General features: G+C 68.9%; 54 protein-coding genes and 1 pseudogene (2 of these 55 running past the window's edge). 26 read left to right on the top strand and 29 right to left on the bottom strand.

The annotated features are described in order from the left end of the window. The 5 genes from K2Y56_RS06110 to K2Y56_RS06090 form a co-directional block, all read right to left on the bottom strand. On the bottom strand, window positions 1-2,347 hold the 5' portion of the coding sequence (locus K2Y56_RS06110; protein ID WP_292506124.1) for an efflux RND transporter permease subunit. The gene continues 806 nt to the left of window position 1, outside the view; 2,347 of the gene's 3,153 nt are visible here — the first part of the coding sequence; it begins with the start codon at window positions 2,345-2,347; its stop codon lies beyond the left edge, outside the window. Beyond that, the gene (locus K2Y56_RS06105) at window positions 2,348-3,427 is read right to left on the bottom strand and encodes an efflux RND transporter periplasmic adaptor subunit (RefSeq protein ID WP_292506122.1); all 1,080 of its coding nucleotides are present in this window, start codon (window positions 3,425-3,427) and stop codon (window positions 2,348-2,350) included. Window positions 3,428-3,788: 361 nt separating this feature from the next. Further along, window positions 3,789-4,577 (bottom strand): 2-oxo-tetronate isomerase, encoded by a 789-nt coding sequence (otnI, locus tag K2Y56_RS06100; protein ID WP_292506120.1) that lies wholly within the window; start codon window positions 4,575-4,577, stop codon window positions 3,789-3,791. 13 nt (window positions 4,578-4,590) lie between these two features. After that, window positions 4,591-5,307: an anti-sigma factor gene (locus K2Y56_RS06095; RefSeq protein WP_292506118.1), complete on the bottom strand. Its 717-nt coding sequence runs from the start codon at window positions 5,305-5,307 to the stop codon at window positions 4,591-4,593. Beyond that, on the bottom strand, window positions 5,304-5,855 hold the full coding sequence (locus tag K2Y56_RS06090) for a sigma-70 family RNA polymerase sigma factor (protein WP_292506116.1): 552 nt from the start codon (window positions 5,853-5,855) through the stop codon (window positions 5,304-5,306). Before K2Y56_RS06090 ends, K2Y56_RS06095 begins: the two co-directional genes overlap by 4 nt. Window positions 5,856-6,146: 291 nt before the next feature. Here K2Y56_RS06090 and K2Y56_RS06085 point away from each other — a divergent pair, with 291 nt between their 5' ends. The 3 genes from K2Y56_RS06085 (at window position 6,147) to trmFO (ending at window position 9,662) form a co-directional block, all read left to right on the top strand. Further along, window positions 6,147-7,121 (top strand): S1C family serine protease, encoded by a 975-nt coding sequence (locus K2Y56_RS06085; protein WP_292506114.1) that lies wholly within the window; start codon window positions 6,147-6,149, stop codon window positions 7,119-7,121. Between the two features lie 147 nt (window positions 7,122-7,268). Next, window positions 7,269-8,192, top strand: a complete 924-nt coding sequence (locus tag K2Y56_RS06080; protein WP_292506112.1) for a hypothetical protein — start codon at window positions 7,269-7,271, stop codon at window positions 8,190-8,192. 51 nt (window positions 8,193-8,243) lie between these two features. Further along, complete coding sequence (trmFO, locus tag K2Y56_RS06075) at window positions 8,244-9,662, top strand: methylenetetrahydrofolate--tRNA-(uracil(54)-C(5))-methyltransferase (FADH(2)-oxidizing) TrmFO (RefSeq protein ID WP_292506111.1); 1,419 nt, start codon at window positions 8,244-8,246, stop codon at window positions 9,660-9,662. Between the two features lie 72 nt (window positions 9,663-9,734). On the opposite strand, the gene K2Y56_RS06070 is transcribed toward trmFO, so the two are convergent. The 7 genes from K2Y56_RS06070 to yajC form a co-directional block, all read right to left on the bottom strand. Then, complete coding sequence (locus K2Y56_RS06070) at window positions 9,735-10,262, bottom strand: GNAT family N-acetyltransferase (protein ID WP_292506334.1); 528 nt, start codon at window positions 10,260-10,262, stop codon at window positions 9,735-9,737. Window positions 10,263-10,359: 97 nt separating this feature from the next. Then, entirely contained in the window at window positions 10,360-12,081 is a 1,722-nt protein-coding gene (locus K2Y56_RS06065; protein ID WP_292506109.1) for an L-lactate permease, read from the bottom strand. A 126-nt stretch (window positions 12,082-12,207) separates the two neighbouring features. After that, window positions 12,208-13,089 carry a phytoene/squalene synthase family protein gene (locus K2Y56_RS06060; protein WP_292506107.1) on the bottom strand — a complete coding sequence of 294 codons (882 nt, stop codon included), beginning with the start codon at window positions 13,087-13,089 and terminating at the stop codon, window positions 12,208-12,210. After that, window positions 13,086-13,481, bottom strand: a complete 396-nt coding sequence (locus K2Y56_RS06055; RefSeq protein ID WP_292506105.1) for an MTH938/NDUFAF3 family protein — start codon at window positions 13,479-13,481, stop codon at window positions 13,086-13,088. The genes K2Y56_RS06060 and K2Y56_RS06055 overlap by 4 nt, the downstream gene beginning before the upstream one ends. Before the next feature lie 8 nt (window positions 13,482-13,489). Next, entirely contained in the window at window positions 13,490-14,434 is a 945-nt protein-coding gene (gene secF, locus K2Y56_RS06050) for a protein translocase subunit SecF (RefSeq protein ID WP_292506104.1), read from the bottom strand. Window positions 14,435-14,529: 95 nt separating this feature from the next. Next, the gene (gene secD, locus K2Y56_RS06045; protein ID WP_292506102.1) at window positions 14,530-16,137 is read right to left on the bottom strand and encodes a protein translocase subunit SecD; all 1,608 of its coding nucleotides are present in this window, start codon (window positions 16,135-16,137) and stop codon (window positions 14,530-14,532) included. 62 nt (window positions 16,138-16,199) lie between these two features. Beyond that, window positions 16,200-16,535: a preprotein translocase subunit YajC gene (gene yajC / locus K2Y56_RS06040; RefSeq protein ID WP_292506333.1), complete on the bottom strand. Its 336-nt coding sequence runs from the start codon at window positions 16,533-16,535 to the stop codon at window positions 16,200-16,202. A gap of 222 nt (window positions 16,536-16,757) precedes the next feature. On the opposite strand from yajC, the gene K2Y56_RS06035 reads away from it, so the two are divergent. From K2Y56_RS06035 to K2Y56_RS06025, 3 genes are all read left to right on the top strand, one after another. Then, entirely contained in the window at window positions 16,758-17,642 is an 885-nt protein-coding gene (locus K2Y56_RS06035) for an ATP-binding protein (RefSeq protein WP_292506101.1), read from the top strand. 26 nt (window positions 17,643-17,668) lie between these two features. Further along, on the top strand, window positions 17,669-18,340 hold the full coding sequence (rutR, locus tag K2Y56_RS06030) for an HTH-type transcriptional regulator RutR (RefSeq protein WP_292506099.1): 672 nt from the start codon (window positions 17,669-17,671) through the stop codon (window positions 18,338-18,340). 68 nt (window positions 18,341-18,408) lie between these two features. Then, on the top strand, window positions 18,409-20,043 hold the full coding sequence (locus K2Y56_RS06025) for a histidine ammonia-lyase (protein ID WP_292506098.1): 1,635 nt from the start codon (window positions 18,409-18,411) through the stop codon (window positions 20,041-20,043). A gap of 68 nt (window positions 20,044-20,111) precedes the next feature. Here the strand turns inward: K2Y56_RS06025 and K2Y56_RS06020 are convergent, their stop codons facing one another. The 11 genes and pseudogenes from K2Y56_RS06020 to puuE all read right to left on the bottom strand — a co-directional run. Then, window positions 20,112-21,446 carry a M23 family metallopeptidase gene (locus K2Y56_RS06020; protein WP_292506095.1) on the bottom strand — a complete coding sequence of 445 codons (1,335 nt, stop codon included), beginning with the start codon at window positions 21,444-21,446 and terminating at the stop codon, window positions 20,112-20,114. Between the two features lie 96 nt (window positions 21,447-21,542). Further along, window positions 21,543-22,064: a phosphate-starvation-inducible PsiE family protein gene (locus tag K2Y56_RS06015; RefSeq protein ID WP_292506094.1), complete on the bottom strand. Its 522-nt coding sequence runs from the start codon at window positions 22,062-22,064 to the stop codon at window positions 21,543-21,545. 105 nt (window positions 22,065-22,169) lie between these two features. Next, window positions 22,170-22,766 carry a protein-L-isoaspartate O-methyltransferase gene (locus tag K2Y56_RS06010; protein WP_292506331.1) on the bottom strand — a complete coding sequence of 199 codons (597 nt, stop codon included), beginning with the start codon at window positions 22,764-22,766 and terminating at the stop codon, window positions 22,170-22,172. A 70-nt stretch (window positions 22,767-22,836) separates the two neighbouring features. After that, the gene (gene surE / locus K2Y56_RS06005; RefSeq protein WP_292506091.1) at window positions 22,837-23,601 is read right to left on the bottom strand and encodes a 5'/3'-nucleotidase SurE; all 765 of its coding nucleotides are present in this window, start codon (window positions 23,599-23,601) and stop codon (window positions 22,837-22,839) included. Then, window positions 23,601-24,887 carry a serine--tRNA ligase gene (serS, locus tag K2Y56_RS06000; protein ID WP_292506089.1) on the bottom strand — a complete coding sequence of 429 codons (1,287 nt, stop codon included), beginning with the start codon at window positions 24,885-24,887 and terminating at the stop codon, window positions 23,601-23,603. Before serS ends, surE begins: the two co-directional genes overlap by 1 nt. A gap of 318 nt (window positions 24,888-25,205) precedes the next feature. Then, window positions 25,206-25,742 (bottom strand): flavin reductase, encoded by a 537-nt coding sequence (locus K2Y56_RS05995; RefSeq protein ID WP_292506087.1) that lies wholly within the window; start codon window positions 25,740-25,742, stop codon window positions 25,206-25,208. Between the two features lie 20 nt (window positions 25,743-25,762). Further along, entirely contained in the window at window positions 25,763-26,542 is a 780-nt protein-coding gene (rutD, locus tag K2Y56_RS05990) for a pyrimidine utilization protein D (RefSeq protein ID WP_292506086.1), read from the bottom strand. A gap of 1 nt (window position 26,543) precedes the next feature. Then, on the bottom strand, window positions 26,544-26,933 hold the full coding sequence (gene rutC, locus K2Y56_RS05985) for a pyrimidine utilization protein C (protein ID WP_292506085.1): 390 nt from the start codon (window positions 26,931-26,933) through the stop codon (window positions 26,544-26,546). Between the two features lie 152 nt (window positions 26,934-27,085). Then, a complete protein-coding gene (gene rutB / locus K2Y56_RS05980) occupies window positions 27,086-27,817 on the bottom strand; it encodes a pyrimidine utilization protein B (protein WP_292506084.1) in 732 nt (243 codons plus the stop codon). Continuing rightward, window positions 27,817-28,917, bottom strand: a complete 1,101-nt coding sequence (gene rutA, locus K2Y56_RS05975; RefSeq protein ID WP_292506082.1) for a pyrimidine utilization protein A — start codon at window positions 28,915-28,917, stop codon at window positions 27,817-27,819. Before rutA ends, rutB begins: the two co-directional genes overlap by 1 nt. Before the next feature lie 201 nt (window positions 28,918-29,118). Then, window positions 29,119-30,009, bottom strand: a pseudogene (gene puuE / locus K2Y56_RS05970) (allantoinase PuuE); the annotation flags it as partial. Window positions 30,010-30,232: 223 nt separating this feature from the next. Between puuE and K2Y56_RS05965 the strand changes: the two are divergent. From K2Y56_RS05965 to ureG, 7 genes are read left to right on the top strand one after another with little or no spacing between them, the layout of a single operon-like run. Then, window positions 30,233-30,853 (top strand): urease subunit gamma, encoded by a 621-nt coding sequence (locus K2Y56_RS05965; protein ID WP_292506080.1) that lies wholly within the window; start codon window positions 30,233-30,235, stop codon window positions 30,851-30,853. Between the two features lie 54 nt (window positions 30,854-30,907). Beyond that, window positions 30,908-31,180, top strand: a complete 273-nt coding sequence (locus tag K2Y56_RS05960) for an AbrB/MazE/SpoVT family DNA-binding domain-containing protein (protein ID WP_292506078.1) — start codon at window positions 30,908-30,910, stop codon at window positions 31,178-31,180. Then, window positions 31,177-31,578 carry a PIN domain-containing protein gene (locus K2Y56_RS05955; protein WP_292506076.1) on the top strand — a complete coding sequence of 134 codons (402 nt, stop codon included), beginning with the start codon at window positions 31,177-31,179 and terminating at the stop codon, window positions 31,576-31,578. The genes K2Y56_RS05960 and K2Y56_RS05955 overlap by 4 nt, the downstream gene beginning before the upstream one ends. Before the next feature lie 18 nt (window positions 31,579-31,596). Beyond that, complete coding sequence (gene ureC / locus K2Y56_RS05950; protein WP_292506074.1) at window positions 31,597-33,318, top strand: urease subunit alpha; 1,722 nt, start codon at window positions 31,597-31,599, stop codon at window positions 33,316-33,318. Between the two features lie 6 nt (window positions 33,319-33,324). After that, window positions 33,325-33,822, top strand: coding sequence for an urease accessory protein UreE (locus tag K2Y56_RS05945; RefSeq protein WP_292506072.1), 498 nt, complete (start codon window positions 33,325-33,327; stop codon window positions 33,820-33,822). After that, the gene (locus tag K2Y56_RS05940; protein WP_292506070.1) at window positions 33,809-34,489 is read left to right on the top strand and encodes an urease accessory UreF family protein; all 681 of its coding nucleotides are present in this window, start codon (window positions 33,809-33,811) and stop codon (window positions 34,487-34,489) included. Before K2Y56_RS05945 ends, K2Y56_RS05940 begins: the two co-directional genes overlap by 14 nt. Window positions 34,490-34,499: 10 nt before the next feature. Then, window positions 34,500-35,114: an urease accessory protein UreG gene (ureG, locus tag K2Y56_RS05935; protein ID WP_292506068.1), complete on the top strand. Its 615-nt coding sequence runs from the start codon at window positions 34,500-34,502 to the stop codon at window positions 35,112-35,114. On the opposite strand, the gene nikR is transcribed toward ureG, so the two are convergent. Continuing rightward, window positions 35,115-35,603, bottom strand: coding sequence for a nickel-responsive transcriptional regulator NikR (gene nikR / locus K2Y56_RS05930; RefSeq protein ID WP_292506067.1), 489 nt, complete (start codon window positions 35,601-35,603; stop codon window positions 35,115-35,117). Between the two features lie 108 nt (window positions 35,604-35,711). Here nikR and K2Y56_RS05925 point away from each other — a divergent pair, with 108 nt between their 5' ends. The 5 genes from K2Y56_RS05925 to glnT all read left to right on the top strand — a co-directional run bounded on the left by K2Y56_RS05925 (window position 35,712) and on the right by glnT (window position 41,045). Beyond that, window positions 35,712-36,707 carry an ABC transporter substrate-binding protein gene (locus K2Y56_RS05925; RefSeq protein WP_292506065.1) on the top strand — a complete coding sequence of 332 codons (996 nt, stop codon included), beginning with the start codon at window positions 35,712-35,714 and terminating at the stop codon, window positions 36,705-36,707. A 95-nt stretch (window positions 36,708-36,802) separates the two neighbouring features. Next, the gene (locus tag K2Y56_RS05920) at window positions 36,803-37,852 is read left to right on the top strand and encodes an ABC transporter permease (RefSeq protein WP_292506064.1); all 1,050 of its coding nucleotides are present in this window, start codon (window positions 36,803-36,805) and stop codon (window positions 37,850-37,852) included. Next, entirely contained in the window at window positions 37,849-38,769 is a 921-nt protein-coding gene (locus tag K2Y56_RS05915; RefSeq protein WP_292506062.1) for an ABC transporter ATP-binding protein, read from the top strand. The genes K2Y56_RS05920 and K2Y56_RS05915 overlap by 4 nt, the downstream gene beginning before the upstream one ends. A 118-nt stretch (window positions 38,770-38,887) precedes the next feature. Further along, complete coding sequence (locus K2Y56_RS05910; protein WP_292506060.1) at window positions 38,888-39,667, top strand: creatininase family protein; 780 nt, start codon at window positions 38,888-38,890, stop codon at window positions 39,665-39,667. A gap of 4 nt (window positions 39,668-39,671) precedes the next feature. Next, window positions 39,672-41,045, top strand: coding sequence for a type III glutamate--ammonia ligase (gene glnT, locus K2Y56_RS05905; protein ID WP_292506058.1), 1,374 nt, complete (start codon window positions 39,672-39,674; stop codon window positions 41,043-41,045). Window positions 41,046-41,106: 61 nt separating this feature from the next. Here glnT and K2Y56_RS05900 read toward each other — a convergent pair whose 3' ends face one another. Beyond that, on the bottom strand, window positions 41,107-41,505 hold the full coding sequence (locus tag K2Y56_RS05900) for a helix-turn-helix domain-containing protein (RefSeq protein WP_292506056.1): 399 nt from the start codon (window positions 41,503-41,505) through the stop codon (window positions 41,107-41,109). A 263-nt stretch (window positions 41,506-41,768) separates the two neighbouring features. Between K2Y56_RS05900 and K2Y56_RS05895 the strand changes: the two genes are divergently transcribed. The 8 genes from K2Y56_RS05895 to K2Y56_RS05860 all read left to right on the top strand — a co-directional run bounded on the left by K2Y56_RS05895 (window position 41,769) and on the right by K2Y56_RS05860 (window position 53,297). After that, window positions 41,769-42,578, top strand: a complete 810-nt coding sequence (locus K2Y56_RS05895; RefSeq protein ID WP_292506054.1) for an urea amidolyase associated protein UAAP1 — start codon at window positions 41,769-41,771, stop codon at window positions 42,576-42,578. 13 nt (window positions 42,579-42,591) lie between these two features. Then, window positions 42,592-43,215: an urea amidolyase associated protein UAAP2 gene (locus K2Y56_RS05890; RefSeq protein ID WP_292506052.1), complete on the top strand. Its 624-nt coding sequence runs from the start codon at window positions 42,592-42,594 to the stop codon at window positions 43,213-43,215. A 7-nt stretch (window positions 43,216-43,222) separates the two neighbouring features. Continuing rightward, window positions 43,223-46,867 carry an urea carboxylase gene (uca, locus tag K2Y56_RS05885; RefSeq protein ID WP_292506050.1) on the top strand — a complete coding sequence of 1,215 codons (3,645 nt, stop codon included), beginning with the start codon at window positions 43,223-43,225 and terminating at the stop codon, window positions 46,865-46,867. Between the two features lie 5 nt (window positions 46,868-46,872). Further along, entirely contained in the window at window positions 46,873-48,672 is a 1,800-nt protein-coding gene (gene atzF, locus K2Y56_RS05880) for an allophanate hydrolase (RefSeq protein ID WP_292506047.1), read from the top strand. An 87-nt stretch (window positions 48,673-48,759) separates the two neighbouring features. Beyond that, window positions 48,760-48,972 (top strand): ferredoxin, encoded by a 213-nt coding sequence (locus tag K2Y56_RS05875; RefSeq protein ID WP_292506045.1) that lies wholly within the window; start codon window positions 48,760-48,762, stop codon window positions 48,970-48,972. Continuing rightward, window positions 48,969-50,243, top strand: coding sequence for an FAD/NAD(P)-binding oxidoreductase (locus K2Y56_RS05870; protein ID WP_292506043.1), 1,275 nt, complete (start codon window positions 48,969-48,971; stop codon window positions 50,241-50,243). The genes K2Y56_RS05875 and K2Y56_RS05870 overlap by 4 nt, the downstream gene beginning before the upstream one ends. Window positions 50,244-50,248: 5 nt before the next feature. After that, window positions 50,249-51,484, top strand: a complete 1,236-nt coding sequence (locus tag K2Y56_RS05865) for a cytochrome P450 (RefSeq protein WP_292506041.1) — start codon at window positions 50,249-50,251, stop codon at window positions 51,482-51,484. Window positions 51,485-51,575: 91 nt separating this feature from the next. Beyond that, on the top strand, window positions 51,576-53,297 hold the full coding sequence (locus K2Y56_RS05860; RefSeq protein WP_292506039.1) for a patatin-like phospholipase family protein: 1,722 nt from the start codon (window positions 51,576-51,578) through the stop codon (window positions 53,295-53,297). Here K2Y56_RS05860 and K2Y56_RS05855 read toward each other — a convergent pair. From K2Y56_RS05855 to ndk, 4 genes are all read right to left on the bottom strand, one after another. Then, window positions 53,252-53,935, bottom strand: a complete 684-nt coding sequence (locus tag K2Y56_RS05855) for a class I SAM-dependent methyltransferase (RefSeq protein ID WP_292506037.1) — start codon at window positions 53,933-53,935, stop codon at window positions 53,252-53,254. The genes K2Y56_RS05860 and K2Y56_RS05855 overlap by 46 nt on opposite strands. Next, window positions 53,932-55,176, bottom strand: a complete 1,245-nt coding sequence (locus K2Y56_RS05850; protein ID WP_292506036.1) for a DUF3419 family protein — start codon at window positions 55,174-55,176, stop codon at window positions 53,932-53,934. The genes K2Y56_RS05855 and K2Y56_RS05850 overlap by 4 nt, the downstream gene beginning before the upstream one ends. 201 nt (window positions 55,177-55,377) lie before the next feature. Continuing rightward, window positions 55,378-55,755 (bottom strand): hypothetical protein, encoded by a 378-nt coding sequence (locus tag K2Y56_RS05845; protein ID WP_292506033.1) that lies wholly within the window; start codon window positions 55,753-55,755, stop codon window positions 55,378-55,380. A 109-nt stretch (window positions 55,756-55,864) separates the two neighbouring features. Further along, a protein-coding gene (gene ndk, locus K2Y56_RS05840; RefSeq protein WP_292506031.1) for a nucleoside-diphosphate kinase crosses the window boundary here: on the bottom strand, window positions 55,865-55,997 show its final stretch. The gene runs 290 nt beyond the window's last position; the window shows 133 of its 423 coding nt (coding positions 291-423); its start codon lies beyond the right edge, outside the window; its stop codon occupies window positions 55,865-55,867.

Raw genomic sequence — 55,997 nt, 5'->3', positions numbered from 1 at the left:
GGGCGGCGAGGCGCCCGCGGGCCGGACCGCCAAGGTTGACGATGACGTTGAAGACCGCGTTGCCCTCGTAGGTCTGGCCGACCGTGTCGCCCTGATAGGCCGTCCGCACGACCTCGAGCACGTCGGTGGCCTCGAGGCCCCAGTGCCGGAGATCGTTGGGGCGCAGGGTCACGTTCACCTGAGGCAGGCCGGCGGGCGCGCTGCGCTGGATGTCGGCGGCGCCCGGGACCTCGCCGAGCTCGCGGGCGATGTCGGAGGCTGCCGTTTCGATCCGGGCGAGGTCGTTGCCGAAGACGCTGATCACCACCGGGGCCCCTGCCCCGGACACCGTCTCCTCGATGCGCTCGGTGAGGAAGGTCTTGAGCGAGAAGGCCGCGCCCGGGAACTCGGCGAGGAGCGTGCGGATGCGGGTCTCGACCGCCTTCTGCTCGGCGCCGCCGAGGCCCGGATCGAGGTCGATATGGATCTCGCTGTAATGGGTGCCGGCCGTATCCTGGCCGGCCTCCGCCCGCCCGATCTGCGAGGCCACGGCCCGGATGCCGGGGATCGCCTTGAGGTCGTGGGTGATCCGGGTGCCGAGCCGCATCGATTCCTGCAGCGAGGTGCCTGGCGCCCCGGCCATGTGCAGGATCAGGTGTCCTTCCTTGAGGTCGGGGAGGAAGGTGCTGCCGAAGCCCGGCACCAGGGCGGCCCCGGCCAGCGTCAGGAGGATGGCGGCGGCGACCACGAGGAGCGAGACCCGCTCGATCCCGGCGAGGGCCCAGGCATAGGCGCCGCGCGACCAGCGCATCATCGGCGGGTCGCGGGCTTCCGCCCCCTTGCGCCCCGTCAGGAGCAGCATGGCGAGGGCCGGGGTCACGGTCAGCGCCACGGCCAAGGACGCGATCACCGCGAGGATGTAGGCGAGGCTCAATGGCCCGAACAGCCGCCCAGCTATCCCCGAGAGCGCCAGCACCGGCAGGAAGACCAGCAGCACCGCGAAGGTCGCGTAGGCCACCGCCGTGCGCACTTCGAGGATGGCGTCGATGATCACCCTGCCCTCCTCCCGGGGCAGTCCGAGGCGGCGGTTCTCGCGCAGTCGCCGCACGACGTTCTCGACGCCGATCACCGCGTCGTCGACGACCTCGCCGATGGCGATGGCGAGGCCGCCGAGCGTCATCGTGTTGAGGCTCTCGCCCATGGCCTGCAGCGCCAGCACCGCCGCGATCAGCGAGAGCGGGATCGCCACGGCGCTGATGATGCAGGTGCGCCAATCGTAGAGGAACACGAACAGCACGATGACGACGAGGATGCCGCCGAGCCCCAGGGCCTGCAGCACGTTGGCGTTGGCGACCGTGATGAAGTTCGAGGGCTTGAACAGGTCCGGCCGCAAGGTCACGCCCTCGCGCTCCAGGGCCGGCCTGAGCTCGGCGAGCGCCGCCTCGACGCGGGCGGCGACCTCGCGGGTGTTGGCACCATATTGTGCTCCGACCATCAGGAGCACGCCCGGCACGCCGTCGACGAGGGCGGCGCTGATCGGCGGCTCGCCCGCGGCGACCACGTCGGCGACGTCGCCGAGGGTCACGCTGGCGCCGCCCTCGTTGACGAGGACGGTGCGGGCGAGGGCCTCGGGTGTCAGCGACTGGCCCTCGGTCTGGAGGGTGACGCGCTGGTTCGTCGTGTCGACGAAGCCCGCGCCGCGCACGCCGGTGGCCTTGCGGGCGGCGGCGAGCACGTCGTTCATGCCGATGCCGAAGCGGATCAGGTCGTGCGGCCTGACCTGGACCTGGAGCGAGCGCACCGCGCCGCCATAGACCGAGACCTCGGCGATGCCCGGCACGGCAAGGAGGCGCAGCCGCACGGTCCAGTCGGCGAGTGTTCGTAGCTCCATCGGAGAACGCTGGGGCGCGGTCATCCCGACGAGGAGCACGGTGGAGGTGGCCGAGGTCAGCGCCGTCATCGCGGGAGGCTGCACGCCCTGGGGCAGGCGCCCGGCAAGCGCCGTCAGCCGCTCGGTGACGAGCTGGCGCGCCCGGTAGATGTCGCTGCCGGCCCGGAAGGTCGCGGTGATGACCGAGAGGCCCTGGATCGAGTTCGACCGCAGGGTGACGAGGCCCGGCAGACCGTTGACCGCCACCTCGATCGGCTGGGTCACCAGTACCTCGACCTGCTCGGGGTTGAGTCCTGGCGCCTCGGTCTGGATCACCGCCGCGGGCGGCGCGAATTCCGGGAAGACGTCGTACTTGGCGTCGCCCATTGTCGCTGCGCCGAAGGCGGCGAGCGCCATGGCGAGACCGAGCACGACCCCGCGAAACCGCACGGCGAAAGCGACGAGGGCGGCCTGCGGGCCGGCGGGCATCGGCTCCATCTAGTCGTCGTCCGCCCCGCCGGAGACCTGGAGCTGCGCCTTCATCTCCTCCGACAGGAGCGCCTGGCCGCCCCGCAGGACGATCTCGGTGTCCCCGGGCAGGTCCTCGACGACGTAAGCATCCGCCGACATGATCGGGTCCGACTTCAGGAGGTGTCGGACGTAGGCGCCCGGCGCCACCGCACGGTAGACCCAGGTGCCGCCGCCCCAATGGACCACCGCGTCCTCGGGCACGCTGAGGCCTGTGACGTTGCGCTCGCCCGTGAGGAACACGAGCATGCTCATTCCGGGCAGGAAGCCGCTATCGCCCGCCACGGTGTAGAAATAGCTCAGTCCCTGGATCTTGGAATCGGTGCGGGTCGCCGGTGAGATGTAGCGCAGGGCGACCCGTGCGCTCTGCGGCGGTACCTCTGCGAAGGCTGCGGCCGGCCTTCCTCTCAGCGTCTCGCCCGGTGGCAGCGTCACCTGGACCAGGAACTCGCTGCGCTCGATCAGCCGCGTGATCGTGGGGCTGCGCTCGACGATGGCCCGGCCGATCACCGGCCCCCATTCCTGCTGGGCCGTTGCGGCGAGGGTCCGCACCTGCGATTCCGCAGCCGCCAGGGAGGCGAGGTCGGTCTGGAATGTGCCCTCGGTGGTCTCGACCTGCACGGTGGTTGCGTAGGGGCCGAGATTTTTGGCCCGCTGGAAGGCGCTGCGCGAGACCTCGACCCGCGCCTGCGCGGTCTGGAGCTGAGCCTTGGCGCTGGCATAGGAATTGGTGAGGTCGGTGACTCGGGCGAGGTCCAGGACGCTGCCATAGGCCTGGACCTCGGCCCGATGCGCCAGAGCCGGCACCACGCGGGTATCGATGCCGATGCGGGCCTGCTCGGCCGGGTTGAGCTTGACCACCATCCGCCCTTCCTCGACGGCGACGCGCTGGGCCGGCAGATGCGGGCGCTCGGGCTTTTCCGGTTCCGAGAAGGCGCGCAGGCGCGCGAACGCCTCCTCGCCGGACCTGCGCAGGGCCGAGTCGGCAGCGACGAGGCCGAGGCCGGCCAGGAGCAATGCCGCCAGGACGGCCCATCGCCATCGGGTCACGCGCCCCGCCACAACTCCCCTCCCCGGTTCTCCGTTCTGCTCCCGATAGCGTGTCCGCCGTGAAATCGATACCGGGCGAGGCCCGGCGCGTTCGGGCGGGCGTCGCCATCCACCGCCAAACGCGGAATGGAGGCGAGACATCGTGTGCGGCGGGTGCCCAGAAGAAAATGCTTTAGGACGCCCGGTTCAGACCAATGAAGAGGAACTTGACCCACCTTTTGCCACCCTCGATGTCATTCCGGGGCTGCGCAGCAGAACCCGGAATCCATAGCCGCGACGCGTGCAAAGCATGATGAGGTCGGCGGCTATGGATTCCGGGTTCGCCTTTGGCGCCCCGGAATGACGGGTTGTGGGACCCGCTTCAGCCGTCCCGTCTCCACGGCGCGAACCAGCCGAGGCCGGTCCGTGTGCCTTCGGCCGGGTTGTACTCGCAGCCGACGAAGCCGGCATAGCCTAGACGGTCGAGGGTGCGGAAGACGAAGGCGTCGTCGAGCTCGCCGGTGCCGGGCTCGTGGCGGCCGGGCACGCTCGCGGTCTGGATATGACCGATCAGCGGCATCAGCGCCTCGAGCCGGGTGGTGACGTCGCCGTGCAGGACCTGGACGTGGAAGACGTCGAATTGCAGCTTCGCGTTCGGATAACCCGCCGCCCGCAGCTCCTCGACCATGCCCGCTGCGAACGCGACGTCGTCGAGGAAGTAGCCCGGCATGCTGCGCCGGTTGATCGGTTCGATCAGGAGGTCGATGTCGCGGGTGGCGAGCCGGCCGGCAGCATGCCGCAGCGAACGCCGATAGGCCGCGACGGCATCCGGGTCGTTCCTGTCGGCAAGCCCGGCCATGAGGTGGAGCCGGCGCGTACCCGTCGCCTCGGCATAGGTGCGCGCCATCTCGACCCCCTCCGCCATGGTGGCGAACCGGTCCGGCAGGGCCGCGATTCCGCGCTCGCCGGCCGCCCAATCTCCCGGCGGCATGTTGAACAGGGCGAGTTCGAGATCATGACGCTGCAGGCGCGAGGCGATCGCACTTGGCGATTCCGCGTAGGGGAACAGGCACTCCACCGCCGTGAAGCCCGCATCCGCCGCCGCCGCGAAGCGGTCGAGGAAGGCGTGCTCGGTGAACATGAGGGTGAGGTTGGCGGCAAAGCGCGGCATCTTGGGTGTCGCGCTAGTCCTTGATCAGCGTGCCGGAATAAATCACCGGACCGGTCGGCTTTCCGGTCGGCGAGCCGCCGGGCGGCTCCACCGAGACCGCGAAGAGACCGGCACCCGGCTGCGCCGCCTTGGCGTCGGCCGGTAGGGCGACCTTGCGGGCGCTGGCGCCGATCACGCCGAGGGTCTTGGGGGTCCCGCCCTCGACGTACCAGAGTTCGAGGCTGTGCCCCGCAGGCGTCTCGGCGCCGACAGGGCGGACCTGCGCGGTGCCGGCGGCGAGGTCGACGCTGACGAGGAAAGCCGGGACCTCGCCGCCGCGGCTGACTACGGCGACGTAGCGCGTATCCGCAGGCGTGACGGGGGGCGCGCCGAACCGGCCGAGGGCGACGACGAGGGCGAGGCTCGCCGCCAGGGCGCCGGCGGTCAGAGCCGCGCCGCGCCAGAGCCGGATCTGCCGCGACAGGGCTTCGATGCGGTTGTCGTTGGCGGGAGCCGATGCGCTTCGACCCGGAAGCGCCCGCAAGATCTTCTGCCAGACCCGCTCGGGCGGCTCCACGGACTGGATCGTGTCGTCGAGCGGCGAGAGACGGCGTTCCCAGGCGCGCACGGCGGCCTCGGTCGCCGGATCGACCGCCCGTTCGAGATCGAGGGCCGCCCGTTCGGAAGCGGAGAGGGTGCCGAGCACGTATTCGGCGGCGCGCAGGTCGCGCTCGTTCGGGTCGGCGCTCATGCGGCGGTCTCGAGGCAGCCGCGCAGGGTAGCGAGCCCGCGATGCAGCCAGGTCTTGATGGTGTTGACGGGCTTATCGTAGCGCGACGCGAGTTCCTCCCGCGAGTAGCCCTCGCAATAAGCCAGCACGACGCAGTCGCGCTGCGCCGCCTCGAGTCGCCCGAGGCAGGCCTTGAGCGCGTCGCGCCCCAGGATCGCGCCTTCGCTGTCGTGAGGATCGGCGAGCCGTTCCACCCAGTCCTCTCCGTCCTCGGTCACAGGCCCCTGCACCTCGCCCTTCCTGCGGACGACGTCGATCGCCCGGTTCCGGGCGATGGCACAGAGCCACGCAAGCGGCCGGCCGGAGGCGGGATCATAGGATCCCGCAGCCTGCCAGACACGCACGAACACGTCCTGGAGGACGTCCTCGGCGGCGCTGCGATCCCTCTGGATACGAAGGATGAGGCCGTAAAGTTTCGGGGCGGTGAGGTCGTAGAGCGATTTGAGGGCCTGTTCATCGCCGCTCGCGATCCCGGCCAGCAATCGCGAGAGCGTGGCGTCGTCACGCACGGGGCGATTCATCCTCTCCCAATCCGTCCGCCTCTGCCGGGCGGCACGGTCATCTCGTCACGATCGAACGTAGGGGCAGCACGGATTTCCACCGCCACGGTTCGCCCGCGGGCAACCTAGGGCAAGCGATCCGCCCGTGCCACTGCGCAGGCCGCGATCCGATGTGGGTAGATCCATCGCCGGGACGCCTCGTCGCCCTGTCCCATCGGCGACCGGCGACCTATCTCAACGGATTGCATCCGGGGCTCGCTCCCGTGACACTCATCCCGTGACACTCATGGAGACGTTCGCATGGCCTCGCCGGGAGATTGGAAGATTCCCTCGGCCGTGCAGCCGAAGGCGGCGGATTACACCTTCGACCTCGACCGGGCGCTCACCGCCATCGTGTCGCTCTCGACCCGCGTGCCGCCCGAGGCCTTCACGGCGGAGACGCTCGGTACGGAGCGCGCCGGAAACGGCGTCGTCATCGGCGAGGATGGCCTCGTCCTCACCATCGGCTATCTCGTGATGGAGGCCGACACGGTGTGGCTGACCACCCAGGACGGCCGCTCCATTCCCGGACACGTGGTCGGCTACGACGCCGTCACTGGATTTGGCCTCGTCCAGGCCCTCGGCGACCTCAGGCTGCCGCACTTGACGCTCGGGCGCTCCGACACGGTCCGGGTCGGAGACCGCGCCGTGGTGGCAGGCGCCGGAGGCCGACAGCGCAGCGTTGCTGTCGAGGTGGTCGCCCGGCAGGAATTCGCCGGCTACTGGGAATACGTCCTCGACGAGGCGATCTTCACGGCGCCCTCGCACCCCCATTGGGGCGGCACCGCGATGCTGGGGCCGCAGGGTGAATTGCTGGGCATCGGCTCGCTGCAGCTTCAGCAGGGCGGCCCCGGCGGCCCGAAGGCGATCAACATGATCGTGCCCATCGACCTCCTGCCGCCGATCCTCGAGGACCTGACCCGGCGCGGCCGGGTCGATCGGCCGCCGAGGCCGTGGCTCGGCCTCTACGCCGCCGAGGGCGAGGGCGCCGTCGTCGTGATGGGGCTAGCGGATGACGGGCCGGCCGAGAGCGCGGACCTGCGCGCCGGAGACGCCATCGTGGCGGTGGCGGGCGAGCCCGTGGCCGATCTCGCCGGGTTCTTCCGGCAGGTCTGGGCGCTCGGCGAGGCCGGCGTGCGCGTTCCTCTCACCGTCCAGCGCGAGGGCCGCACCCTCAAGCTGTCGCTGACCTCTTCCGACCGTGAGCGGTTTCTGGTGAGCCCGCAACTCCACTGAGCGGTCGGCCCGGCGGACGAAATCCGATGCGCCGTAACCTTTCATAATTTTTCCGCCCGAAGGATCGGGAAGTGTGCCGGCGGCCGAATAGGCATCCGCCGCATTTCTTCCCGCGAGGCCAAAGGCGAAACCCTTCAGCGACACGAGATGGACAGGCAAGGCGTCATCGTCGGCATTCACGGCCTCGAGAACAAACCACCGCTCGACGAGAAGAGGCGGTGGTGGAGGCAGGCCATCCTGGAGGGATTGCAGCGCAATTGCGGGGTCGGCGCCGACGACCTCGCCTTCGAGTTCGTCTATTGGGCGGACCTTCGCTACGACCGTCCGCTGGCGGGGGACGAGAACAAAGAGCCCTATCGGCCGGGCGACGGCAGCGGCCCGTTCCCCCGGTACGACGAGCCTGTCTCCGAGACATCCCTGAACAACACGGTCCTCGGCCACGTCTACAAGGGGCTCGACTGGGTCCAGACCAAGACCGGCGTCACGCCGGTCGACAACGTGATCCTCCAGAACCGCTTCGACGATCTCTGGCACTATCAATCCGAGAACAGCTTCGCCCGCGCCGTGCGCGCTCGCCTGAGGGACGTCCTCGAACGCATGGCCGGGCAGCCGATCTTGCTCGTCGCCCACTCGATGGGGTCGATCATCGCCTACGACACCCTCCGGATGCTGGAGCGGGAAGCCCCTTCGGTCCGGGTCGACCATCTGGTGACGCTCGGCTCGCCGCTTGGTTTGGCCGAGGTCAGGTTGAAGATCGTCGCGGAGAACGGCGCCGCCCGGATGCCCAACAATGTCGGGCGTTGGACCAACCTCGCCGACAAGCGAGACCTGGCGGCCGTGGTGGGCGAACTCGCAGAGGATTTCGCGCCGAACGACCACGGCGTCGGCATCCGCGACGCGGTGGTCGTGAACGATTATCGGCGTCCGGCCGGCGGCTCCAACCCTCACAAGTCCTACGGCTACCTCAGGACGCCGGAATTCTCCGAAATCGCGCGGGACTTTGCGAAGGGCTGTTCTCCGGCTGCTTCAGAACTCTACGAAACGGTCCAGGATGACGGCGCGCGAGGGTGAGGAGGCCGGTGTCCGGTTGCTCCGTTCCGGCGGCGGGTCTATCCCGTGGCGATGACGCAACCCATCCATATCGTCGGCGGCGGCCTTGCCGGTTCGGAGGCCGCCTGGCAGATCGCCGAGAGCGGCCATCCGGTCGTGATCCACGAGATGCGGCCCGTGCGCGGCACCGAGGCGCATAAGAGCCAGGATCTCGCCGAGCTCGTCTGCTCGAACTCGTTCCGCTCGGACGATGCCAACGGCAATGCCGTCGGCCTGCTGCACCAGGAGATGCGCAGCCTCGGCTCGCTGATCCTTCGCATGGGCGATGCTCATCAGGTCCCCGCCGGCGGTGCGCTCGCCGTGGATCGCGAGGGTTTCGCCAGGGCCGTCACCGCGGCGCTCGAAGCCCATCCCCTCGTGACGATCTCCCGCGAGGAGGTCGAGGGTCTGCCTCCGGCCGAGTGGGGCGAGGTCGTCGTCGCCACCGGCCCCCTCACCTCCCCGGCCCTGGCGGATGCGATCCGCGGTCTGACGGGCTCGGATGCGCTCGCCTTCTTCGACGCCATCGCGCCGATCGTGCATCGCGACTCCATCGACATGGGCAAGGCCTGGTTCCAGTCGCGCTACGACAAGGCCGGCCCCGGCGGCACCGGCGCCGACTACATCAACTGCCCGATGAACCGCGAGCAGTACGATGCCTTCATTCAGGCGCTGATCGAGGGCGAGAAGATCGGCTTCAAGGAATGGGAGGCCTCGACGCCGTATTTCGACGGCTGCCTGCCGATCGAGATCATGGCGGCGCGCGGTCCCGAGACCCTGCGCCACGGCCCGATGAAGCCCGTCGGCCTCACCAACCCGCACGACCCGACCGTGAAGGCCTGCGCCATCGTCCAGCTTCGCCAGGACAATGCGCTCGGCACCCTCTACAACATGGTCGGGTTCCAGACGAAGCTGACCTATTCCGAGCAGGTGCGGGTGTTCCGCACCATTCCGGGGCTGGAGAACGCCGAGTTCGCAAGGCTGGGCGGGCTCCACCGCAACACCTATCTCGACAGCCCCCGCCTTCTCGATTCCACGCTACGGCTCAAGGTACAGCCGCGCCTGCGCTTCGCCGGCCAGATCACCGGCTGCGAAGGCTATGTCGAATCTGCCGCCACCGGCCTCGTGGCCGGCCGCTTCGCGGCGGCCGAGCGCGAGGGCCGCGCCCTCCCCCCGCTGCCGGCGACGACGGCGCTCGGCGCCCTCATCGGACACATCACCGGAGGCCATATCGCGGTGGAAGAGGCGGGGAGCCCACGCTCGTTCCAGCCGATGAACGTCAATTTCGGGCTGTTCCCGCCCCTCGCCGAAATCCCGAGGGGCGAGGCCGGCAAGCGCCTGCGCGGTCCGGAGAAGGCGGTGGCGAAGAAGCGCGCGCTCACCGATAGGGCGCGGGCGGACTTGGCGGGGTGGATCGCCGACGTGACGCCGTCGCAGGCTGCCGCGGAATAGCTCCCCTCCCCACAAGGGGGAGGAGTGCCCGTCGCAGGCCTAGCGGTCCTCTTGAAGCCTGAGAGATCGCCCTCAACTCGGCTCGATCACGTAGATCCGCCGGCCCGGCCGATGCCCCTCGTCGCCGGTATCGCGAAAGCCGACCTTGCGCAGGAGACCGATCGAGGCGGTGTTCTCCGGCCGGCACTCGGCCACGATGATGCGGTGGGGGAAGCGGTGGCGCAGGAGCGCGACGACCCCCGTCACCGCCTCGCTGCCGTAACCCTGCCCGCGGGCCGAGCCCCCCATCCAGTAGCCGATCTCCACGGCCTGGTCGCCGCGCAGATGCGTGCCGACGATCCCCAGAAGCGTCCCGTCCTTGCGACGCACGCCGAGGAAGCGGTCCTTGATCGGCTTCTTGCCGCCGACGAGGCGGCGGGCATGGTCGAGAGTGAAGGGGTCGGGCAGGAAATCCACCGCGCCGGTGATCGCCGGGTCGTCGGTGAGGGCCTGGATCGCCCCGGCATCGGCCGGGACGAGGCCGTCGACGCGCAGGCGCGCGGTCTCGATCGGCGGCAGGTTGGCGAGGCTGTAGCGCGAGGCGAGGGTCTTGAAGAACATGGCGTCCATGTGGGGCATGGGCGCGGGGAACGGAAGGCGATTTTTTCGCGCCTTCGCCCGAAAGAACCCGCCCCGGCGAACCGGGGCGGGCAGGATCTTACGGGTGGATCACCATGGCGGTGAACGGATAGACGTAGGCCTGCAGCATCACGAGGCCGCCCACGAGGCAGGCGAGCACGATGGAGTGCCAGAACACGAAGCGCAGGATCTTGCTCTCCTGGCCGAAATAGCCGGTGGCGGTGGAGGCGACGACGATCGACTGGGCATCGATCATCTTGCCCATGACGCCGCCCGACGAGTTCGCCGAGGCCATCAGGATGCCCGAGAGGCCGAGCTGCTCCGAAGTGATCTTCTGCAATCCGCCGAAGAGCACGTTCGAGGCTGTGTCGGAGCCGGTGAGCGCCACGCCGAGCCATCCCAGCAGGGTGCCGAAGAACGGGTAGAGGATGCCCGTGCCGGCGAAGGCCAATCCGAGCGTCGCGTCGACGCCCGCATAGCGGGTGAGCACGCCGAGGGCCAGCATCGCCGCGATGGTGATGATGGAGTAGCGCAGGACCCAGATCGTCTCGACATAGGCCGTGACCAGACGCCAGGGGGAAAAGCGCATGATCAGGCCGGAGATGATGGCCGCGAACAGCACGCCGGTGCCCGTGTAGGACATGTAGGTGAAGTTGAAGACCGCGGCCTCGGGGTGGGCCGTGGCCACCACCGGGGGTACCTTCATGATCACGTTGTGAAGGCCCGGCACCTCGTATTTCCAGGTGAAAATCGGGTTGACGATGCCCTTGAACCAGCCCGTGCCCCAGATCGCCACGATCACCGACAGGATGATCCACGGCACCCAGGCCATCATGATCTCGCGCGAACTCGCCGTGCGGGTGCCGGCGTTGAAGCTCGGGATCTCGGCGCCGGGAACGCCGGCTCCGAGGGAAGCGGGCCGGGCCTGCGCCATGTAGCCGACCGAAGGGTCGTTGCCGCGAAGCGCCGGGGAGGTCCAGGCCGTGGCCGGGCGCCAGACCTTGAGGAACAGCACGAGGGCGCCCATCGAGATCAGCGAGGCGCCGATGTCGACGATCCAGGGGTTGATGTAGTTCGAGATCGCAAATTGCGCGACTGCGAAGGAGACGCCGCAGACGGCGATGGCCGGCCAGACCTGGATCATGCCGCGGAAGCCCGCGAAGACCCAGATCAGCCAGAACGGCACGATCACCGAGAAGAACGGGAGCTGTCGGCCGATCATGGCGCCGAGGACGTAGGGATCGTAGCCGGTGACTGAGGCGAGGCCGGCGACGGGGGCGCCGAGCGCGCCGTAGGCGACCGGCGCGGTGTTGGCGATGAGCGACAGGCCCGACGCCGCGAGCGGAGAGAAGCCGAGGCCGATCAGGATGGCGCCGGTGACCGCCACCGGGGTGCCGAAGCCGCCTGCGCCCTCGAAGAACGCTCCGAAGGCGAAGGCCACGAGCAGGAGCTGGATGCGCCGGTCGGTGGTGATGCCGGCTACCGATTGCTGCAGGATGGCGAACCATCCCTTCTCCACCGTGAGGCGGTAGAGGAAGATGACGTTGAGGATGATCCAGCCGATCGGGAACAGGCCGAGGGCGACGCCGTAGGCCGAGGCGCGCAGGGCGAGATCCGTCGGCATGCCGAACAGGACGATGGCGACGAGGAGCGCGACCACCAGGGAGAGCACCGCCGCGATATGCACCTTGACCTTGCCGCTGGCGATCATGCCGAGCAGAGCGATCACCGGCACCGATGCCGCGAAGGTCGAGAGCCACGGATTCCCGAACGGGTCGTAGACTTGATTCCAGGTTTGCAAAGCTATCACTCCTCCCGCGGAGGGCCGTTCTCCGCGGTCCCGAACGCCCTGCTAGCAGAGGAGGTTAGGGGGCTCAACGACCGATATGCAACGGAAGGCATCTTGTATGCAGTGGTGCGGAACCGCCTACCGCATCCGTCTCGCACCGCGCCAAAGCCGCCACAGGCGGCGCCAGCGCGGCATGGAAATCACAGTCTTGAGGGGGTCGTAGCCGGGCCGCTCCATGGCAGCGAGGTAGGGTTCGATGAGTGCCACAGGCAGGAAGGCCGCACGGGCGGCGGGCGCGATCGTTCCTCGAGCGGCCGCGTAGGCGTCGAGATGCCGGCGGGCCAGCGCCCGCAATTCGGCGGCGGCGCGGATCAGGCCCGGGCCGCCGCGGCCCGTGACGATGTCCTCGCGGGTGACGCCGTTGGGTTTCAGGATGTCGGCCGGCAGATAGATCTGGCCTTGCCTGGCGTGCCAGGGCAAGGCCCGCAGCAACCCGGTGACGCCGTAGGCGACGCCGGCATGGCCGGCCGCCGCCGCGCCGCCGGGCTCGGCTCCATCCGAGAGGATGAGGCTGCCGAGGCGGATCAGCGCCGAGGCGGTCTCGCCGCAATAGCCCTCGAGATCGTTCACCCGCGGCATCGGATCGTCGTAGAGGTCGAAGACCCGCGCATCGATGAGGTCGACGAAGGGCTGGCGCCCGAGCTTGCGGGTGACGATGGCGTCGTCGAGGGCGGCCGCGACGGGGTTCGCCTTCACGTCCCCCCTCGCCTCGCCCTGTAGCGCGTCGCGCCACCATTGCAGACGGATCTCGCCGGCCATCGGGTTGGCCGCAGCCTCGCGGACTCGCGCGATGGTGAGACTGAACGCGTAGATGGCGAAGAGGTGCGGCCGGAAGGCGGCGGGCGCGAACAGGGTGGCGAAGTAGCGATCGGGGTCGCCCTCGCGTACCAGAGCCTCGCAATGCGCGAAGGCGAAGGCAAGGCCTTCATTGGCAGTGTGCGTGGTCTCGGCCTCGGTCATGCCACCGCCACCAGTGCGGCCGCGACCTTGCGGTTCTCCGCCATCAGGATGTTGTAGGTCCGCGCCGCAGCGCCAGTCTGCATCACGTCGAGGCCGATCCCGGCTTCCTTGAGCCAGCGCCGAAGCGGCTCGGCAAGCGGCACGATGTCGAGGCCGGTCCCGACGAGGAGCAGTTCGATCGTCGCCGCCTCGGCCTGGACCGGTCGCAGCGCGGTTCGGTCGATGGCGCGGGCATCCGCCACGTCCCAGGCCCTGACCCCGGATGGCAGGACCAGGATTGAGCCGCGATGCGACATCTCGGCGAAACGGAAGCCGCCGTTGCCGTAGGCGTCGATGAGGTGGCGCCCGGGAACGAAGCCGTCCTGTAGATCTCGTCTGAGATCGGGCGCCATCACGCCTCCTATTCCGCCGCCTGCGGTACGCGTGCCGTCGGCCTGACCTGCGCCTTCGCGCCGGACAGCATCAGGCCGAGATAGATCAGTGCCGGGGTCGAGACGAAGATCGCCGAGTAGGTGCAGATCACGACGCCCGCGAGCATGACGACGGCAAAGCCGTTGATCGCCTCGCCGCCGAACATCACCAGCGCGAGCAGCGACAGGAACGCCGAGGTTCCGGTCATCACGGTGCGCGACATCGTCGAGTTAATCGACAGGTTGAGAAGTTCCTCGGTCGGAATCGTTTTGTAGCGGCGCATCAGCTCGCGGGTCCGGTCGAACACCACGACGGTTTCGTTAAGCGAGTAGCCGACGATGGTGAGGATCGCGGCAATCGAGGTCATGTTGAACTCGATGCGGCTGATGACGAAGACCCCGAGGGTGAGCACGATATCGTGGAGGGTGCCGACGATCGCCCCGAGCGCCAGCTCGCGCTCGAAGCGGAACCAGAGGTAGAGCAGCACCGCGACCACCGAGAGCACGACGCCGATCGTGCCCGATTGCACAAGCTCGCCCGAGACGCGCGGACCGACGGTCTCGGTGCGGCGGAATTCGAAATCGGCGTCGAAAGCGGCGTGCGCCTTCTGCATCACCGCGGTCTGGCCCTGTTCGCCCGGCTGGAGCGGGAAGCGCACGAGGACGTTGCCTTGGCCGCCGAGTTCCTGCACCTCGGTCTCGCCGAAGCCGAAGCCATTGGCGGTATGGCGGACGCCGCCGATGTCGACGGTGCCGGACTTGGCCTGGAGCTCGACCAGGGTGCCGCCCTTGAAGTCGATGCCGAAATTGAGGCCGATCGTCAGGAACAGCACAACCGTCGCCACCGACATGAGAGCCGAGAGCGGGAAGGTGAAGCGCCGGAACCGCATGAAGTCGAAATGCGATTCGTCGGGCCAGAGGCGAAGCAGGCGCATGGTCGGTCTCGGATCTGTCCGGGAGGATGTGGGCGGCGGCCCTCCTCCATCAATGGGGCGAAACGCCCGCCGTCAGGACTGCGAGAAGGCTGTCCCTAGAACGGCAAGGCTTTCGGCCGGGCGTAATTGTACCACAACGCGATCATCATGCGCGTCAGGGTGACGGCGGTGATGACGGTCGTCAGGATGCCGAGGATGAACACCACGGCGAAGCCCTTCACCGGGCCCGAGCCCATGAAGAACAGGATCACCGCGGCGATCGCCATGGTCGAGTTCGAATCGACGATGGTGGCGAAGGCCTTGTCGAAGCCCGCCTGCAGCGCCGAGACGATGGAGCGCCCTGCCCTCACCTCTTCGCGCACGCGCTCGTAGATCAGAACGTTGGAATCGACCGCGGTGCCGATGGTGAGCACGATGCCGGCGATGCCCGGCAGCGTCATGGTCGCCTCCAGCACCGACATCAGGCCGAGGATGAGCCCGACATGGACGATGAGGGCGATGTTGGCGAACAGGCCGAACAATCCATAGGTCGCAAACATGAAGAGGACGACGAAAACGGCGGCAGCCGCCGTCGCCCATTTTCCGGCCTCGATGGAATCGCGGCCGAGGCCTGGGCCGACGACGCGGCGCTCGACCACCGTCAACTTGGCCGGCAGGGCGCCGGCGCGCAGCAGGACCGAGAGGTCGTTGGCCTGCTTGACCGTGAAATTGCCGGTGATCTGGCCAGAGCCGCCGGTGATCGGCGTGTTGATGCGGGGCGCCGAGACGACCTCGTTGTCGAGGACGATCGCCATGCGCCGGCCGACGTTCTCGCTGGTGGCCTGACCGAAGCGCTGGGCGCCCTTCAGGTTGAACTTGAAGCTCACCATCGGCTCTTGCGTCTGCTGGTCGAAGGCGGGCTGCGCATCCGTGAGGTCGGCGCCGTCGGCCATGATCCGGCGCTCCACCGGCACGCGAGCGCCGCCCTCGTCCTTCGAGGGCAGGAGGTCGACGTCGCCCGAGGGCGAATCCGCCAGCATGCGGAACTCGAGCTTGGCGGTCTTGCCCAGCTGCGTCTCGAGTTCCTGCGGGTCCTGCAGGCCCGGCACCTGGACGAGGATGCGGTCGGCGCCCTGCTGCTGGATCGACGGCTCCTTGGTGCCGCCGAAATCGATGCGGCGGCGGATCACTTCGATGGCCTGGGTCACCGCCCGGCGGGTCCTGTCGGTAAGGCCGGCCTCGGTCAGTGTGAGCTGGATCAGCCCATCCTGCCTGTCGTTGATGTCGAGGGTCTGTCCGCCCGAGGCGCTGACCAGGGCGTTCGAGATCGGCTGGGACAATTCGCGAAGCTTGGGCAGGACCTTGGCGCGGTTGGCCGGATCGGAGACCCGCACCTGGACTCCTCGCGGGATGATCTGGATGCCGCCCTCGGGCGTCACGCCGGCCTCGCGCAGGATGCGGCGGAGATCGTCGCGCAGGCCCGTCGTCTGCGACTTCAGGAGGTCGTTCTGGTCGATCTCGAGCAGGATCTGCGAGCCGCCCTGCAGGTCGAGACCGAGCACGATGGCACGTGTCGGCACGATCCAGCTCGGGAACCAGCTCGGCAGCGCCGCCATGAAGCCCTTGCGCTGGTCGGCCGAGAAGAAGCTCGGCACGGCGAGGCTGAGGCCGATCAGGATGATCGCCAGCGTCGTGACGATCTTGGTTCGCGAGAAGCGCAGCATCCGCCGTTGTTCCGTTTCTTATGTCGATGCAGCCGCTTGAGCCGGCGCCTTAAGCCGGTTTGTCAGGCTGCCTTGACCGGGCCACCCTTGACCCGCACTTCCGAGATCATCGTCCGCACGACCTTGACCCGGACGTTCGGCGCGATCTCGACCTCGATCTCGGACATCTCGTCGGCGACCTTGGTGACGCGGCCGACGATGCCGCCCGTGGTGACGACGGTGTCGTCGCGGCGCACGTTCTTGACCATGTTCTGATGCTCCTTCACGCGGCGCTGCTGCGGGCGGAGGATCAGGAAATACATGATGACGAAGATGAGGACGAACGGCACCACCTGCAAGGCGATGTCCGCTCCGCCGGCAGCGGGTCCGGCCGCTTGCGCGAAGGCGGGGGTGATCAGCACGCGGTACTCCTCATGAAGCGCGACAGCCGGCCACTCGGCGCGCGGGGATCGCGCGACCGGGCCGGTCGAAAAGCGCGCGGACTATAGCCAGGGGTGACCCGAAAGCAACGGCGGCCTGATGCGGCGCCGCCGCCCGATCCACCGAGGGATCGCGCGGCGTCGTGATTTTCGAGGACCGACCGGTTAAGAGCCCGCAATGCCGCGACAGGATCCTTCATCATGACCGCCCCCTCCCCGGCCGAGCCGCGCGACGCGATCCTGCCACTGCTGGAGCGGATCGCCGCCGCCCTGGAACGTGCCGCGCCCTCGCCTCCCGCGCCAGCCGACCTCACCTTTGCCGACGCCTTCCTGTGGGGGCCCGAGCGCCGGCTGATCCCGGTGCCAAAGGTCAACCGCGTCGCCATCGGGCTGCTGACCGGAATCGACCGCGCCCGCGACACGCTGCTGGCCAACACGCAGCGGTTCGCCGACGGGCTGCCCGCCAACAACGCCCTGCTCTGGGGGGCGCGCGGCATGGGCAAGTCGTCCCTCGTCAAGGCGGTCCAGGCCGAGATCAACGCGACCCGCTCGGGCGATGCCCTGCCGCTCAAGCTCGTCGAGATCCACCGCGAGGACATCGAGGCCCTGCCCGACCTGATGGCCGCCCTTCGGCCGGACCCGCATAACTGGATCGTCTTCTGCGACGACCTCTCCTTCGACGGCGAGGATACCTCCTACAAGTCCCTCAAGACCGCGCTCGACGGCGGCATCGAGGGGCGGCCCGAGAACGTTCTGTTCTACGCGACCTCGAACCGGCGCCATCTCCTCGCCCGCGACATGGTGGAGAACGAGCGCTCCACGGCGATCAATCCCGGCGAGGCGGTGGAGGAGAAGGTCTCCCTCTCGGACCGCTTCGGCCTCTGGCTCGGCTTCCACAAATGCAGCCAGGACGAATATCTCGCCATGGTGGCGGCCTATGTGGAGCGCCACGGGCTCAAGGCCGAGCCGGATCAGGTCAGGGCCGAGGCGCTCGAATGGGCCGTCACCCGCGGCTCGCGCTCGGGCCGCGCCGCGTTCCAGTTCATCCAGGACCTCGCCGGCCGGCTCGGACAGCGCCTCGATTGAGGCCTCTCTCTAAAGGACAGCCGACCATGGAGCCGGGCAAGCCATTTGAAGCGAGGCCGCCCGAACGCCGCCGCCGCAAGGACGGCGAAGCCCGGCGCGAGGCGATCCTCGATGCGGGACTGGAGGTGTTCTCCAGCCTTGGATTGCATGGGGCGAGCGTCGAGCAGCTCGCCGAGCGGGCCGGGATCTCGAAGACCAACCTGCTCTACTACTTCCCGTCCAAGGAAGAGCTCTACCTCGCCGTCCTGCGCCGCGTCCTCGACGTCTGGCTCGATCCGCTCCAGGCCCTCGACGCGAACAGCGAGCCGGCCGAGGCACTGAGCGCCTATATCCGCACCAAGCTCATCCTGTCGCGCGACGCACCGCAGGCCTCGCGCCTGTTCTGCCTCGAGGTCGTCCAGGGCGCACCGCTGCTGCGTGGTGAACTCGAGGGGCCTTTGCGCCGCCTCGTCGAGACCAAGGCCGGCATCATCTCCGGCTGGATCGCCGACGGCCGGATCGGGGCCCACGACCCCTATCACCTCATCTTCTCGATCTGGGCGATCACCCAGCACTACGCCGACTTCGCCGTGCAGGTCGACGCCATCACCGGACGCGGTCTCGACGACCCCGACTTCTTGGAGCGCACGGTGGCGAGCACGCAGGCGCTGGTCCTCACCGGCCTCGGCATCCGGGCCTTGCCCCTGCCCTCGTCCTGACCGATCGCCCGGCCTCCGCCTCGGCCCGATTCCTGCTCGCTGACGCCACCTGTTCTCGGAGACGCACCATGACGACGCTCACCATCGATGGCCGGACCTTCAGGAGTGCCGACGTCATGGCGGTGGCCCGGCCCGACGGGAGCGGCGCCCGCGCCGCCGTCGCCCTGGAGAGCGGCGCGCGCGAGCGGCTGGAGGCGGCGCGGACCTATATCGACGCGAACTTCATGACCGACGACGCGCCGCTCATGTACTCCTTCAACACCGGCGTAGGCCTGTTCAAGGACCAGCGCGTCCGCATGTCCGACATGCAGGAATACCAGCGCCGCACGGTCTACGCGCATGCCACCGGCGTCGGCGAGCCCTTCGACCCGGAGGTGGTGCGCGCCATGATGCTCCTGCGCGCCAACGCCTTCGCGTCGAACTATTCCGGGCCGCGGGTGGTGGTGGTGGACCGGCTCCTCGCGTGCCTGAATGCCGGACTGGTCCCGGTGATCCCGCAGAAGGGGTCGGTGGGCGCCTCCGGGGATCTCGCGCCCCTCGCCCATCTCGCCGGCGCGATCTGCGGTTTTGCCGAGGCCGAGATGATCTACGAGGGCAGGCGCATGCCCGCCCGCGAGGCCCTGGCGCTGGCCGGCCTCGAGCCCGATTTCCCGCTGGAGGCCAAGGACGCCTCGGCCCTGATCAACGGCTCCACCACCTCGCTGGCCCTCGGCGTGTTGGCGCTGGAGGATGCCAAAGCCCTCCTCAAGCACGCCGACATCGCCCTCTCGCTCTCCCTCGAATGCATGCGCTGCGAGACGGCCGCGTTCGATCCGCGCCTGCACGCGGCCCGACCTCACAAGGGGCAGGCGGCTACGGCCCGCAACACGTTACGCCTCCTCGAAGGATCGCGCCGCTGCACCGAAGCGGCGCGCCACACGATCTTTCCCGACGAAGCCCGGGCTCCGGGCGTCGCGCCGCCGCCGCGGGTCCAGGACGTCTACAGCTTGCGCTGCGCGCCGCAGGTCCACGGCCCGGTTCGCGAGGCCCTGGCCTATATCGGCGGCATCATCGGCACCGAGATCAACTCGGCCACCGACAACCCGCTCATTTTCGACGACGAGGAGGGCGGCTATGCCTGCATTTCCGGCGGCCATTTCCACGGGCAATACGTGGCGCAGGCGATGGACCTGCTCTCGATCGCGATCACCGATCTCGGCTCGATCAGCGAACGGCGCCTGTTCCGGCTCATCGACCCGACCCTGAGCTACGGCCTGCCGCGCAACCTCCTCGCCGGCAAGAAGGGGCTGAATACCGGGTTCGCCACCGTGCAATGCACGCTCTCGGCCCTCGTCATGGAGAGCCGGAGCCTGTCGAGCCCCGGCTCGGTCGATTCGATCCCCGGCAAGTCCAACGCCGAGGACCATGTCTCGAACTCGACCTGGTGCGGCCGGAAAGCCCGTACCATCGTCGAGAATGTCGAGCAGATCGTTGCCGGGGAGATGCTGATGGCGGCACAGGCCCTGACCCTGGTCGCCGACCTCGCCAAGGACCATCCGATCGGAAAGGGGACGCAGGCGGCCCTCGACGCGATCCGTGCCGTCATCCCGCCCGCCCTCGACGGCGACCGCTGGTATCATACCGAGATGGTGGACGCCCTGGCGCTGCTGCGCTCGGGTGCCATCGTCAAGGCGGTCGAGGCGACTGTCGGCGAGCTGGAATAGGTGCCTGAACAAACGAGAACGGCGGCCCTTTGGGGGCCGCCGTTCTTCGGGACTGATGCTGCAAACAATCAGTTGCTGGCGAGGTGCGGCATCGGATCGACGGGGGTCGCACCCTTGCGGATCTCGAAGTGGAGCTGTGGCGAGGTCACGTTGCCGGTGGCGCCGGACTTCGCGATGGTCTGGCCGCGCTTGACCTTCTCGCCGGGGCGCACGTCGAGCTCGCCGTTATGGGCGTAGGCCGAGACGTAGCCGTTGGTGTGGCGCACCAGGACGAGCTTGCCGTAACCCTTCACGTCCGAGCCCGCATAGGCGACGGTGCCGTCCTCGGCGGCCTTGACCGGCGTACCCTCGGGCACCGCGATGTTGATGCCCTCGTTACCAGACGAGCCGTAGCCGGCGATGACGCGGCCCTTGGCCGGCCAGCGGAACGACTGGTCGGGCGCGGCCGGAGCGATGGAGGCGGTCGAGGCAGGCTCGGCCTTCTCGGCGGCAGGAGCGGCGGACGCGACCTTCACCGGTGCGGCCTTGGCGTCGGCGGCAGCCTTCGCCTCGGCAGCCTTCGTCTCGGCGGCTTTCTTGGCCGCTTCGGCCTTGGCGAGCTTGGCCTCGGCCTCGGCAGCCTTCTTGGCTGCGTCCTTGGCTGCGTCCTTGGCGGCTTCGGCCTTGGCCTTCGCCGGATCGGCTTTGGGCTCCGGCTTCGCCTCGGCCTTGATCTCGATCTTGCGGACGGCCTTCGTCTCGGCCTTCGCGACGGTCTGGCCCGGGCGGACGTTTTTCTTCGCGTCGGCGGCCTTGGCCTCGGCGACCTTGGCTTCGGCGGCCTTGGCTTCGGCGGCCTTGCGCTCGGCGAGGATCCGACGCGACTCGGCGATCTTCTTTTCCTCGGCGAGCTTGTTGGCCTCCACGACCTTTCTCGCTTCGGCGATCTTCTCGGCTTCGGCGGCCTTGCGGGCGGCCTCGGCGGCGCGCTTCTCGGCGGCCTTGTCGACCGCCTTGGGAGTCAGCGTCATCGGCGGCGCGGCGCGGGTCGCGGCGCGGCCGGCATCGGGGTTCAGGCCGGAGACGGCACCCCCGGAGAACTGACCCGAGGGCTCGGTGGAAGCGAGGCGCGTCGTCTGGGCTGCGGCCGGCGCCGTTGCCATGGGACTAGGGCGCGGCGACATCCGGGCGGAGGGAGTGCCGAGGTCGGTGGAATCGACCCGGCCGGTGCGCAGGGGCGCCGCGCGCCCTTCCTCGGGCAGGCTGCCAGTGGCGGCCGGCTCGCTCGCCGAGAACGGGTTCGAGAACGGGTCCCCGAGGCGGGACGCGTCCGAAGAACAGGCGGCCGCACCGCCACCGATTATTCCGATGAGTGCGAAGCGCGACAGCGTCTTCAACCCTCGACCAGTCCCGCGAACCCGCATCGACGCACCCGTTAGCCTGACGCAACTTGATGACGTCATTCAAACGGGATTCAGGTTAAGCAACCGTTCCTGTTCATCGTCTTTCCTGTCCCGCAATCAACCGTGCGTGCGGTCTTGTTCACCCGCCTGACCTGCCTCCGCGCGCGAGCGATGGAGGATGTAGATCGACACGACCATGGTCAGGATCAGCACCGCCAGCACACCGAGTTCGATCATCGCGGCACGAAACATCGCCTCGCGCTCAGGCGTCATCGCGCCGTGCATGACCTCGGAGGATTGCAGGGTGATCACCAGCACCCGCCGGATCGAGGCGATCAGCCCGACGATCAGGAAGGGCTCGCCGGTGAGCTTGCCCGAGCGCATCGAGACCCGGACCGTGTGCAGGATCTCGACGACCATCAGCACGAACAGCAGCCTGTCGACGATCTCGAGTAGCTTGGCCGCCCCGCCGAGATGCAGCACCGCGTCGACGACGAGGCCGGTGGCGTTCACGAGCGCCAGGATCGCCGTCAGGGCGAGAAGCAGGCCGAGGGCCGCATAGATCAGGTGCTCGGTATGGGCGAACAGGCGGGTCGAGACCTGCGTCACGCGCCCCGGCGGGTCCTCGTCCTGCGCCATCCCGACCGGCCTCCTGGACCGTAAAGCTTTACCGTACACGCCGTGCCGCGATTCGGCACCCGGTTTCCCGCAAAGGTTGGATCTCGATCGATCGACCGCGCCTGGCTACAGGACCGCCGCTCGCCCCGGCGTCATGGGCGCCAGCCTCAGCTTCGGGCCGAGGCGATGCGCGAGGGCGCCGTCGGGTCCGCGCTCGACGGTGACGAGGCGGCCCGTCTCGGGACGCCCGACCACGCCGACGAGGCGCCCTCCGGGCATCAGGGCCTCGGAAAGTCTCGGGGGCAGCCCCGTGAGCGTCCCGTTGACGAGAATGCGGTCGTAGCGTCCCGCCACCTCGGCGAGGCCGTCGCCGATCGACACCTCCGCCCCGCAGCCCCCGGCGGCAAGCCGATCTTGCGCATCCTCGACGAGGGTCGCGTAGCGCTCGACGCTGCGGATCTCGGCGGCCCCGAGGCTGGCGAGGAGCGCGGTGACGTAGCCCGACCCGGTGCCGATCTCGAACACCCGCTGGCCGGGCCGCAGGGCGAGGGCCGCCAGCATCGCCGCGATGGTTGTCGGCGCCGTCATGGTCTGGCCGCAAGGCAGCGGCAGGGCGATGTCGCGCCGGGCGTGACGGCGCAGGTGGGCGGGTGCGAAACGCTCGCGCGGCACCCGCTCCATCGCACTCAGGATCGCGGTGTCGCGCACTCCGCGCCCGCGCATGGCGAGCACGAAGGCGGCGTCCTCGACGGCGCCCGCCTCGTCGTCGCCAGGGTCGTAAGAGGCGCTCAGGCTAGTCCTCGAAGGCGAGGGCGAAGCGGGTCAGCGTCGGCTCGTCGGTGAGGTCGAGGCGAAGCGGCGTCACCGAGATGCGGTTCTCGGCGATGGCCTTGAGGTCGGTGCCGTGACCCGGCTCGAATCGCGCCTTGGCGAAGGCGAGCCAGAAATACGGGTTGCCGCGCCCGTCCTGACGCGCGTCGATGGCGAGCAACGCCTGGTTGCGCTGGCCCTGCGCGGCGATCGCCGTCCCGACGACCTCCTCGGGCTCGCAATCGGGGAAGTTGACGTTGATGACGATGCCGGGCTCGATTCCGGTCTCCAGGATCTTCTTGACCACGCCCGGCCCATGGGCGGCGGCGCAGTCCCATTTGATCGCCCCGCGTCCTCCTGCGCCGTAGGCCTGGCTCATGGCGATGGAGCGCACGTTGAGGATGGTACCCTCCATCGCCGCCGCGATGGTGCCCGAATAGGTCACGTCCTCGGCGACGTTCTGGCCGCGGTTGACCCCTGACAGGACGAGGTCCGGCCCATGGTCCTTGAGGATGTGGCGCACCCCCATGATCACGCAATCGGAGGGCGTGCCCTTCACGGCGAAGCGTTTCTCGGAGATCTGGCGCAGGCGCAGGGGATCGTTGAGCGAGAGCGAGTGCGAGACGCCGGACTGGTCGCTCTCGGGCGCCACCACCCAGACGTCGTCGGACAGGCTCCGGGCGATGCCCTCCAGGGTCTCCAGGCCGGGGGCGTGGATACCGTCGTCGTTGGTGACCAGAACGCGCATCAGCTCTTGGGTCCTTCGATTCGCTCGATGCCGCCCATATAGGGCTTGAGCACCGACGGCACCGTGACGCTGCCATCCGGGTTCTGGTAATTCTCCATCACGGCGATGAGCGCGCGGCCCACGGCGACGCCCGAGCCATTGAGGGTGTGGACGAACGAGGCGCCCTTGCCCTCCTTCGGCCGGTAGCGCGCGTTCATCCGCCGCGCCTGGAACTCGCCGCAGACCGAGCAGGACGAGATCTCGCGGAACGTCCCCTGCCCCGGCATCCAGACCTCGATGTCGTAGGTCTTCTGGCTCGCAAAGCCCATGTCGCCGGTACACAACGTCATGACGCGAAACGGCAGGTCGAGCTTCTTCAGCACCGCCTCCGCCGAGCCGAGCATGCGCTCGTGCTCGCTCGCCGATTGGTCGGGCGTCGTGATCGAGACGAGTTCGACCTTGTTGAACTGATGCTGGCGCAGCATCCCGCGGGTGTCGCGCCCCGCCGAGCCGGCCTCGGCGCGGAAGCAGGGGGTGAGGGCGGTGAACCGGAGGGGGAGTTCGTCTTCCGCGAGGATCGATTCGCGGACAAGGTTGGTCAGGGGCACTTCGGCTGTGGGGATGAGCCAGAAATCATCGCCTGCGCGAAACTGGTCATCCCGAAACTTCGGCAACTGCGCCGTGCCGAACATCGCCTCGTCCCGGACGAGGATCGGGGGCGCCACCTCGGTGTAGCCGTGCTCGCCCGTATGCAGGTCGAGCATGAACTGGCCGAGCGCCCGCTCCAGCCGGGCGAGCTGGCCTTTCAGCACCACGAAGCGCGCACCCGACATCCGCGAGGCCGCCTCGAAATCCATCAGGCCCGAGGCCTCGCCGAGCTCGAAATGCTGCTGGCCGGTCGCGAGTTGCGGACGCTTCGCCTCGAAGCGCCGATACTCGACGTTGCCGTGCTCGTCGGCGCCCTCCGGCACCTCAGGATTCGGGCTGTTCGGGATCGCGGCGAGGCGCTCGTCGAGCACCTTCCCGGCCTCTGCTTGAGACGCCTCCAGGGCCGGCGCCTCGTCCTTGAGCCGCGCCACCTCGGCCATCAGCTCGGCCGCCCGCGCCTCGTCCTTGGCCTTCTTGGCCGCGCCGACCTCCTTCGAGAGGGCGTTGCGCCGCTCCTGGTTCGCCTGAGCCGCCGAGACCGCGGATTTGCGCGCATCGTCGAGGCCGATCAGTTCGGCCGCGAGGGGCTCGAGCCCCCGCCGCTTCAGGGCGAGGTCGAAGGCGTCCGGGTTCTCGCGGATGGCGCGGATATCGTGCATGGGCGGCTCGGCTCGCGTGGGACGCCGACGCTTTGCCGCATCGGTGCGGGCGCGACAAGGGCGAGCGCGCCGCTTGGGGTCTCCCCTCTCCCCGCCTGCGGGGAGAGGGTCGCAGGCACCTCGCCGTGCCTGCGACGAGCGGAGCGAGGGTGAGGGGGCGTTTCCGGAAGTGGCTCCCGCGGAGTCGCCCCCTCACCGTCGGCTGCCGCCTCGCCGCGCCGACGACAGGGTCGTCGCGGCCCTCTCCCCGCGTGCGGGGAGAGGGGGGTCGCACGAATGTCGCGCTCAGGCAGAGGCGCACGGGTGATTCCCGCGCTCTCACGCCAGCCGGCGCAGCGGCGGCGTCTCGGATTCCTGCTGTGTCCGCGGCACCGCATGATAGCGCCGCGCCGCGTAGACCAGCCCCTCCCCTTCCGCCGGCTCGGCCAGGGCCTCGACCGCGCAGAACAGCACATCGTGGCTGCCCATGGCGGTGCGCTCGACGATGCGGCAATCGAAGGCGACGAGCGCCCCCTCCAAGACCGGCGCGCCGGTGGCAAGGCTGCCCCAGGTGGCGGAGGCGAAGCGCTCGTCCATCGGCGTCTTGCCGCCGAAGGCACCCGCCACGGCCGATTGTTCGGCGGTCAGCGTGTTGACGCAGAGGGCGTCGTTGCGGCTGAAGGATTCGTAGGCCGAGGAGCCGCGGTTGAGGCAGACCAGCAGGGTCGGCGGCGCATCGCTGACGCTGCACACGGCCGTCGCGGTGAAGCCGGCCCGGCCGCCGGGGCCGTCCGTGGTGACGAGGTGGACGGCGCTCGCCATCAGCGCCATCGCGTCGCGGAAGAGGCCGGCCTCCAGGGGACGATGATCTGTCATGGCGGCCTTGGTCGCTATGGTCATGGGTGCCGCGCCAGGAAGGCCAGCAGGGCGGCGTTGAAGGCGTCCGTCCGGGTCACGCTATGGGCGTGTCCGCCATCGGGCGCGAGGTCGAGATGGGCACGCGGCAGGGTTTCGGCCAGATGCCGCGATGCGGTCCAGGGCACCAGCACGTCGTCCTGCGCCGCCATCACATAGGTCTCGGCCTCGACGTCTCCCAGCCTCTCCGACGCATCGAAGGCCTCGATCGCGGCGATGCGGGCGAGCACGTTGGCGGCTCCGGGGAAATGCGCCAGCGCATGGGCCTCGTCTGCCGCGACGCGCTCGGCGTTCTCGGAGAGCCAGGGTGCGGGATAGAGGAAGATCGCCTGCGCCTTCACGTAGGCCTCCGGCCCGACATGGGTGAGGAGGCTTTTTCTGGCGGCGAAACAGCGCTTCGTCGCGGGATCGGTCTTCGCCCAGCCGTTGACGATCACGAGGCGGCCGACGCGCTCGGGCGCGATAAGCGCCATCTCCAGACCGATCAACCCGCCGAGCGCATGGCCGACGACGTCGCAAGCGGCGATATCGAGGGCGTCGAGAACGGCGAGCGCATCGCGGGCCATGGCGGCGATGTTGTGCCCCGGCTCCAGCTCATCCGGCGAGCGGCCGGTCCCGCGATGGTCGTAGGCGACCACCCGGAACAGCTCCGCCAGGGCCGGGATCTGCGGTGCGAAGTACCCCGCCGATCCGCCGAGACCGGGCGAGAGCAGCACGGTCCGCTCGCCCGAGCCGTGGACCTCGTGATGGATCGGCGCCACCTCAGGCCCGGCCGATATGGGCGACGGAGGCGATCTCCACGAGGGCGTCGGGCTTCACGAGGCCGCATTGGATGCAGTAGCGGGCCGGCTTGTCGCCGGGAAAGTAGCTCGCATAGACCGCGTTCATGGCGCCGTAATCGGCCCAGTCCTTCAGGAAGATGTGGTTGAAGGTGACGTCGTCCATGGTCCCGCCGGCGGCCTCGACCACGCCCTTGATGGTCTCCAGAACGTGCCTGGTCTGCGCCGAGGCATCGCCGACATGGACGACGTTGGCGTCGGCATCGAGCGGCAGCGTGCCCGAGACGTAGAGCACGCCGTCGGCCAGCGTTCCGGGAACGTAGGGCGCGAGCGGCTTGCCGGTGCCCGGCGGGATGATGACGGTCTTGGGCATGGGACGGCTCCTTCAGCCTTGGGTCGTTCTGAGTTTGCCTGGAAAAGTTCCCTCCCCGTCATCCCGGGCTCGCCGGAGCCTGTCCTTGGACCGGCCAAAGGCCGGATCCGGGGGCGCCCCGGGATGACGCGGGGGGCACTGGACGACGATCTCTACTCGGCCGCCATCGCTTCCGACCCGCCAACCGCCCTCTCGAACGCCGCCACGTCCGAGACCCAGCCGAAGAAGGTCTCGATATTGGCGAGCGCCCCCGCCTGCAGGCTCTCCGGCCCGGCCTGGTGGGTGGCGTCGGCCAGCACGATGCCGAAATATTCGAGGAAGAAGCCGTCGCGCAGGGTCGATTCCACGCAGACATTGGTGGCGATGCCGGTGAAGACGAGGGTGCGGATGCCGCGCGCCCGCAGCATGCTGTCGAGCGCCGTGTTGTAGAAGCCGCTGTAGCGGGGCTTGGGGAGCACGATGTCGCCGGGTTCGGGATTGAGCGCATCGACCAGGGCGTAGTCCCAGGTGCCCTTGGCGAGCAGGCGCTCGTTCATGCCGGGGCGGCTGCGCATGGTCTTGAGCGCGTTCGACTTGTGCCAGTTCGGCGAGCCCGGTCCGCCGGCCTCGACGTAATCCGGGTCCCAGCCGTTCTGGAACCAGACCACCGGGATGCCGGCGGCGCGCGCCGCCGCCACGGCCTGCGCGATCCTGTCGATCACCGGCCCCGTCGCCGAGACGTCGAACCCGGCGAGATCGAGATAGCCGCCCTTCGTCGCGTAGGCGTTCTGCATGTCGACGACGATGAGCGCCGTGGCGGCAGCGTCGAACGCGATCGGCTCCGGCCGCGCCGGCAGGGTGATGGCGCCGTGGCGGCCTTGCGGATCGTGATAGCCGGCCGGCATCACGCCACCTTCGCCATCGCGCCAGCATCCTGCGACAGGTGCTGGCGCGACTGCATCAGCGGCTGGATGCGGGTGCCGAAATCCTCGATCCCCTTGAGGAAGTCGTCGAACACCAGGAGCACGCCCTCGGTGCCCGGCACCGTCGCCACATCGTCGAGCATCTCCGCCACCTGCGCGTAGGAGCCGACCAGCGTGCCCATGTTGATGTTCACCGCGGAGGTCGGATCGACCATCTGGCGGACATTGGTGTCGGCGCCGGACTTGGTGTCGGCCGCCCCTTGCACCCCGAGCCAGGCGATCGCCTCCTGGTCGGCCCCGGCCTTGTAATGCTCCCAGGTGGCGCGGGCGGCCTCCTCGGTCTCGTCACCGATGATCATGAACAGCACGTAGGAGGAGACGTCCCGCCCGGTCTCTTGCTTGGCGACCTCCAGCCGCTCGACCGTCGGGGCGAAGGCTTTGGGCGTGTTGACGCCCTTGCCGAAGCAGAAATTGTAATCGGCGTATTTGGCCGTGAAGCTCATTCCCGCCGAGGACTGCCCCGCGCAGATGATCTTCATGTCGGCCTGGGGCCGCGGCGAGAGGCGGCAATCGTCCATCTGGAAGAACTCGCCCTTGAGGTCGCAGGACCCGGTCTCCCACAGGTCGCGCAGCACCTGAGCGTATTCCGAGAGATACTCGTAGCGCCGCGAAAAATACTCGTCGCCGGGCCACAGGCCCATCTGCGAGTATTCGGGCCGCTGCCAGCCGGTGACGAGATTGAGGCCGAAACGGCCGTTCGAGATCGAGTCGATGGTCGAGGCCATCCGGGCCGTGATCGCCGGCGGCATGCACAGGGTCGCTGCCGTCGCGAAGAGCTTGATCCGGCTCGTGACCGCCGCGAGGCCCGCCATCAGGGTGAAGGATTCGAGGTTGTGGTCCCAGAACTCGGTCTTTCCGCCAAAGCCCCGAAGCTTGATCATCGAGAGCGCGAAATCGAGCCCGTAATGCTCGGCCCGCAGCACCACCTGCTTGTTCAGCTCGAAGCTCGGTTTGTATTGCGGCGCGTTCTCGGACAGCAGCCAGCCGTTGTTCCCGATCGGGATGAAGACGCCGACATTCATGGCAACCTCGCTACTCGAAGAATCGATCGGGCCGTGGCGACAGGCTGACGATATCGAGTTGGACCAAATGGTCAAACTACTCCGGAGCGGTTTTCGGCCGGTTGCACAAAGTCCCTTCGGTTTGCCCGCGTGACGGGCGGCCGCTGCTCAAAACGGATGCGGGATCCGGCACGCTGTCCGACCCGGGCCTTCTCACTCCGGCGGATGATGCGCGGCCCAGTGGCGGGCGATGTCGATCCGGCGTGCGACCCAGACCCGATCATGCGCGGCTATGTGGTCGAGGAAGCGGATCAGCGCCCCGATGCGCCCCGGCCGGCCGATGAGACGGCAATGCAGCCCCACCGACATCATCTTCGGGGCGGTCTCGCCCTCGGCATTGAGCGCATCGAAGGTATCGCAGAGGTAGGTGGCAAAGTGGTCGCCGGTGTTGAAGCCCTGCGCCGCCACGCAACGCATGTCGTTGGCGTCGAGCGTGTAGGGCACGACGAGGCCGCGGCCGCTCGGCTCCTCGATCCAGTACGGCAGGTCGTCGGCGTAGGAATCGGCGAGGTAGGTCATGCCCGCCGCGATCGCGAGGTCGAGGGTGTGGACCGAGGAGCGGCCGGTGTACCAGCCGAGCGGACGCTCGCCCGTCACCTCGGTGTGGATGCGGATCGCCTCGGCCATGTGGGCGGCCTCGTCCTCCCGGGAGAAGCGGGCGTAGTCGATCCATTTCAGCCCATGGCAGGCGATCTCCCACTCCGCCTCGCGCATGGCCGCCACCGCCTCCGGGTTGCGGGCGAGCGCCGTGGCGACGCCGAACACGGTCACGGGCACGCCCCGGGATCGAAACAGCCGCCACAACCGCCAGAACCCAGCGCGCGAGCCGTACTCGAAATTAGATTCCATGCTCATGTGGCGCAGGCCCGGCCAGGGCTGCGCGCCGATCAACTCGGAGAGGAAGGCCTCGGAGGCGGAATCCCCGTGCAGGATGCAGTTCTCGCCGCCCTCCTCGTAATTGAGCACGATCTGCACCGCGATCCGGGCGCCGTTCGGCCAATGCGGGTGCGGCGTGTTTCGGCCGTAGCCGACGAGATCGCGGGGATAGGTCACTGGATCGGTCTCGGGTCGCGGATACGATGCTTGGGCATGTTGGGGCTGTCGGGCTGTGCCGGCGTTCTGTCAAACGGAGCTGCTGCCGCAAGGCTTGGACCCTTGTAGCGCCGCGTCGACTCGCAGGATGCGTCGCTGGCGGGTTTCTGGCAGGGTCCGCGGCGCTGCCGTGCATGCTCCTTGCCTCAGCAGCCCGACTTGACCGACCAACCCGAGGTTTCCCGTGCTCCTGACACCGCGCGAAAAGGACAAGCTCCTCGTCGCCATGGCCGCCCAGGTCGCCCGCAACCGGCTCGCCCGCGGCGTCAAGCTGAACTACCCGGAGGCGATCGCGCTCATCACGGATGCTGTGGTGGAAGGCGCGCGAGACGGCCGCTCGGTCTCCGAGCTGATGCAGGCCGGCGCCCATGTCCTCACCGCCGACCAGGTGATGGAGGGCATCCCCGAGATGATCCACGACATCCAGGTCGAGGCGACCTTCCCCGACGGAACCAAGCTCGTCACCGTCCACCACCCGATCCGCGGCGCGGCCTCTGCCGATGTGCCCGGCGCGGTGACGACGCTGCCCGGCGACATCGTCTTCAACGACGGCGCCGAGCGCACCGTGATCTCGGTGGCCAATACCGGCGACCGGCCGATCCAGGTCGGCTCGCACTACCATTTCTTCGAGGTCAATCCCGGCTTGCGCTTCGAGCGCGACAAGGCCCGCGGCCGGCGCCTCGACATAGCTCCTGGCACCGCGGTGCGGTTCGAGCCCGGCGCGACGCGGGAGGTTGCGCTGGTGCCGCTCGGGGGTAAGCGGGAGGTCTATGGGTTCCGCGGTGACGTGATGGGAAAGTTATAGCTCCTTACGCTTTGTGATAGAGAAAGGCGAAAGCCAAAACGTAAGGAGTTCGACGTGCAGCGGTTCGCGATGACGGTGACTTCGAAAGGTCAGGTGACGTTGCCGGCCGAATTTCGCCGATCGATCGGCGCAAAACCGGGTGACCGGCTTTCCCTCCTCATGGACGACGAGGGCCGCGCGATTCTATCGAAGGACAAGGACGATCTTCGCGAGATGCAGGCGATCGCACGGCGCGCCCGCGCGGCCGGGGTAACCCGCGACCAGAGCCCTGACCCGATCGGCGACCATCTCATCGCCGAGGATGAGCGGGCGAAGTCCTCGCGATGATCGGGGTCGATACGAACATTCTTCTGCGTCACACTCTGGAGGACGACGCCGCGCAATCGCCCGCGGCGACCGCCTTCCTCACTGACGATGCACGCCTGAACGAGCCGGCCCTGGTCAATCCGGTCGCTCTGATCGAGTTCGTCTGGACGCTGGCGCGGCGCGAGAGGTTCGGAAAATCTGATATCCTTGCCCTGCTCGACACCCTCGTCGGCTCGCGGCGGATCACCTTCACCGATGAAACCGCTATCACCGGCGCGATCGAGGGCTGGCGTCGAGGCAATGCCGATTTCCCGGATTACCTGATCTGCCATCTCAACCGGCAGGCTGGCGCGTCAACGACCGTGACGTTCGACCTGGATGCGGCGATCGAGCCCGGCTTCACGCGACTGGAACTCTGAACGGAGTTGATGAACGCCATGGCAAGTTCCCCCGCCTCCCTCCCGCGCGCCGCCTATGCCGACATGTTCGGCCCCACCACCGGCGACAAGATCCGCCTCGCCGACACCTCCCTGGTGATCGAGGTCGAGCGCGATCACACCATCTACGGCGAGGAGGTGAAGTTCGGTGGCGGCAAGGTCATCCGGGACGGGATGGGGCAGTCCCAGGTCACCAACCAGGATGGGGCCGTCGATACCGTGATCACCAACGCGGTGGTCCTCGACCATTGGGGCATCGTGAAATGCGATGTCGGGATCGTGCGAGGCCGGATCTTCAAGCTCGGCAAGGCCGGCAACCCGGACATCCAGCCCGGTGTCGACATCGTCGTCGGGCCGGGCACGGAAGTCATCGCGGGCGAGGGCAAGATCCTCACGGCCGGCGGCTTCGACAGCCACATCCACTATATCTGCCCGCAGCAGATCGAGGAGGCGCTCTGCTCCGGCGTCACCACGATGCTGGGCGGCGGCACCGGCCCGGCCCACGGCACCTTCGCCACCACCTGTACTCCGGGACCGTGGCACCTCGCCCGGATGATCGAGGCGGCGGACAGCTTCCCGATGAACCTCGCCTTCGCCGGCAAGGGCAACGCCTCGCGGCCGGAAAGCCTCGTCGAGATGGTCCGCGCCGGGGCCTGCGCACTCAAGCTCCACGAGGATTGGGGCACCACCCCGCAGGCGATCGATACCTGCCTCACGGTGGCCGACCTCTACGACGTTCAGGTGATGATCCACTCCGACACCCTCAACGAATCCGGCTTCGTCGAGGACACGATCAAGGCCTTCGCCGGGCGCACCATCCATGCCTTCCACACGGAAGGGGCGGGCGGCGGCCACGCGCCCGACATCATGAAGGTGGCGGGGCTCGCGAACGTGCTGCCCTCCTCCACCAACCCGACGCGGCCCTACACGCGGAACACCATCGACGAGCATCTCGACATGCTCATGGTCTGCCACCACCTCGACCCGTCGATCCCGGAAGACCTCGCCTTCGCCGAGAGCCGCATCCGCAAGGAGACCATCGCGGCCGAGGACATCCTGCACGATATCGGCGCGCTCTCGATGATGTCGTCGGACAGCCAGGCCATGGGCCGGGTCGGCGAGGTCGTGATCCGCACCTGGCAGACCGCCGACAAGATGAAGCGCCAGCGCGGGAGCCTGCCCGGCGACGCCTCCGGCAACGACAACCTGCGCGCCCGGCGGTACGTCGCGAAATACACGATCAACCCGGCCATCGCGCACGGCGTCTCGGCCCATGTCGGCTCGGTCGAGCCCGGCAAGCTCGCCGACCTCGTCCTGTGGACGCCGGCCTTCTTTGGGGTGAAGCCCGATCTCGTCATCAAGGGCGGCATGATCGCCACCGCGCCGATGGGCGACCCCAACGCCTCGATACCGACGCCCCAACCGGTGCATTACCGTCCGATGTTCGGGGCGCACGGGCGCGTGCCCTTCGCCACCGCGCTGACTTTCGTCTCGAAGGCCGCCATCGAGGACGGCTTGGGCGAGCGTCTCGGCGTTCAGAAGCGGCTCGTCGCGGTGGAGAACGTGCGCGGCGGCATCTCGAAGAAGAGCATGATCCTCAACGACGCGACCCCCGACATCGAGATCGACGCCGAGACCTACGACGTGCGCGCCGACGGCGAATTGCTCGTCTGCGAGCCCGCCGAGGTGCTGCCGATGGCGCAGCGGTATTTCCTGTTCTGACCCCCCATGATCCGCGCCACACGCCTTATCCGCCGCGACGCTCTCCAAGCCGGCGAGATCGTCGACCGCGTCGTCCTCGATCACGGCGACCGGCATCGCCGGCGCGTGGCGATGCGGGGTGCGGGCGGTCTCGCCTTTCTCCTCGACCTCTCAGAGTCGACCGTCCTCGACGACGGCGATGCCCTCGTGCTGGAGGATGGCCGCCTCGTCTGGGTCGAGGCCGCTCCCGAGCGGCTGCTGGAGATCCGTGCATCGAGCGACCACGCCCTCAAGCGGCTGATCTGGCATATCGGCAACCGCCACATCGCGGCGGAGATCGACGAGCATGCCGTCTATATCGGCTTCGACCATGTGCTGGCCGAGATGGTTCGGGGCCTGGGCGGCACCGCCGAGCCGGTGGAGCGTCCGTTCCGTCCCGAAGGCGGCGCCTATGCGGGCGAGGCGGCCGGCCACCACCATCACGGCCATTCTCACGACCACGCTCATTCGCATGCCCATGATTGAGGCTTTGCGCCTCATGGCGTGGCTGTCGCCGACCTATCCGATCGGGGCCTATGCCTATTCGCACGGCCTCGAATGGGCCGTGGAGACCGGCAGCGTCTCCGACGAAGCCACTCTGACCGATTGGCTCGGCGACGTGCTGGAGTGCGGCTCAGCCCGCAACGACCTCATCCTCGCCGCCCATGCGCACTGCGCCGCCGCGGCGAGCGACGGTCCGGCCCTCGTCGCCATCAACGATCTCGCCCTGGCGCTGGCTCCCTCGCGCGAGCTCCACCTCGAGACCAGTCAGCAGGGCCGCAGCTTCCTCGACGCCACCCGCGTCGCCTGGCCTGTGCCGGCCTTGGCGAGCTTGAGCGAGATGCTGGACGGCGAGGTCGCCTATCCGGTCGCCGTCGGTGTCTCGGCGGGCGCACACGGCATGGCGCTGGTGCCAATGCTGTCCGGGTTCGGCCTCGCCTTCGTCCAGAACCTCGTCTCGGCGGCTTTGCGGGTCGCCCCGATCGGCCAAAGTGTCGGCACGCGGGTGATCGCAGCTCTGGCGCCGCGGGTCACGGCTCTGGCCGAAACGGTGCCGGCCCTCGGCCTCGACGAGATCGGCAGCGCCACCTTGAAGCTCGATCTCGGCTCTGCCCGCCACGAGACCCAGTATTCGCGCATCTTCCGCTCGTGAGGTTCCTTCGATGACGTCTCCCAACGGTCCCTTGCGCGTCGGCATCGGCGGCCCCGTCGGCTCGGGCAAGACCGCGCTGATGGAGCAGCTCTGCAAAAGGTTCCGCGAGACCCACGACATCTGCGCCATCACCAACGACATCTACACCAAGGAGGATGCCCGCATCCTCACCGTGGCAGGCGCCTTGCCCGAGGAGCGGATCATGGGCGTCGAGACCGGCGGCTGCCCGCATACGGCGATCCGCGAGGACGCCTCGATCAACCTCGCCGCCGTTGCCGAGATGCGGCGCAGATTCCCGAAGCTCGACCTCATCCTGATCGAGTCGGGCGGCGACAACTTGGCCGCCACCTTCTCGCCGGAGCTTGCCGACATCACCCTCTACGTCATCGACGTGGCTGGCGGAGAGAAGATCCCGCGCAAGGGCGGGCCCGGCATCACCCGCTCGGACCTCCTCATCGTCAACAAGACTGATCTCGCGCCGCTGGTGGGGGCCGATCTCGGGATCATGGAATCCGACACCAAGAGAATGCGTGGGCCGCGCCCCTACGTCTTCGCCTCCCTGCGAGAGGGCAAGGGTGCCGACGAGATCGCCCAATTCGTGAGTCAGGCGGGCGGCCTGCGCTGATCAGGCGTCCGGCCGGAACGGGTGGATCTGCGGGATCAGCGCCGCCACGACTTCGAGCCGTCCCGAGATCACCCCGCGCTCGGTAATCATCGCATCGGCGATCGTCTGAAGGGTCGTCGCCGGTCCCTGCACCAGCACCACCTCCAGGGTCTGATTGTGCATCAGGTGGACGTGGAGGGATGAGATCACCTCGGCGATGTAGCGGCGCTGCAGATCGGCGAGGCGCTGCTGCAGGCCGTTGGCGAGGTGGTCGTAGAACAGCGTGATGGTGCCGACCATCACCCGGTCGCCGACTTCGTGGCGATGCTCGACGAGCGAGCGGTGAAGGACCGTTGCCACGGCCTGCGAACGGCTGGCGAAGCCGCGCTCTCCGACCATGGTATCGAGTTCGCAGAGCAGATCCTCGGACAACGAGAGGCTGATGCGGCTGACCGGCCGACGTCGCTCGCTCCCGCCCTCCGCCGGCACCGTATCCGCAGCCTTTGTCATCGCCCGCTCCCCTCGATCCGAAGGCAGTGTGGCATGCCTCTTGTATGCCTGAAAGCCCGCCGGTATTACGATTTCTACCGATCGTACTACGCGTCTCGGAGATTGCAGATGCGCCTGTCCATGATCGCCGCCCTCCGTCAGGGAGCCGCCGCCGGGCTGCTCGCCCTCGGCCTCGCCGCCTCCCCCGCCGTCCAGGCCGCCGAGCCCCTGCGCATCGGCTACAGCGACTGGCCCGGCTGGGTCGCCTGGCAGGTCGCCATCGAGAAAGGCTGGCTCAAGGAGGCCGGCGTCGAGGCGAAGTTCGAGTGGTTCGACTACTCGGCCTCGATGGATGCCTTCTCGGCGGGCAAGCTCGACGCGGTCACCTGCACCAACGGCGATGCCCTGGTGATGGGCGGCAATGGCGCCAAGAACGTCATGATCATGCTCACCGATTATTCCAACGGCAACGACATGATCGTCGGCAAGCCCGGGGTGAAGGCGCTCGCCGACCTCAAGGGCAAGAAGGTCGGCCTCGAAGTCGGCCTCGTCGAGCACCTGCTCCTGATCCACGGCCTGACCAAGCTCGGCCTCAAGGAGACGGACGTCACCCTGGTCAACGCCAAGACCAACGAGACGCCGCAGGTTCTGGCAAGCGGCGACGTCTCGGCCATCGGCGCCTGGCAACCCATCGCCGGCCAGGCGATGAAGGGGGCGGCCGGTGCCAAGCCGCTCTACACCTCCGCCGACGTGCCCGGCCTGATCTACGACGTCGTCACCGTCTCCCCGGCGAGCCTCGCCGCGCGCCGGGCCGAATGGATCAAGTTCGTCGGGGTCTGGGACAAGGTCGTCGCCTATATCGAGGATCCCAGGACGCAACCCGACGCGGTCGCGATCATGGCGGCCAAGGTCGGCATCGACGCGCCGACCTTCACCCGCTTCCTCAAGGGCACCAAGCTCCTCACCCTCGCGGAGGGCCGCAAGGTGATGAAGGATGCCGACGGCTTCGGCTCGCTCTACGGGTCGAGCCGCTACGCCGACGCCTTCAACGTCAAGTACGAGGTCTACAAGACCGCGCAGGACCTGAAGAGCTACATCGATCCCGGCCTGACCGACGGGAAATGACGGCCGATCCAGCCCATAGCGCTGCGCGCGCGCACCTTCTCCCCTCTGCGGGAGAAGGCAGCCCGCGGAGCGGGTCGGATGAGGGGATCGCCGCCTTGTCCGGAGAGGTCGCGATCCCCTCTCCCGCCTCGCTCAGCAAGGCACCCTCCCCCGCAGAGGGGGGAGGATTGGCGGCTCCGGCGAAAGCACGCCGCCGCTCCTGGATCGGCGTCGCGAAACCCCTGTCGCCGCGTCGGCGCATCACCCTCACCGTTCTCTCCTTCCTCCTGCCGATCCTCGCCTGGTCGGCGGTATCCTACCTGCCGTTCCTCTGGCATCCCCTCGTCGAGGTCAGCGATCCGGGCGACGTCGCCTGGATGCAGCCGGGGATGCGCCTGCCCAAGGCCGCCTTCGCCGAGGAGGTCGCCTCGGCCGAGGCTGCCAAGTCCGCGCCGCCCGTGGGAAGGGCCGCCAACCCCGTCTACCTGCCGGCCCCGCACGAGGTCGCGGCCGCGTTCTGGACCTCGCTGACCGCGCAGCCGACCCAGCGCGACGCGATCCGCCTCCCCTTGAGCCTGTGGCACTCGATCCAGATCATCTTCTGGGGGTTCCTGATCTCCTCCATCGTCGGCGTGCCGCTCGGCATCCTGTGCGGCGCGCAGCCGACGCTCGCCCGCATCACCGAGCCGGTGATCGAGTTCGTCCGCTACATGCCGGCGCCCGCCTTCGGGGCGCTGATGGTGGCGATCCTCGGGATCTATGACGGGCCCAAGATCGCCATCATCGTGATCGGCACCTTCTTCCAGCAGGTTCTCGTCATCGCCAACACCACGCGGCGCATCGACCCGCTGCTGATCGAGGCGGCGCTGACGCTGGGCGCCCGTAACCTGCGCCTGATCCGCCGGGTGATCGTGCCGGCGATGCTGCCCCAGCTCTACCGCGACCAGCGCATCCTGCTCGGCTGGGCCTGGACCTACCTGATCGTCGCCGAGCTCATCGGCACCTCGTCGGGCATCACCTTCTTCATCACGCAGCAGGCCCGCTACCAGCATTTCGAGAACGTCTACGCCGCGATCCTCATCATCGGCCTCGTCGGCTCCCTCACGGACATCGCCCTGGCGATGCTCGGACGGCGGCTGTTCCCCTATGACAGGAGCGAGAGATGAGCGTCGGCGTGCTCTCTCCTGAGTTCGATTACCGCACCCAGTGCGAGCCGGTCCGCGCGCGCTTTGCCAAGCTCAGGAGCCGCGAGGTCGCGCTCAGCGTCGAGGGATTGGGCAAGGTGTTCCGCGCGCCCGACGGGCGCGAGGTCGTGGCGCTGAAGGGGATCGACCTCGACACCCACCGGCGCGAGTTTCTCTGCGTCGTCGGGCCGTCGGGCTGCGGCAAGTCCACCTTCGTGCGCATCCTCGCCGGGCTCGAGACCGCGAGTTCCGGAATCGTCCGCGTCGGCGGGGTGCCGGTCTCCGGGCCGGGGGCGGATCGGGGCATGGTGTTCCAGGGCTACACCCTGTTCCCCTGGCTCAGCGTGCTGCGCAACGTCGCCTTCGGGCTCGAGGAGAACGGCACCCCGCGGCGCGAGGCGGAGCGCGAGGCGCGGCAATGGCTGGCGCTGATCGGCCTCGAATCCTTCGCCGGCTCCTACCCGCACCAGCTCTCGGGCGGCATGAAGCAGCGCGTGGCGATCGCCCGCGCGCTCGCCACGCGGCCCCGCATCCTCCTGATGGACGAGCCGTTCTCGGCCCTCGACACCCAGTCCCGCGCCCGGATGCAGGCCTACCTCATCGAGATCTGGAAGAAGATCGACATCACCATCGTCTTCATCACCCATGACCTCGACGAGGCGGTCTACCTCGCCGACCGCATCCTGGTGCTGAAGGCCCATCCCGGCGAGGTCGCCGAGTTGATCGAGGTGCCGGTGCCGCGGCCGCGCAGCCACGACCAGATGCTCGGTCCCGAGTTCCGCGCCACCCGCGCCCGCCTCGACGCGCTGATCCACCCGCCGAAGGAGGAGAGCGAGGACGACCCGGTCACGCCGAGCCTCGTGACCCGCATGGCGCCGGCTGGCGACGAGGTCGAGTGATGGCCGCTGCAGTAACGAAGGCGCGCATCCCCTCGCCCCGCTTGCAGGGAGAGGGTCGCGTCTCCCCCCTGCCGGGGAGAGGGGATGGTGCCTTGACCCAAGACGGTAGCGGCCGGCCATGAGTGTTCCCCTCCCCTGGTCCGACCGCACCTGGGAAGAGATCCCCGGCGATCTCGGCCAAGCCGCCCAGGCCGTGATCCTGCCCGTCGGCGCCACCGAGCAGCACGGGCCCCATCTCGGCACCGGCATGGATTTCGTGCTGGCCGAGAGGCTGGCTCATGCCGTCTCGGCCCGCACCCGCGTGCCGGTGCTGCCGACCCTCCCGTACGGCTGCTCGCTCGGCCACAGCCGGCGCTGGCCCGGCACCATCTCGCTCGATCCCCTGGTGATGAGCCAGGTCGTCGTCCAGATCGGCACGAGCGCCTACCATTCCGGCGTGCGCCGCCTGTTCCTCGTGAACGCCCACGTCACCAACGCCGCGCCCCTGCGCTGCGCCCTCGAAATGCTGAGGGCTGCCCATGACGATCTCATGGTGGCGCTGGTGAACTCGGTGACGATCAGCGAACGCGTCCGCGCCGCTCACTTCGCCGACGCCGAGGATTGGCACGCCAACGCTGCCGAGACCTCGCTGATGCTGGCACTGGCGCCGGACCTCGTGCGGCCCGAGCGGATCACGGAATCCGACGATCCCGACCGGACGGACGGCCTCGTCTTCGCTCATCCGGTCAACCGCACCAGCCTGAACGGCGTCACCGGCCGCCCCTCGCAAGCGAGCGCCGAGGAGGGCGAGCGCCTATTCGCCTGGATGGTCGAGGACCTCTCCGCCCTCGTGTTGCGCGGCCTGACCGAGACCCCGCCCCTGCCCCATTCCTACCACGCCCCGACACAGAGGAGTTGAGCCGATGGCTCATAGCGAGACCACCGATCCGACCATCCTGGCCCTGCAGGAGGACCTCCGCGCCAAGGGCGTGAAATACGTCATCGGCGCTTATGTCGACATCCACGGCGCCCAGAAGGCCAAGGTGGTGCCGATCGGCCACCTGCCCCAGATGGCGGTGGGCTCCGAGCGCTATACCGGCTACGCCCTCGACGGGCTCGGCCAGGCCCCGAACGAGGACGAGCTCGCCTCGGTCCCCGACTTCTCGCAGCTGATCCAGCTGCCCTGGGAAAAGAAGCTGGCCTGGGCGCCGGCCGACCTGACTTTCCAGGGCCAGCCCTATCCGCTCTCGACCCGCATCGCGTTGAAGAACGTCCTGAAACAGGCCGAGACGATGGGCTTCGGTTTCAATCTCGGCATCGAGTGCGAGATCTTCCTGCTGAAACAGGCGGCCGACGGCTCCCTGCACACGCCGGTCGCCGACGATAAGCTCCTGAAGCCCTGCTACGACGTGCGCGGGTTCGTCGACAATTTCTCATGGCTCGACAAGGTTGCGACCACGATCAACGACCTCGGCTGGGACCTCTACTCCTTCGACCACGAGGATGCCTGCGGCCAGTTCGAGTTCGATTTCAACTATGCCGACGCGCTGACCATGTGCGACCGGCTCACCTTCTTCCGGATGATGGCGAAGCACTACGCCAAGGAGGAAGGGCTGATCGCCACGATGATGCCCAAACCCTTCGCCGACCGCACCGGCAACGGCGCCCATTTCAACATGTCGCTGTTCGACAAGGAGACGGGAAAGAACGCCTTTGCCCGCTCGCCGGCTGACGACCCGCGCGGGCTGGGGCTGACCGAGACCGGCTATCACTTCATCGGCGGCGTGCTCCGCCACGGCCGCGCCCTCTGCGCTGCCTTCGCCCCCACCGTGAACAGCTACAAGCGCCTCGTGCGCCAGGGCGCGATGGCGGGCTTCTCCTGGGCGCCGGTGTTCAACTCGTACGGTTCAAACAATCGCACCAACTCGGTGCGGGTCCCGGCCGGCGGCGGGCGCTGCGAGAGCCGCAACGCCGACGGCGCGGTCAACCCCTACCTCGCTGCCGCCCTCGTCCTGGCGGCGGGGTTGGAGGGCGTGCGCGAGCGCATCGATCCTGGCGCGCCCAACGAGGACAACCTCTACGACCTGTCGGATGCACAGCGCCGGGAGCGCGGCATCGACTTCCTGCCTCAGACCCTCGCCGAGGCGGTCGACGCCTTCGCGGCCGATCCCCTCGTCGAGGCGACGCTCGGAAAGGCGCTGCGCGACGAGTTCATCCGCTACAAGCGCGCCGAGTGGGAGGAGTACCACCTCACCGTGAGCGCATGGGAGGTGGAGCGGTACAGCCACATGTTTTGAAAGAGGCGCCCGGAGAGCTGAGCCGATGCATGTCCAATCAATCGATTGCTGTGGCCGCGGGTCAGACCAACCAGCTCGCGTCCAGGCCGGTCGCGGAAGCGATGCTGCTGCGTTGCCCGTCCGTGGGCTCGGCCTCGTCCCGTTCGATGCGCCGAAGATCGGCCTCGGTCATGTCGATGGTCCGCGCCAGGGCGGCTCGCGACAGTCCAGCATGCTTTCTCGCGGAAACGATGCTGCTGCCGTGCTCCGCCACGAGCTTGGCGAACCAATGAGGAATGGCGTGACCTCGGTTGCCGGCATCGGCCAGATGCTGCTGCGTCATGCGGGCCGCCATCCGGTCCTCCGCATCGTCGTCGCCCGCCCGCGCGAGGAGAACATCGTAGGCGCGGCGCGTGAGCACAACGAGTTCGTCGCCGGCCTCGGTGCGGATGATCTGTGGCGGCTGGGTCGGTGCGTTCACGGGCGCCTCCTCTTAGGTCTCCCCATACCGTTCGAGCTTCGCCACGATGTCGAGCCTCACGGATTTCGGCAGCTTCGCCAGCACCTTCAAGGCGGAAGCAGTATAGACGATCGCCTTCATGCGCCGACCATCGGCGAAATCCGGACGCGACGCGAGAGATCTCTGCCGACTCTCGACACCTTTCCTGCCCCGCCGGGACGACCCGGCCTCTCCAGGGCTCAACATCGGCCGGGACGACCCGGCGGACAGCTTGAGGAACGGGCATGACCACGACCGAAGACATCATCGCCGAGAACCGCCGGCGCTACGAGGAGCTGAAAGCCCAAGGCCAGGGCCATGCCCCCCGCGCCCTGCCCCCGCCCTCCTCCGTGGGCCTGAAGCTGGACGAGGACGCGGTCCTCCATACGGAGACCATCCCGGGCGGGTGGTACTGGACCACCGAGCTCAATGCCGGCGAGGCCCTGCGCCTGTCCCTCGACCACGGCCCCTCCAGTGTCGCAATGGTGGCCTGGAACGCCGCCGAGACCTCCGAGCGGCTGAATTATGCTGACACGGTCAAGGTTCAGTGGACCTCGAACCTCCGCAAGGGCCGGGTGCTGTTCTCCGATATGGGCCGGGTGATGCTCTCGCTGATCGAGGATTCCTGCGGCGCACACGATGCCCTCGTCGGCGGCTCCAACGCCGCCTCGAACGCGGCGCGCTATTCCGGCGGCCCGCATCGCAATACCCGCGACAACCTCATCCTGGCCGCTCTGAAGAGCGGGCTCGACCGGCGCGATATCCCCGCCTGCATCAGCTTCTTCGCGCCTGTGAGCGTCGGCGCCGAGGGGCGCTTCACCTGGAACGAGGCCGGGCGGCGGACGGGCGACTTCGTCGACCTGCGGGCCGAGCTCGACCTCGTCGTCACCCTCTCGAACTGCCCTCATCCCCTCGACCCGAACCCGGATTACGCACCAAACCCGGTCACGGTGACCCGCTTCAAGGCCCCTCCCGCGACGAGGGACGACCTCTGCCGCACCGCCACGATCGAGGCCGTACGCGGCTTCACCAACAACGCCGCCATCGGCTTCTGAGGGAAGACGCATCATGACCAACCGCGATCGTGCCGCCCTTTTCGATGAGGTCGTTCCCGCCCAGGCGCCCTGGTCGGGCCTCGTGCGCAAGGGCCAGACTCTCCGCATCACCGACATAGATGGCTGCCAAGCCGTCGACACCCTGTTCTACCGCGCCGACGATATGGGCGAGCGCTACTCCTCCCAGGACACCCTGCGGGACCAGGGCTCCGCCTACGTGACGACGGGGACGAAGCTCGTTTCCAACGAGGGCCGGGTGCTGGCCACCGTCACCGCCGACAGCTGCGGACGGCACGATACCTCGGCCGGTGCCTGTTCGTGCGAGGCCAACACCGTCCGCTTCGGCCACGCCACCAAGTACCTCCACGCCTGCCGCGAGAATTTCGCGATCGAGGTCGCGAAATACGGTCTGTCGAAGCGCGACATCCCGCCCAACATCAATTTCTTCATGAACGTGCCGATCGAGCAGGACGGGCAGCTCGCCATCGTCGACGGCGTCTCATCCCCCGGCGACTACGTCGAGGTGACCGCCGAGATGGACGTCATCTGCGTCATCTCGAATTGCCCGCAGATCAACAATCCCTGCAACGGCTTCAACCCGACGCCGATCCGCGTGACTCTCTGGGACAAGGCTTGAGACGCCCATGTTCCGGAAAATCCTGATCGCCAATCGCGGCGAGATCGCCCGGCGCATCGTGCGCACAGCCAAGCGGATGGGGATCGCCTCGGTGACGGTCTATTCCGATGCGGATCGCTTTACGCCGGGCGTGCTGGAGGCGGACGAGGCCGTGCGCCTCGGACCGGCGCCTGCCACCGAGAGCTACCTCGACGTCGAGGCCGTCATCGCCGCCTGCAAGGCGACGGGGGCCGAGGCCGTCCATCCCGGCTACGGCTTTCTGTCCGAGAACGTCGCCTTCGCCGAACGGCTGTCGGAGGAGGGCATCGTCTTCATCGGGCCGAGGCCCGAGCACCTGCGCGCCTTCGGCCTCAAGCACACCGCCCGCGATCTGGCCAAGGCCAGCGGCGTGCCGCTGCTGCCGGGCACCGACCTCCTGCCCGATCTCGACGCCGCCCTCGCGGCGGCGGGCACCATCGGCTACCCGGTGATGCTGAAGAGCACGGCCGGCGGCGGCGGCATCGGCATGCGCCTGTGCGGCTCGGCCGAGGAACTCGCCGAGCACTACACCAGCGTCGAGCGCACCGCCCGCGCCAGCTTCGGCGATGCGCGCGTCTATCTCGAGCGCTTCGTCGGCGAGGCCCGCCACGTCGAGGTGCAGATCTTCGGCGACGGCGCGGGACGCGTCGTGGCGCTCGGCGAGCGCGACTGCTCGCTTCAGCGCCGCAACCAGAAGGTCATCGAGGAGACGCCCGCGCCCGGCCTGTCGCCGGACGTCCGCGCCCGCCTGCACCAGGCGGCGGTGGCCCTCGGGACAAGCGTCTCCTACGCCTCCGCCGGCACGGTGGAGTTCATCTACGACCCGGCCCGCCAGGATTTTTCCTTCCTCGAAGTGAACACGCGGCTGCAGGTCGAGCATCCGGTGACGGAGGCGGTGTTCGGCATCGACCTCGTCGAGTGGATGATCGGACAAGCCGCCGGCGAGGATGTCATCGGGTCGGCCGGGACGCTCGAGCCGAAGGGGGCCGCGATCGAGGCCAGGCTCTACGCCGAGATCCCGCACGCTGATTTCGCCCCGAGCGCCGGATTGCTGACGCAGGTCGTCTTCCCCGAAGCGGCCCGCATCGACGGCTGGATCGCCACCGGCACCGAGGTGACGCCGTTCTACGACCCGATGCTCGCCAAGATCATCGTGACGGGCGACGACCGCGACGGCGCCATCGCGGCCCTGCGAGCCGCCCTCGACGCCACGATTGTCGCCGGCATTGAGACCAATCTCGGATATCTGCGCGCCATCGCGGCCTCCGAGCTTCTCGCCAGCGGGCGCGTCGCGACGACGGCGCTTCGCGACTTCGCCTATCGCCCCCGCAGCGTGGCGGTCCTGACGCCCGGTCCGCAATCGAGTCTTCAGGAACTGCCCGGCCGGCTCGGCCTCTGGCATGTCGGCGTGCCGCCGAGCGGACCGATGGATGCCCGCTCCTTCGCGCTCGCCAATGCCCTGGTGGGCAACCCGGCCGAGACCTGCGCCCTCGAACTCACCGTCTCGGGTCCGATGCTGCGCTTCCACACCGAGGCCGTCGTGGCGCTGACAGGCGCGTCGATGACGGCCCGCCTCGACGGCGTCGCGCAGCCTCACGGGCAGGCCTTCACCGCCCGTCCCGGCCAGGTCCTCGCCATCGGCGCCATCGAGGGGCCGGGCATGCGCAGCTACCTTGCCGTGCGCGGCGGGTTCGACGCGCCGGTGGTGCTCGGCTCGCGGGCGACCTTTGCGCTGGGCGCCTTCGGCGGCCACGCCACCGGCGTTCTCAAGGCCAGCGACGTGCTGCAGCTCGGCGATGCTCCTGCCATGGAGGCCGCAAGTCCGGACCCCGTCGCGCTCACGGGCGACTGGACGATCGGCCTCGTCTACGGACCGCACGGCGCCCCGGATTTCTTCCAGGAGGCCGACATCGCCGACCTGTTCTCGGCGACCTACGAGGTCCATTTCAACTCGGCCCGCACCGGCGTGCGCCTGATCGGCCCGACGCCGCGCTGGGCGCGCCAGGATGGCGGCGAAGCCGGGCTGCACCCGTCCAACCTCCACGACAACGCCTACGCGGTCGGCGCCCTCGATTTCACCGGCGACATGCCGATCCTGCTCGGCCCCGACGGCCCCAGTCTCGGCGGCTTCGTCTGCCCCGGCGTGATCGCCCGAGACGAGCTGTGGAAGATGGGCCAGCTCAGGCCCGGGGACCGGGTGCGGTTCGTGGCGGTGGAGCGGGTGGAAGACCACACGCTTGTCCCTCTCCCCTCTGCGGGAGAGGGTGGCCCACGAAGTGGGTCGGGAGAGGGGAGCACTGAACTATCCGGAGAGGTCGCGTTCCCCTCTCCCGCCTCGCATCCGCGAGACTCCCCCCCCCGCAGAGAGGGGAGGGAAGACTTGGGCTCCCCCATCCTCGCCCGCGACACCTCTGGTCCGGTCGAGGTCGTCTACCGGCGCCAGGGCGACGACAACCTGCTCGTCGAGTACGGCCCGATGGCCCTCGATATCGGCATCCGCCTTCGCGTCCACCTCCTGGCCGAGGCGGTGGCGCAGGCGAAAGTGCCCGGCTTGATCGATCTCGCTCCCGGCATCCGCTCGCTGCAGATCCACTATGACGGGGCCGTCCTGCCCCGCTCGCGGCTGCTCGGGCTCCTGCGCGAGATCGAAGCGGGCCTCGGCTCCGTCGAGAACGTCACGGTGCCGAGCCGGATCGTCCATCTGCCGCTGTCGTGGAACGATCCTCAGGCGGAACTCGCCATGCGCAAGTACCAGGAGCTGGTGCGCCCGAATGCGCCCTGGTGCCCGTCGAACATCGAATTTATCCGTCGTATCAACGGCTTGGACGGCGAAGCGGACGTGAAGCGCATCGTCTTCGACGCGAGCTATCTCGTGATGGGCCTCGGCGACGTCTATCTCGGCGCTCCGGTGGCGACGCCGGTCGATCCGCGCCACCGCCTGGTGACAACCAAGTACAACCCCGCCAGGACCTGGACGCCGGAGAACGCGGTCGGCATCGGCGGCGCCTATATGTGCATCTACGGCATGGAGGGACCGGGCGGGTACCAGCTCGTCGGCCGCACGATCCAGATCTGGAACACCTGGCGGATGACGCGTGAATTCGTCCCCGGCCATCCCTGGCTGCTCCGGCCATTCGACCGCATCCGCTTCTTTTCCGTGAGCCACGACGAGCTGACGGAGGCGCGCGCCGCCTTCCCGCACGGGGCCTATCCTGTGCGGATCGAGGACGGGACGTTCTCCTATGCGGAGCACCGGGCGGAGCTCGCCGCCAATGCCGCCGAGATCACATCGGCCAAGCTCCGCCAGCAGAATGCGTTCGAGGCGGAACGGCAGCGCTGGAAGGAAGAGGGCCTTGACGTCTTCGTCGCCGAGGAGGCCGCGCCGATGGGATCGGAGGACGCGATCCCACCGGGCTGCATCGGCGTGCCGACCGCCGTGCCGGGCAATGTCTGGAAGGTGGTGAAGGCGGTCGGCGACAGGATCGAGGCGGGCGAGGCCGTGGCGATCCTCGAATCGATGAAGATGGAAGTGCCGGTGACCGCCCCCGTGGCGGGAACCTTGCGGGAGATTCGGGTGCAGCCCGGACGGACGCTCCGGGGTGGCGACCTCGTCGCGGTGATCGAGGAGAGCTGAGACACATGCTGCCCACCATCCTCGACCTCTCGACCCTGCGTGGCCTCTACGCCTCGGAGGGGCTCACGCCTGTCGCTTTGGCGGAGGCGATCGCCGACCGGATGGAGGCCTATGCCGATCCGGCCGTGTTCATCACGCGGGTCGGGCGGCAAGCCCTGGTCGCAGCGGCGAAGGACCTGATGGAGCGCCATCCGGAGCCGAACTCGTTGCCGCTCTGGGGCATGCCCTTCGCGGTCAAGGACAATATCGACGTGGCGGGCTTAGCTACCACCGCCGCCTGCCCCGAATTCACCTACACGCCATCGGCCGATGCGGTCGTGGTGGCGCGCCTGAAGGCGGCCGGCGCCCTCGTCACCGGCAAGACCAACCTCGACCAGTTCGCCACCGGGCTCAACGGCACCCGCTCGCCCTACGGCGCTCCCCGCAGCGTCTTCAGCAGCGAACACATCTCCGGCGGCTCGAGTTCGGGCTCTGCGGTCGCCGTGGCGGCGGGTTTGGCGAGCTTCTCCCTCGGCACCGACACGGCCGGGTCCGGCCGGGTGCCGGCGGCGTTCAACAACCTCGTCGGCATCAAGCCGACGCCGGGATCGCTCAGCACCACCGGTCTCGTCCCGGCCTGCCGCAGCCTCGACTGCATCAGCATCTTCGCCGCCACGATCGGCGACGGGCTCGGCATCCGCCGCATCGCGGAAGGGTTCGACCCTAAGGACGCCTTCTCGCGAAAGGCGGTGCCGCATCCCCTCCCCGCGGCCGGCCTGCGCGTCGGCGTGTTGACGCCGGAAGAGCGCGAGTTCCACGGCAATGGCGGGGTGGAGGCGCTCTACGACGCGGCGATCGCCCGGCTGGCGGAGTTCGGTGCGGTGGCGGTGCCCTTCGACTACGCGCCGTTCCGCGAGACCGCCGCCCTGCTCTACCAAGGCCCCTGGGTGGCCGAGCGGATGGCGGCGGTGGAGGCGTTCCATGCCGATCATCCCGAAGCCCTCGACCCGAGCGTGCGCGCCATCGTCGAGTCCGCGACGGGCTACAGCGCCGTCGACGCCTTCCGCGGCCTCTACGACCTCGAAGCCCTGCGCCGGCGCACGGAGGCGGAATTCGCGAAGGTGGACATCCTGCTCCTGCCCACCACGCCGACGACCTACACCGTCGCCGCGATGCAGGCCGAGCCGATCCGCCTCAACAGCCATCTCGGCCATTACACGAACTTCGCCAACCTGCTCGGCTACGCCGCCATCGCGATCCCCGCCGGATTCGGGCCGGACGGGCTGCCGGGCGGCGTCACCCTGGTCGGCCCCGGCTTCAGCGACGATGCCCTCGGCCACCTCGCGGATGCCCTCCATCGGGCGGCAGAACCCGGCATGGGGATCGACCGACACGTTGCGCTGCCCGAGGCGAGCATCGTTCCCGCACCCGCCCCGGACACGGTTCCCATCGTGGTGGTCGGCGCGCATCTCTCCAGCCTGCCCCTCAACCACCAGCTCGTCGAACTCGGCGGCACGCTCCTGCGTGCAGCGCGCACGGCGGCGGATTACCGCCTCTACGCCCTTCCGGGCACGAAGCCGGCCAAGCCCGGTCTCGTCCGCGATCCGGGCTTCGCCGGTCCTGGCCTCGCCGTCGAGGTCTGGGGCCTCTCGCCCGCCGCCTTCGGCCGCTTCGCCGCGGCCATCCCCGCTCCCCTCGGTATCGGCAAGATCACCCTGGAGGATGGCAGCGCCGTCTCCGGCTTCCTGTGCGAGGCCCATGCCCTGAAGGGCGCGGAGGAGATCACCGCCCATGGCGGCTGGCGGGCCTACCTCGCCGCATCGTGACGCAGAGCTCTGAAGCGGCGGATCATCAACGCCACTTTCGTCGTTGCTGTCCCGATGTCGGCCCAAGCTGCCGGCTCGAGGGACACAATGCGCGTCGTCGTCGATCTGAACCGCTGCCAAGCCTACGCCCAGTGCTGCTACGCCGCGCCCGAGAGTTTCGAGCTGCGCGGGGCCGAGATCCTGGTCTACGATCCCGCGCCGACACCCGAGCACAGGGGCCGGATCGAGCGCGCCGTGCAGGCCTGCCCGGTGCGGGCGATCAGCGTCGAGTTCGACGACACCATCGGCACCGCCTCGTGAGCGAGCGCATCGTCGTCGTCGGCGCCTCGCTCGCGGGCTTGCGCGGGGCCGAGGCGATCCGTCTCGCCGGCCATGCCGGGCCGCTGACCCTCGTGGGCGACGAGCCGCACGCGCCCTATGACCGCCCGTCCCTGTCGAAGCACGTCATCGCGGGCGAGTTCGGCGCGGGCGCGACGACCCTGCCGAACCTTGTGGCGCTCGATGCCGAATGGCGGCTCGGTCAAGCTGCGGTCGGCCTCGACGCGGTCAAGCGCGAGATCGTCCTCTCGGGCGGAGAGCAACTTGAATACGACAGGCTTCTGATCACCACCGGTGCCCGCGCGCGGTCCTGGCACGAGCCCTTGGAGGCTGCCCTCACTGGCGTCTTCACCTTGCGCGGCCGCGACGATGCCGAGGCCTTGAGAGGCGCCCTGGCGAGGAAGCCCGAGCGGGTGCTGATCATCGGCGGCGGCTTCATCGGCTGCGAGGCGGCCTCGGTCTGCCGCGACCTCGGCCTTGCGGTGACGATGGTCGATCCGGGCCCGGCGCCCCTCGCCCGCATCCTCGGCATCAGCGTCTCTGGATTCCTGCGCGAGCGGATGGAGCGCGCGGGCGTCGAGATCCGGCCGAACGCCAAGGTGCGCTCGCTCACCGGAGAGGCAGGGCGGGTGACCGGCGCCATCCTCGAAGACGGCGCCGAGGTCTCGGCCGAAATCATACTGGTGGCGCTCGGCGCGATCCCGAACACCGATTGGCTCGATGGATCGGGACTTGCCCGCGAGAAGGGCGCCCTCGTCTGCGACAGCCATTGCCGCGTCCGGGACGAATCCGGCTTTATCCATGCCGAGATCCGGGCGGCGGGAGACGTCGCCGCCTTCCCGCATCCGCTCTACGACGATGGCCTGACGCGGCTCGAACATTGGGGCAACGCCGTCGCGCAGGGCGCCTATGCGGGCCGCGCCCTCGTGAAGGGCGACGACGGGCCGGCATTCTCCGAGCTGCCGACCTTCTGGTCGAACCAGTTCGGCCTCACGATCAAGCTCGCCGGCCTGACGAAGGGCGCCGACAGCCTCGCCTTCGTCCAGGGCTCGCTCAAGGACGGCCGCTTCATCGCCGCTTATGGCCATGAGGGGCGGACGATCGCCGCCCTGTCCTTCGACTGTGCCCGATGGCTTCCGGCCTATGCAGCGGCGATCGAGGCCCGGGCGCCGTTCCCGCCGATCACGGGCGCGGTCGACCAGCTCACCCGCCTCGGCCCGATCGATCCGGCCTGGCCCGTCGCGCAAGGATGAGCCCCATGTCGCTTTCCACCCTGTTCGACGAGATCAAGGACCCGAAGAACCGGCCGGACCCCTACCCGCTCTACGCCCGGCTCGCCGGCCATCCGGTGGTGCGGCAGGAGGATGGGACCTATCTCGTCAGCTCGCACGCGGCGATCCGCGCCTTGCTGTTCGACCCGCGGATCAGCTCGGCCGACCTGCCGCCGGCCAAGAGCCCGCCCACCGGCAACCCGTTCAAGGATTGGATCCTCCAGCCTATCAAGGACGAGATCGTCAGCCGCCACCGTCCGCTGATCTTCCGCGATCCGCCCGATCACGATGCCTTGCGCCGTATCGTCATGACGCAGTTCACGATTTCCCGCGTCAACGCCATGAAGGCGCGTGCCGAAGCGCACCTCGGCGAATTGCTCGACAAACGATGCGGCGCCCGCGAGATCTGCGTCGTCGAGGACATCGCCTATCCGCTCCCCGTCACGATCATCTGCGAGATGCTCGGCGTGCCGCGCGAGGACGAGCCGACCTTCCAGGGCTGGGCGACGCAGCTCGCCACCGCCCTCGAACCCGATGCCCGCCACGACGAGGAGACGCAAGGACAGACCCGCGCCACCTTCGACGCGATCTCCGCCTACATGAAGGTCCTGATCAAGGAGAAGCGCCGGCATCCGCAGGACGACATGCTGAGCGGCCTTGCCGCCGGCACGGAAGCCGGTGCCATGGGCGAGTTCGACCTCATCGCGACGTCGATCCTCCTGCTGGTCGCCGGGCACGAGACCACCGTGAACCTCATCGCCAACGGCATGCTGACGCTGCTGCGCCACCCGCATGAGCTCGAGCGCCTACGGCAGGATGCCGAGCGTGCGCCGCGCCTTGTCGAGGAGATCCTGCGCTACGAGCCGCCGGTGCATTTTCGGACGCGAAAGGCGCTCGCCGACATCGCCATCGCCGGCGAGGTGATCCCGGAGGGTGCGCCGGTCGTCCTCCTCTTCGCCGCCGCGAACCGCGACCCTGCGCGCTTTGCCGAGCCTCGCCGTTTCGACCCCGACCGCCCGGACAACCAGCATTTCAGCTTCGGCGGCAGCCTGCATTACTGCCTCGGCGCGCCGCTAGCCCGGATCGAGGGCGAGATCGCCCTCGTCACCCTGGCGCGCCGGCTCATCGACCCGCGCCTCGTCGACGACCCGCCGCCCTACCGAGAGGGCGCATCCCTGCGCGGGCCGAAGACCCTGCGCCTCAGCGTCGACCGCATCGCCTGATCATCCCCGTGCAACCTTTGTGACGCATCCTTCCATTCGAAGGACGCACCATGGCTTAGCCTGAGAGGCGCCCGACCCGGAGGGCGCTTGAATGGACGAGCCCGATATTCCCTTCCTGCGGTCCCTCGACGAGGACGCGGCGCAGGCGATCCGCGACCGGCTCGTCTCGGTCTCGGTGGCCGGCGGCCAGACCCTGTTCGAGGAGGGCGACGAGGCCGACGCGCTCTACACCCTGGCGTCCGGCGCCGTCGGCATCTCGCGGCGCGACCCCCTGACCGGTGTGATCCGACATGTTGCCCGGCTCAGGCCGCCGGTGACGGTGGGCGAGATGGCGCTGCTCTCCGAGGGGCCGCGCTCGGCCACCGCCACGGCCCTGCGCGATTCGCATCTCTATCGCCTGAGCCGCGAGGCCTTCGAGGAGGTGGTCGAGCGCCATCCCTCGACCATGCTGTATTTCACCCGGCTGCTCGCCGACCGGCTGCGCCGGGCGGATTCCGCGCCCGGCGTCGACGACGTGCCGCGCACCTTCACGATGCTGCCGGTCACCGCCGGCGATTTCGCCGCCTCCGAGGCGCGGGCCTTCGCCAAGGCCCTTGGCGGGCAGGTCGGCTATCTCGATGCCTGGCCCGAGGAAGCGGACGAGACCTGGTTCCACCGCTTCGAGAGCGGCCACGACCGCGTCGTCTACCTCGCCGACGAGCCCGGCAGCGCCTGGACCCGCCTGTGCCTGCGCCGCTCCGACCACGTCCTGCTTCTGGCGCAGGCCGGCGAGCCGCCCAAACCGAGCTGCGCCGATTTCGCGGCCCGCACGCCCTCCGACTGGGTCCGCCACGACCTCGTCGTGGTCCAGGCGCCGGAGGCCGAGCTGCCGCTGCCGCCGCATCCGGTCTTCGCCGCGATCCCGGTCTCGATGCGCATCCACATCCGGCCGAGCCATGCCGGTGATCTCGGTCGGCTTGCGCGCCTCGCCAGCGGCTGCGCACGGGCCTTGGTCCTCGGCGGCGGCGGCGCCCGGGGATTTGCCCATCTCGGCGTCATCCGTGCGCTGGAGGAGGCAGGCCTGCCCATCGATGCGGTCGCGGGCACCAGCATGGGCGCGATCGTCGGCGCGAGCCTCGCCATGGGCTGGAGTCGGGAGCGCATCCTCGACCAGACGGTCGCGTCCTTCGTCGCCCGCAATCCGCTCAACGACTACACCCTGCCGGTGCTGGCGCTCACCCGCGGCGCCAAGGTCGACGAGGGCCTCGCCCGCACCTTCGCGGGCACACGGATCGAGGATCTGTGGCTGCCGTTCTTCTGCCTGTCCTCAAACCTGACCACCGGCACCGCCATGGTCCACGATCAGGGCGACCTCGTCACGGCGCTTCGCGCCAGCATCGCGATCCCGGGCCTCCTGCCGCCGGTCTGCACGCCGGACGGCATCCTCGTCGACGGCGGCATGATGAACAACCTGCCGGTCGACGTCATGGCCGCGCGCCAGCGCGGGCCGGTGCTCGGCGTCGACGTCGCCAGCGATCTCGCGTTCCAGAGCGTGCCCACCCGCTCCTGGCGCGGCCGGATGCTGCGGCAATGGCTCGGCGCGCCGCAGGAGACGCCGGGGATCGCGCAATTGCTGCTGCGGGCTGCGACCGTCTCCTCCGACGCGCAGACGGCGCTGACCTGCCGTCACGCCGCCGCCGTGCTGCGCCCGCCGCTCGCCGGGATCGACCTCAGGGCCTGGTCGGCGCACGAGACGACCGCTGCCATCGGCCACCGCCACGCGGTCGATCAGATCGCTGCCGGGACCCTGGCGCCCTGGGCGGAGGAGGGCTGACGCGACAGCACCCCGTGCACCGCGTATCCGCGGTAGAGCTGGCTGACGGCGCAATCCAATCCGCGCGTCGATGCAGCCGCGATCATTGCCTCGGGCATGGCGAGGCGCGGCGTCACCGAGAAGGCGGCGAGCCAGCGGTTGAGCATTGCCCGGAACGGAACGGGAAGCCCCTCCTGCCCGCCGAAATCGACCACGTGGAGTTCGCCGCATGGCGCGAGATGTCCGGTAGCTTCGGAGAGCACCGCCTCCCAAGGCGGGATCATCGAGAGGGCATAGGAGATCACGATCCGGTCGAATGCCGGCCTGCCGAACAAGCCCCGAGGGTCGAAATCGGTGGCGTCGGCGCAGGCGAGCCTGACGCGCCCGGACAGTCCCGCCCGGGCCACCGAGCGCGACGCGGTGTCGAGCATCGCCGCCGAGACGTCGAGGCCGTAGCAGAGGCTATGCGGGTAGGTCCGGGCGATGCGCACGAGGTTGCGCCCGGTGCCGCAGCCGATCTCCAGCACGCTGCCGCCCGCCGGCGGCGCCAGAGCATCGATGACGCGATCGCGGCCGAGGAGGTAGAACTTGCGGCTGGCATCGTAGATGTGGCGCTGGCGCCGGTACATCCGGTCCATCGCCGATGCGGCGCTGCTCATGCGGCGAGGCGGTAGAGGTGGAAACCGCCATAGATCGAGGATCGGTCGCGGGCGCACAGAGCCCGGCTCGTCGCTTCCTCGTAGGTCCAGGCGTTCAGGATCGCATCGGGCACCCGGCCGGGCAGGCAACGCTCGTCGGCGGCGGTACGGAAGATGACGCGGGCGCCGGGCCGGGCGGTGCGGGTGATCTGCGCCCAGAGCGCCATCAGGTCGGAATCGTTCATCCAGTCCTGCGCGTCGAGGAGAACGTAGGCGTCGGCGCTGGCATCGGGGCTGGCGGCGAGGAAGGCGGTCATCGATTGCTGCTGGTAGCGTACCCGAGGCCCCCGCTCGCGCACCGCCTCGAAATTCGCGGCCTGGAGGTAGGGTGGAAGCGCCGCATCGGGGGCAGGATCGTAGCCGCGCCCGAAAGCCTGCCAGGCGAAGTAGTTGTCCTTGATCGGAAATCCGCAGGCGAGGCGCTCCATCCGGTGGCGCAGAACGGCGACCATGCCGCCGGGCAGATCCTTGGCCAGGGCCCCGTATTGCGCCGGCGGGATGCCGAGGCCGTAGAGCGAGGCCGGCCGGGCGATCATCCAGCGGATCATCGCCTTCTCGAAGAGCGGCGCGATCTCGGTCTCGAAGGCCTGGCGCTGCTCGGGCATGGTCCGGGCTTTCAGAACCCGCGAGAGATCGTGGCCGTAGAGTCTCGCGATGCGGTGCCCCGCTCCGATGAAGCGCCCGAGCAGGCCGTGCCGGTAGAAGCCCTTCCCGAAGGCGCCGATCCGGCGGCGGCCGTCGAGTCCGCGCGCCTCCCAATAGGCGCGCGAGACCGGATCGAGCCGCGGCCGGATCAGGTCGTCGTAAGCGGCGATGTTGGCGGGCTCGTCGGTGCGGCCGAAGAAGCGGAAGAACGCCGCGTGGTCGGGCAGCGCCTGAAGTCCGGCGAGCTTGAGCCGCCCGAGCGCCACATGGGCGCCGTTGAGATCGACCGCGCTGATGCGGGCGGGATCGGCCGTGAGGTAGGAGAGGACGTTGCAGCTGCTCGATGCGATGGCGACGACGTGGTCCTGCGGCCCGAGGCGAAGCGCCTCCATGTCGATGAGAGGATCTTCCCAGATCTGCGGGTAGACAAGGCCGCTGAAGGCGAAGGTGAAGAGCCGTTCCGACAGCCCGGCGCGCGAGAGCGGCGCGCTGCGATGGACGGCGCTGGTCAGCCCGAGGCTGGTTTCGCGGCGGATGGCCCGGGCTGCGCGCGTCATGCGGGATCTTCGGTCGTGGGGAGGCCAAGGCCTCATCCCAGCGCCGTTACGTCATGCGCATGACTCTGCGGTGACGACCTTCCCTCACGACACCGTCGGAGAAGGCAAGATGCCTCGTTGGCCGGGCCCTACGGAGAAGACGCTTCGCGCAGCGCTGCTTCTCTCCGCAGTCGGGATCGCCAAGGCTAGGAGTATCGATCCTCAGGCCGGGCGGGGAAGCTGGCAGGCGTCGAGCGCCGACAGCGCCTTGGCCTTGGCCGAATCGTTGAAATATCCGGTGGTGCGGTAGGACTCGACCTCGCCCTTGTTCAGGGAGGCCAGCGTCTTCTCGGCGTAGCAGCCGCAGGGCCGGGCCAGCGAAGCCTCGGGCACGCTCTGGAGGCGGCCCTGCGTCACCGTGCAGGCGTAGCGCACGCGGCCGGCGAGGTTCCGGGTCGAGGCGGTCTTGAGCGCCGGGTCCGGCGAATAGCCTTCGAGGGAAGCGGTAGGGCCGGGCTTCGTCGAGTTGCAGGCGGCAACGAGAGAGACGAGGCCGGCCGCCAGGAGGAGGCGGCCGGAGCGCGGAAGGGTGGTGCGCATGGATGATATCCGGGAGCGTGATTTTAGGATCGTTCGACGAGATCCGCTTTCACGCTCGGAAGTGCCGCAGCGCAAGGGCGCTGCCGCCACACCCCGGCACCAATCGCCCTCAGCCGACGATGTCGGAATCCTGGAAGAACTGCGCGATCTCCATCGCGGCGTTCTCGGCGCTGTCCGAGCCGTGGACGGTGTTCTCGCCGACCGATTCCGAGAAGGTCTTGCGGATGGTGCCCTCGGCGGCC

The organism is Methylobacterium sp. (assembly GCF_019745455.1).
Taxonomy (GTDB): Bacteria; Pseudomonadota; Alphaproteobacteria; order Rhizobiales; family Beijerinckiaceae; genus Methylobacterium.
Note: the sequence above shows the minus strand (reverse complement) of the source record. Positions and strands in the feature narration are given on the sequence as shown.

What these genes read in the sequence shown, in the direction of transcription:
- otnI (WP_292506120.1), bottom strand. Translation starts at nt 4,577, where the DNA reads ATGCCGCGCTTTGCCGCCAACCTCACCCTCATGTTCACCGAGCACGCC.
- K2Y56_RS06095 (WP_292506118.1), bottom strand. Translation starts at nt 5,307, where the DNA reads ATGAGCGCCGACCCGAACGAGCGCGACCTGCGCGCCGCCGAATACGTG.
- K2Y56_RS06085 (WP_292506114.1), top strand. Translation starts at nt 6,147, where the DNA reads ATGGCCTCGCCGGGAGATTGGAAGATTCCCTCGGCCGTGCAGCCGAAG.
- K2Y56_RS06080 (WP_292506112.1), top strand. Translation starts at nt 7,269, where the DNA reads ATGGACAGGCAAGGCGTCATCGTCGGCATTCACGGCCTCGAGAACAAA.
- trmFO (WP_292506111.1), top strand. Translation starts at nt 8,244, where the DNA reads ATGACGCAACCCATCCATATCGTCGGCGGCGGCCTTGCCGGTTCGGAG.
- K2Y56_RS06070 (WP_292506334.1), bottom strand. Translation starts at nt 10,262, where the DNA reads ATGTTCTTCAAGACCCTCGCCTCGCGCTACAGCCTCGCCAACCTGCCG.
- K2Y56_RS06060 (WP_292506107.1), bottom strand. Translation starts at nt 13,089, where the DNA reads ATGACCGAGGCCGAGACCACGCACACTGCCAATGAAGGCCTTGCCTTC.
- K2Y56_RS06055 (WP_292506105.1), bottom strand. Translation starts at nt 13,481, where the DNA reads ATGGCGCCCGATCTCAGACGAGATCTACAGGACGGCTTCGTTCCCGGG.
- secF (WP_292506104.1), bottom strand. Translation starts at nt 14,434, where the DNA reads ATGCGCCTGCTTCGCCTCTGGCCCGACGAATCGCATTTCGACTTCATG.
- secD (WP_292506102.1), bottom strand. Translation starts at nt 16,137, where the DNA reads ATGCTGCGCTTCTCGCGAACCAAGATCGTCACGACGCTGGCGATCATC.
- K2Y56_RS06035 (WP_292506101.1), top strand. Translation starts at nt 16,758, where the DNA reads ATGACCGCCCCCTCCCCGGCCGAGCCGCGCGACGCGATCCTGCCACTG.
- rutR (WP_292506099.1), top strand. Translation starts at nt 17,669, where the DNA reads ATGGAGCCGGGCAAGCCATTTGAAGCGAGGCCGCCCGAACGCCGCCGC.
- K2Y56_RS06025 (WP_292506098.1), top strand. Translation starts at nt 18,409, where the DNA reads ATGACGACGCTCACCATCGATGGCCGGACCTTCAGGAGTGCCGACGTC.
- K2Y56_RS06020 (WP_292506095.1), bottom strand. Translation starts at nt 21,446, where the DNA reads ATGCGGGTTCGCGGGACTGGTCGAGGGTTGAAGACGCTGTCGCGCTTC.
- K2Y56_RS06015 (WP_292506094.1), bottom strand. Translation starts at nt 22,064, where the DNA reads ATGGCGCAGGACGAGGACCCGCCGGGGCGCGTGACGCAGGTCTCGACC.
- K2Y56_RS06010 (WP_292506331.1), bottom strand. Translation starts at nt 22,766, where the DNA reads ATGCGCGGGCGCGGAGTGCGCGACACCGCGATCCTGAGTGCGATGGAG.
- surE (WP_292506091.1), bottom strand. Translation starts at nt 23,601, where the DNA reads ATGCGCGTTCTGGTCACCAACGACGACGGTATCCACGCCCCCGGCCTG.
- serS (WP_292506089.1), bottom strand. Translation starts at nt 24,887, where the DNA reads ATGCACGATATCCGCGCCATCCGCGAGAACCCGGACGCCTTCGACCTC.
- K2Y56_RS05995 (WP_292506087.1), bottom strand. Translation starts at nt 25,742, where the DNA reads ATGACAGATCATCGTCCCCTGGAGGCCGGCCTCTTCCGCGACGCGATG.
- rutC (WP_292506085.1), bottom strand. Translation starts at nt 26,933, where the DNA reads ATGCCCAAGACCGTCATCATCCCGCCGGGCACCGGCAAGCCGCTCGCG.
- rutB (WP_292506084.1), bottom strand. Translation starts at nt 27,817, where the DNA reads ATGCCGGCCGGCTATCACGATCCGCAAGGCCGCCACGGCGCCATCACC.
- rutA (WP_292506082.1), bottom strand. Translation starts at nt 28,917, where the DNA reads ATGAATGTCGGCGTCTTCATCCCGATCGGGAACAACGGCTGGCTGCTG.
- K2Y56_RS05955 (WP_292506076.1), top strand. Translation starts at nt 31,177, where the DNA reads ATGATCGGGGTCGATACGAACATTCTTCTGCGTCACACTCTGGAGGAC.
- ureC (WP_292506074.1), top strand. Translation starts at nt 31,597, where the DNA reads ATGGCAAGTTCCCCCGCCTCCCTCCCGCGCGCCGCCTATGCCGACATG.
- K2Y56_RS05945 (WP_292506072.1), top strand. Translation starts at nt 33,325, where the DNA reads ATGATCCGCGCCACACGCCTTATCCGCCGCGACGCTCTCCAAGCCGGC.
- K2Y56_RS05940 (WP_292506070.1), top strand. Translation starts at nt 33,809, where the DNA reads ATGCCCATGATTGAGGCTTTGCGCCTCATGGCGTGGCTGTCGCCGACC.
- ureG (WP_292506068.1), top strand. Translation starts at nt 34,500, where the DNA reads ATGACGTCTCCCAACGGTCCCTTGCGCGTCGGCATCGGCGGCCCCGTC.
- nikR (WP_292506067.1), bottom strand. Translation starts at nt 35,603, where the DNA reads ATGACAAAGGCTGCGGATACGGTGCCGGCGGAGGGCGGGAGCGAGCGA.
- K2Y56_RS05925 (WP_292506065.1), top strand. Translation starts at nt 35,712, where the DNA reads ATGCGCCTGTCCATGATCGCCGCCCTCCGTCAGGGAGCCGCCGCCGGG.
- K2Y56_RS05915 (WP_292506062.1), top strand. Translation starts at nt 37,849, where the DNA reads ATGAGCGTCGGCGTGCTCTCTCCTGAGTTCGATTACCGCACCCAGTGC.
- K2Y56_RS05910 (WP_292506060.1), top strand. Translation starts at nt 38,888, where the DNA reads ATGAGTGTTCCCCTCCCCTGGTCCGACCGCACCTGGGAAGAGATCCCC.
- glnT (WP_292506058.1), top strand. Translation starts at nt 39,672, where the DNA reads ATGGCTCATAGCGAGACCACCGATCCGACCATCCTGGCCCTGCAGGAG.
- K2Y56_RS05895 (WP_292506054.1), top strand. Translation starts at nt 41,769, where the DNA reads ATGACCACGACCGAAGACATCATCGCCGAGAACCGCCGGCGCTACGAG.
- K2Y56_RS05890 (WP_292506052.1), top strand. Translation starts at nt 42,592, where the DNA reads ATGACCAACCGCGATCGTGCCGCCCTTTTCGATGAGGTCGTTCCCGCC.
- uca (WP_292506050.1), top strand. Translation starts at nt 43,223, where the DNA reads ATGTTCCGGAAAATCCTGATCGCCAATCGCGGCGAGATCGCCCGGCGC.
- atzF (WP_292506047.1), top strand. Translation starts at nt 46,873, where the DNA reads ATGCTGCCCACCATCCTCGACCTCTCGACCCTGCGTGGCCTCTACGCC.
- K2Y56_RS05875 (WP_292506045.1), top strand. Translation starts at nt 48,760, where the DNA reads ATGCGCGTCGTCGTCGATCTGAACCGCTGCCAAGCCTACGCCCAGTGC.
- K2Y56_RS05865 (WP_292506041.1), top strand. Translation starts at nt 50,249, where the DNA reads ATGTCGCTTTCCACCCTGTTCGACGAGATCAAGGACCCGAAGAACCGG.
- K2Y56_RS05860 (WP_292506039.1), top strand. Translation starts at nt 51,576, where the DNA reads ATGGACGAGCCCGATATTCCCTTCCTGCGGTCCCTCGACGAGGACGCG.
- K2Y56_RS05855 (WP_292506037.1), bottom strand. Translation starts at nt 53,935, where the DNA reads ATGAGCAGCGCCGCATCGGCGATGGACCGGATGTACCGGCGCCAGCGC.
- K2Y56_RS05850 (WP_292506036.1), bottom strand. Translation starts at nt 55,176, where the DNA reads ATGACGCGCGCAGCCCGGGCCATCCGCCGCGAAACCAGCCTCGGGCTG.
- K2Y56_RS05845 (WP_292506033.1), bottom strand. Translation starts at nt 55,755, where the DNA reads ATGCGCACCACCCTTCCGCGCTCCGGCCGCCTCCTCCTGGCGGCCGGC.